The following is a 57671-nucleotide window of genomic DNA, read 5'->3' on the forward strand; positions in this document are numbered from 1 at the left end:
AGCTGCGCCGGGTGGTGATCGCCTGCGCCCCCGAGCTGGAAAAAATCAATGCCGACGACCTGCGGGTCAACCTCGGCGCGCTGGTCGAAGGCAGCGCCGAATCGCAACAGGCCAAACCACTGGCCGGCGCGGACGTTACCCCCCGCAGCACGGTAAAAGGCAACGGCAAGACCCCGGCCCTCGATCAATACACCATCAACCTGACGCAAAGCGCTCGCGAAGGCCGGATCGATCCGGTGCTCGGCCGGGAGTTCGAGGTGCGGCAGATGGTCGACATCCTGACCCGCCGTCGCCAGAACAACCCGATCCTGACCGGTGAAGCCGGCGTGGGTAAAACCGCCGTGGTTGAAGGCCTGGCGTTGCGCATCATCCAGGGTGACGTGCCGTCGGTGCTTAAAGACGTGGCGATCCATACCCTCGACCTGGGCTTGCTCCAGGCCGGTGCCGGGGTGAAAGGCGAGTTCGAAAACCGCCTCAAGTCGGTCATCGAGGAAACCAAGCGCAGCCTGCATCCGATCATCCTGTTCATCGACGAGGCGCACACCTTGATCGGTTCGGGGGGCCAGGCCGGGCAGAACGATGCCGCCAACCTGCTCAAACCGGCCCTGGCCCGGGGTGAACTGCGCACCATCGCCGCAACCACCTGGGCCGAGTACAAGAAGTACTTCGAGAAAGACGCAGCGTTGGCGCGGCGCTTCCAGGTGGTCAAGGTCGAAGAGCCGGACGAAGACAAGGCGATCCACATGCTGCGCGGCCTGCTGGGCAAGATGCAGGATCACCACAAGGTCACGGTGATGGACGAAGCGCTGGTGCAGGCCGTGCGCCTGTCCAGTCGCTACATCACCGGACGCCAGTTGCCGGACAAGGCCGTCAGCGTGCTGGACACCGCCTGCGCGCGGGTCGCCCTGGGCCAATCGGCGCAGCCGGGGCCCCTGGAAGACTGCAAAAGAACCCTCGACAACCTCCAGGCTGAAATCGCGGTGCTGCAGCAGGAAGCGGCCAAAGGCAGCGACCATGCCCGGCGCCTGGCCACCCTGCAGACCGAACTGCAGGCCGGGCAGCAGACCCGCGAAGGCCTGGAACAACAATGGCAGCGCGAGCTGGCACTGGTGGAAAAACTCGGCGCGCTCAGCCATCCGGACAACCAGGCGCCCGATGTGCGCGAGATCGCCGCCGTACGCGCCGAACTGGCCAGCGTCCAGGGCGAACAACCCCTGGTGCACGCATTAGTAGATGGCGGCACCATCGGCGAAGTGATCTCCGGCTGGACCGGCATCCCCTTGGGCAAGATGCTGCGCGACGAGATCGACACCGTCCAGCGCCTGCCCGCGCTGTTGGGCGAACGGGTGCTGGGCCAGGACCACGCACTGCAGGAAATCGGCAAGCGCATCAAGGTGTCCCGCGCGCGCATGGAAGACCCCAACAAACCGATCGGGGTGTTCCTGTTGCTCGGCCCGAGCGGCGTCGGCAAGACCGAAACCGCCCTGGCCCTGGCCGACACCCTGTACGGCGGCGAGCGTAACCTGATCACCATCAATATGTCCGAGTACCAGGAAGCCCATACGGTATCGAGCCTCAAGGGTTCGCCACCGGGCTACGTCGGCTACGGCGAAGGCGGCGTGCTGACCGAAGCCGTGCGGCGCAAGCCTTACAGCGTGGTGCTGCTGGATGAAGTGGAAAAAGCCCACCCGGACGTGCTCGAACTGTTTTTCCAGGTGTTTGACAAAGGCGTGCTGGATGACGGCGAAGGCCGCGAGATCAACTTCCGCAACACCGTGATCATCCTCACGTCCAACACCGGCACCGAGCACATCATGCAGGCGTGCCTGAATGCCGGGCAGCAGCCGACCCCCGATGAGATCGTCGAAGGCTTGCGCGAGGAGTTGAACCAGGTGTTCAAACCGGCCTTCCTCGGCCGCCTGACCATCGTCCCCTATTACCCGGTCAAGGACGCGATCCTGGAGCGCATCGTCGCGCTCAAGCTCGAACGCATTCGCCGGCGCTTCGAGCGCAACCATCAAGCCGTGCTGAGCTACGACGCCGCGCTGGTCAAGGCCATTGCCGCGCGCTGCACCGAAGTCGACAGCGGCGCGCGCAACATCGACAACATTCTGTCCAAGACCCTGATGCCGGAACTGGCCCAGCAGGTCCTGGAACGGATGGCGCAGGACAAACCGATCCAGAGTTTGCACATCGAGATGGACAGCGACGGCGATTTCGCCTGTCGCCTGGGTTGATCGAGCACTTACAGGTAACCGTGATGGATAACAGACAGACAGGGAAGCGTGCCGCACAGCCAGCATTGGCAAAGTGCCTGGTCGCGGTGGCAATGATGATGGCACTGACCGCCTGTGGCGTCACCGACCGGATCGGCAAGCGGGTCGACGATACCTGGGCCGGCGACATGCTGTTCGACGATAACGAGAAGGTCATCCTGACGTCCGACGGCGGCAATCAGCTCAATCCCGACGAGTCCGGCAAACCGCTGTCGGTGGTGATTCGCGTGTACCAGCTGACTTCGCTGGAGCGCTTTTCCTCGATCGACGCCGACACGCTGTGGGACGACCCGCAGAAAGCCCTGGGCAATACGCTGATCGAAAACCGCGAAATCACCCTGCTGCCGGGCTTGGGGCAGGTCGACAAGTGGCCTTTGAACAAGGCCGCGGGCTATGTCGGCGTCGCCGCTTTTTTTCGCTCGGACGAAAACAGCCGCTGGAAGGTCGCCTTTGATGCCAACTCGCTGCGCAAGGAAGGCATCTGGTTTTCCGCCGATGGCCTGCGGGTGCTGGTGGACAACAACACGGTTTCAGCCATGAGCGGCGTCGATGTACTGAACAAACCCAAGACCGAAGCGCAGCTCGCCCAGGCGTCCGCGCAGACCGACCAGCCAACTGAAGGCAGCCTCACCCAGCGCGTCCAGGACGCGGTCGTGCAGCAGGCCGAAGACACGGCGACAAACTCCGCGCAAAAAGCCACCGAATCAAAATTACACTCTCTATTGGAAGGCGTTCATGAGTAAGCAAAGCCGGGTGATGTGGTCGGAAGGCATGTTCCTTTTGCCACAACATTTCCAATACCAGGATGAGTTCCACCAGCATCAGCTGGCGGAATCGACGCTGCGCAGCACGCCCTTCCATTGGGGCGTGCAGATGCTGCAGGTCGATGAAGAAGCCCTCGCCACCGGCTCCTTGCAGCTCAAACGGCTGAAACTGGTGTTTCCCGACGGCAGCCTGTATGACGCGCCGCAGCATGACCCGCTGCCAGCGGCCCGTGACTTGAAAGACCTGCTCAAGGGCAACGACCTGAAGGTTTACGCCGCGCTGAAACTGCCTGAGCCCTTCGGCATGAATTACGTCGAAGACGGCCAGGAGCAAAAAAGCGCACGGCGTTTTCGCAAGCAGTTCGACACCTTGCCGGACCTGAATGAAGGCGACCTCGAGAACGAAATCACCAGCCTGCGCCTGAACGTGGTGATGCTGATCGACGGCGACAACCTGGATGGCTACAGCTGGTGCCCGATCGCCCGGCTGTCGCGCAATAACATCGGCGGTTTCAACCTCGACGCGCATTTCGTGCACCCGACCCTGCATGTCGGCACCCATGAAACCTTGATCGGGCTTGGCAAACGTTTGCTCGGTGCCTTGCAATCCAAGAGCAAGGCGCTGTCGGGCCGTCGTCGCGAACGCGCGGACCAGATTGCCGAATTCGGCTCCAGCGACGTGACCCTGTTCTGGCTGCTGAACACCGTGAACCGCGCGCACCCGGGCCTGGCGCACCTGCTCGCCCACCCGCGCCTGCACCCCGAGCGCCTGTACGTGTTTCTGGCGGAGCTCGCCGGTGGCCTGCTGACGTTTTCCCTGGACACCCAGCTCAACGACATCCCCGAGTATGACCATCACGACCCGGCGGCTTCGCTGGTCAAGCTCGACGAGATGATTCGGGTGCTGCTCGACAACGTGGTGCCTAACCAGTGCGTGGTGATCAACCTGACCCAGACCAAGCCGTCGTACTGGCAGGGCCAGTTGCTCGACCCGCGCCTGGCCGAGGCCGATTTCTATATTTGCGTGCACGCCGACATGCCGGGTTCCAGCCTGCTGGAACTGGTGCCGCGCGCGTTCAAGGTCGGTTCGCCCGAAGACATTGAAGTGGTGGTCAACAGCGCCATGCCCGGGGTCACGCTGAATCACGCGAGCCGCTTGCCCAATGCGATTCCGGTGCGCCTGGACAATCACTACTTCTCCATCGAGCCCCATGGCCGGGTGTACGAACGCATGATGAGTGCCCAGGCCATCTCGTTCTACGCGCCCAGCGCTTTTACCAATCTCAAGCTTGAACTGATGGCGGTACTCAAATGACTGAAGCAGTAATGCAAGGCGCCGTGGCGACCGCCAGCGAAAAACCGCTGATGAAAGACCTGGTGCAAGACTTCATCAGCATGGCGCTGATCGTGCGCAAGGGCCGGCAAGTGACCTCGGTCAGCGCTTTCGAGGCGAGCATCGATGCCTTCTTTTCGACCCTGGAACGCGAAGCCCGCAGCGCCAACTACAGCGTCGAACAAGTGAAGGACACGCAATACGCCCTGTGTGCGTTCCTCGACGAAAGCGTGTTGCGCTCCGGCGTCCCGGGGGCTGTCGATAACCCATTGCGCAGTCACTTCGAACTGCAGCCGTTGCAGTTCCGCTACTTCGGCGTGCACCTGGCCGGCGAAGGCTTCTTCGAGAAAATCGATTCGTTGCGCAGCGACGTCAAGCAGAACCTGGATGTGCTCGAGGTGTACCACCTGTGCCTGGCGCTGGGTTTCGAAGGCAAATTCAGCCTCGGCCAGAAAGACCAGTTGCGGTACCTGGCCAACACCCTGGGCCAGGACATCGCGCGTTACCGCAAGACGCCCAAGGCGCTCTCGCCCGATTGGGCCTTGCCCGACCAGGTGTCGCAGATGCTACGCCATGAAGTGCCCGTCTGGCTCTACCTGGCGCTCATTGCGCTGGTCTGCGTGGGGGTTTACCTGACGCTGGACTGGCTGTTGGCCAAGGACGTCGCCGCGTTGTCCGAACAAATCAGCCAGCTGTTCAGTGCCTGAGCACAGGTCAGGTAATCGAGTCAGGAAGACATGAAGACATTATTGCGTTTGTTGAAAAGTTTTTGGTTCGTCATCCCCGTGTTGTGGCTGGCGAGCCTGGTGCTGTGCTGGTTCGTCGCGCCGCATGTGAGCTGGCTGCAGGGCTATGCGCTGGAGGCGATGGCGATCATCAGTGCCTTCTACCTGCTGCTCATTGTGCTGCGTCAGTACAAGCGGATCCGCGCCGAACACAACCTTGAGAACCTGGTGCAGATCGAGGTCGATCGATCGCTCAAGTCCACCGGTGAGTTCCGCGACCAGCAAGTGCTGCGCGAACGCCTCAAGCACGCCATCGCGATGCTGCGCACCGATCGCTCGGCCGGTGGCGGTGGTTCGTCGGCGCTGTATGACCTGCCGTGGTACCTGGTCATCGGCATGTCCGGCGCCGGCAAGACCTCGTTGCTGACCCGTTCCGGCCTGTCGGCGAGTATCGCCAACAGCGTCAATGACACCCAGAGCGGCACTCAACACTGCGACTGGTACTTCAGCCCCGAGGCCGTGATGATCGACACGGCCGGTCGTTACCTGCGCGACGACCAGTCGGCCAGCGAGTTTGCCGCGTTCCTGCGGATGCTGAAAAAGCAACGCAACAAGGCGGCAGTCAACGGCCTGGTGCTGGTGGTCAGCCTGCCCGAATTGCTGGCGGCCAGCGCTGCCGAGCGCCACGAACTCGCCGCGCAACTGGTGTCGCGCATCGAGGAATACACCGACTGCCTGGACGCCAACCCGCCGATCTACCTGATGTTGAGCAAGACCGACCAACTGCCGGGTTTCAGCCAGGCATTCGAAGGCCTGGACCTCAATGAACGGCAGCAACCGCTGGGCATGACCTTCGGCCTGTCGGAAATCCGCAACCAGGGTCTGCGCCCGGTGCTGGATGCCAAGCTGGCCAACCTGCACAGTCATATCCGCCGGCATGTCGACGCGCAGATGATCGCGCTGGGGGCGGATGCCAACAGCGCGCTGCTGAATTTCCCGAACTACTTTTCCGAACTGTCGGTGGTGCTGGAGCAGTTCCTCCAGTACTTCGCCCACACCGGGCAGGCGGGCACGCAACTGTTGCTGCGCGGCCTGTATTTCACCAGCGCCCTGCAGACCGATCAGCAGCTGAGCCAGGTCTATGAAGATGACCTCGCCGAGTCGTTCGCGCTGCAGCCACAACCCGAGCACGACCCGTACGCGTCCGGCAGCGGCCAGAAAATCAGCGATCGCAGCTATTTCATTACCGATACCTTCCGCCGGGTGATTTTCCCGGACCGCGACCTGACGCTCTATCAATCGCGTTTCGGCCAGAATAAATCCTTCAGCCCTGCCGTGCTGGGTGTGGCGGTGCTGGCCGGGCTGGTGTTCATTGGCTGGCAAACCCTGTCATTCCAGAACAACCGTCAGTGGCTGGACTCGTTGCGCGCGCAACTGACCACGCTGCAGCAATCACCGGACCGCGCCCAGTTGCTCGCGTCGGGCCAGGGCCTGGAATTACTGCGCGATCAACTCGCCGCCATCGAGAAATACCGTGCCCAAGGCGTGCCGCTGCAACTCGGCGCCGGCCTTTATCGGGGTGACGACATCTACCTCCTCGCCCAGAATGCCTATTTGCAGCAACTGCGCACCCAGGCGCTCGAACCCGTGACCCTGCACCTGCAATTGCAGATGCGCGCGTTCAACGAGTTCGCCAACACCATGGACCCGCAGAACAGCTTTGCTCCAGCGTCCGCCAAGGCCGGTAGCCTCTCCGCCAAAGCCCGTGCGCAAGGCCTGAAACTGCCCACCCGCTTGAACAGCGTGCCGCGCAGCGCCGGTGATGTCAGCAACCGTTTGAGCGGTGCCGCCAAGGGTGCGGCCAGCAATGTTCGCGCAGAGGCAATGACCGCGCTGCGCAATCCGGCCACGGCGAGCGACGCCGCGGATCTGTCGGCGACCACCGGTGGACTCTCGTTGTCCGAGGAAATGCTCGGCCGGCTGGACGAGCGCCAGGTCGCGTCCATTATCGAATCCTATAACGCCCTGAAGCTGTACCTGATGCTGACCCAGCCCGATGCGCATCCCGAGCCGGAATTCGTCGGGGCGGCGTTGCCGATGGCCTGGGCCAGTACCGCCAGTGCGGACAATCCGGTCAGCGCTGACGTCATAGCGGACAACTCGCCGGTCTACGTGCAACTGCTCAAGAACGGCCAGGCGCCGTCTTTGCCTCGCAACGAGCAGTTGATCAGCGAAACCCGCAACAGCCTGAAGTCGTTCATGATTTCCAGCTCGCTGGTGGATCGCGAATATTTGCGCCTGCAATTGGAGTCCAGCCGCCAGTTTCCGGCCCTGGGCCTGAGCGATCTGGTGCCGTTGCCGGGACGTCAGCTGTTGTACGGCACCGAAGCGGTGCCGGCGATTTTCACCCGCCAAGGCTGGGAACAGTTCGTCAAGCCGGAGCTGATCAAGCTGGTGTCGGGCAACCTGCGCAACGAATCGGACTGGGTGCTCGATGGCGAAGGCGGCGACAGCCTCGTGCAGAAAGCCAACTTCATCCGGGAGTTCATGACCCGCTACAAGCGCGACTACAGCCAAGCCTGGTACGGCTTCATCGACAGTGTCGGCGTGCGCCATTTCACCGACATGGCCAACGCGACCCAACAACTGTCGCTGCTCAGCGACGTGCAGAACTCGCCGGTGAAAAACCTGCTGGCGGCGGTCAACGACAACACCCAATGGGATGTGCCTGCACCCCGTGAAACACTGCAACCGGGGATCAAGCGCGATGACGGTTTCTGGGGCAAGGTCACCGGTATCTTCGATGGCCAGGACACCTCGCCGAACGCGCTGATTTCGCCATTGCCCGCCGTGGACGACGGCAGCCTGGCCAAGCGCTTCGAGCCGGTGTCGCGGGTGTTCGCGGTGCAGAACGCCGAGGGTGCCGACAGCACCATCATGGATCGCTACCTGGCGGCGTTGCGCAAACTCAAGGTGCGGATGAACAACATCCAGCGCTCGCAAGACGTCGGCAAAAGCAGCAAGCAACTGATCAGCGAGACCCTGGAGGGTCAGCCGAGCGAAGTCACCAGCGTGCGCAACTATGTCGAGACCACCGTCGACACCAGTCAGGGCGGCTTGTCGAGCTCGCTGCAAGGCCTGTTCAGCCTGCCGATCCAGTTTGCCTGGGAAACCCTGCGCGATCCGGCCGGCGAGCAGATCGCCAAGGCCTGGGCGCAACAGATCGCCAAGCCCTGGGAACAGGTGATGGCGCACCGTTACCCGATCGCGGCGGGCAGTCGCAACGAAGCCTCGGTCAAGGACCTGCAGCGTTTCGTCGACCCGGAGTCCGGCCTGTTGCCGAACTTCAAGCGCAACGAAATCGGCAACCTGTCCGGTGGCGAAGGCCTGGGCATGAGCAGCGCCAGCAAGGCCACGCCACTGGTCAACCCGAACATGGTCAACAGCATCGACAAGGCCAGCTCCCTGGGCCAGGTGATCGCCAGCCTGTCGGACCGGGAAAACGGCTTCGAGATCATGCTCGAGCCTTCGGCTTACTTCACCGACATCATCTTCACCCTCGATGGCCAGGTGCAGCATTACCGCAACGGCAAGACCAGCTGGAGCCGCTTCTCCTGGCCAGGCACCACCACCGCACCCGGTGCCCGCATGGACGTAGTCACGCTGACCGGCGAGCGCATCACCGTGTTTGATTACCCCGGTCGCTGGGGCCTGCTGCGCATGAATGACAGCGCCCGGGTCAGTGATCTGGACGGTATCCAGCAACGTTTCAGCTGGAACACCGCCAGTGGCCAGGTCAGCCTCGCCGTGCGCAACTACGGCGGTGTCAAGCTGACCGACCTGGCCAACGTCAAGGCCCTGAGTGCACTCAACGCGACAGGCGGGCGGGTCCAGTGAGCACGCTCGTGTTGAATCAGGACTGCGGCCAATGATTGGTTGCTTCGGGAAGGTGCCTGCGAGCCCGGACTTCGTCAGCCTGCACGGCGCAGCCGACGACGTCTGTGAGTTCGATGCCTGGCTGCAAGGCGCATTGGCCGCCCTGCAGCCTCTTGAGGACTGGCGAGCGCTGTTCGATGGCTTGCCGCTGTGCTTTTTCTGCTATCGCGCCCGCAGCGGCAACTGGTTGCTGGGCGGGCTGATCAGCTCGAAAGACTCAAGCCAGCGGCGCTACCCGTTTTTCATTTTCCAGACGATAAAAGCCAGTGAAACCGGGCCCTTGGTCAACCCTTTCACCCTGGGCGAGCTGTTCAGCGGACAGATCCGGCCCTTGCTGCACATGGCCGCCCAGGGCGAAAGCACCTCGGTGCTGTTCGAACGCATCAAGGCCTTGCGCCCCTTGCAAGGCAAGGACTTCGAATTGTTCCGGCGCGTGCACGACAAGTTCCTGGTGAACTTCAACCTGCGCGACATCGCCACCGCGCTGGAAGGCGCCTACCCGGAGTTCGTCACCAATGCGGTGCTCACCCGTTTGCAGGCCTTGAGCCGGCATCTGCACCACGGGACGCCGATCGGTATCGTCCTGCCCTTGCCGGCGGAACGCGGGTTGAAAAATCCGACCGCCGATTTGTGGGTCACCTGGTTGACGCGCATGACACCGGGCAACGCCGTGCCGCAGATCAGTCTGCTGGCGGACGACTTCATGCGTCCCCGGCTGATTTGCTTCGCCTCGCGCACCACCAGCGACGCCTATCGCGTGCTGACCGGTACCGGCGAGCGTGCGCAAAGCTATGACGTGCTGGGGTCATTCGATGCATTTGATGAGCACCACCCTGCCCGCGTTTTTCCCGAAATCGATCGCCCTCTTGACGACGTCATCGACCGTTTTGTCGCTGCCCTGGATTCGAAGTCCGTATGAACAAGATCAAGTACTACTGCCTGCGCTACCAACCCTACCTGCTGGGAGTGGGGTTTTTCCTCACGATCTTCCTGGTGTGGGGCATCGGGCGTGCGTTTGACTTCAGCTCACTGAACAGCCTGCTGACGGGCATCGGCGTGTTCCTGCTGCTCTCCTGCGGCTACGTGCTGCTGCTGTATCGGGGGGTGTCCCGGCACCACAATCTCGAAGGGCTGTTGCGCGACGATGCCGATCAGGCGGTGCTGAACGCCAGCCCGGCGGATCGCGAGGAAGTCAGCCTGTTGCGCGAGCGCCTGTTGCAGAGCATCGAGCGCCTGCACAGCAACAAGCCCCGGGGCGGCAATCCCAAGGATGCCTTGTATGCCCTGCCCTGGTACCTGGTGATCGGTCAGCCGGCCGCCGGCAAAAGCACGATGCTCTATCAATCGGGCCTCACCTTTCCGTATGCCGAGCGTGAAGGTGCGCGCGTAGCGGGCCTGGGTGGCACACGCAACTGCGACTGGTTTTTCAGTTCCGAGGCCGTGCTGCTGGATACGGCCGGTCGCTACATGAACAACCAGGAGGAAGCCGGCAAATGGCGCGCCTTCCTGCAGCTGCTGCGCCAGCATCGCCAGCGCCGGCCGCTCAATGGCTTGATCGTCACCGTCAGCATCCATGACATCCTGCAAGCCTCGCTCGAGGACCAGGAGCGGATTGCCAAACGCTTGCGCGAGCGCATCCAGGAAACCCATGCGCTGCTGGAAGTGCGCCTGCCGGTCTACCTGGTGTTCACCAAGTGCGACCTGGTGCCGGGATTCGCCCCCTTCTACCGCCAACTGGATGACGTTGCCCGGGGCGAAGTCATGGGCAAGACATTCCCCCATAAAGGCTATGAGCAGGCCGACTGGGGCCGGCAATTCGGCGTGGCGATGGATGAGCTGGTCAGCTATTGGCAACAGGTGGCGAGCCAGCAACTGGTCCTGCAGGACATTCAGATCACCCGCCAGGATTCGGCGGTGTATCGCTTCCCGCTGGAACTGGCAGCGCTGAAACCGCGGCTCCAGCTGTTCGTCGATGCGCTGTTGCGCGCCAACCCGTATCAAAAGGCCGAACTGCTGCGCGGCTTCTATTTCACCAGCGCCCTGGATGCCGACCAGCCTGAACTGGGTGGGCACACCCGCCAGGTCACCGAGCGCTTCGCCCTGGACAGTGATCAAGCGCTCGCCAGCGGCACGGCGCAAGCGCGCCCGCTGTTTATCAGCAGCCTGTTCAGAAAGGTCATCATCCCTGACCAGCACCTGGTGGCGTTGTACACCACCAATCATCGCGAACGTCGGCGCAAGGCCGCCTGGATTGGCGGCGCCGGCCTGGTGGCGCTGCTGCTGTGCGGGCTGTTGGGCTGGTCTTATGTGAACAACAAAAACACCGTGCAGGCGATCTCGACGGAACTGGCCCAGGCGACCGCCACTGATGCGGCGGCGACGGGTCAATACACCGCGTGGCAAACCCTGGACCGCATGCGCTTCTGGACCGCCCATTACTACGCACAACATCACGACCAGGGCGTGCCGCTGCGCCTGCGTCTGGGGCTGTACCAGGGCTACAAAGTCGAGCCTCTGCTGCGCAGCCAGTATTTTGACCGGCTGGAAAGCGTGATGCTCAAGCCGACGGCCGACAACCTGACCCGCTCGCTGTACCTGCTGACCACCCTCAAGGTGTATCAGCGCAACAGCAAGGAACTGCTGCCCGTGACCGGTATCGACAGCGTCGAGCCCAAGGCATTGCCGAGCGACAACCGGGCCCAGTCGATCGCGGCCTTCGGCAAGACGACGCTGGACACCTACGTCATGCTCTCCCGTGCCCAGCGCGAAAAGGCTGACCCTGCGTTCCTGAAGGCAAAGATCCCGGACTACTGGTACCCGGCGATCGCCCGCCAGACTGGCAAAACCATCGGTGCCGGCCATGACGGCTCGGGCGCGAATCAGGATTACGAGTTTGCCAGCCGGCAGATCAATTTCTACAGCGACCAGATCCACGAGGAAGACGTGCCGCGGATCCTCGACAACGCGTTCCTGACGTCCAGTTCGCGCAATTACATCAACAGCCTGCTGACCCAGTCGCTGCGCTCGATCGAGACCATCACCCTGGAGTCGGACACCTTGTTCGCCTTTGGCCGCGCCGATTTCCAGAGCCTGAAAACCGAAGGCCAGGGCCAGCTCAGTGCGATCGCCGGCAAGCTGTTGAGCACCCCTGACATCGGCAAAATCATCATCGCCGGGCATGCCGATCAACTGGGCGACCCACAGGGCAATATGCAGGTGTCCAAACAGCGCGCGCAGACCATCAAGACCTACCTGGTGGGCAAAGGCGTGCCCGGCGAGTTGGTCGAAGCCATCGGCGAAGGCAGCACCCGGCCCCTGGTCAAATGCGACATGCAGCAGCCCCGGGCCCGGCTCATCCAGTGTCTGGAGCCGAACCGACGGGTAGAAATCGAAGTGCGGGCGCTCAACTGAGAGCGTCCCCCACTGGCAGAAACACCGTTGCCCGGGTCGTCTCGACGTAGAGGCCCAGGCCGGTAACACACCTCTCTTGATCGTTTCAAAGAGGTTAAAACGAAGGGTTCGTGACCTGTGCGCAGGTCAGTCCTTAAATGAAGGTAAGGAGAAATTAAAAATGGCATTTGACGCATATATCCAGATCGAAGGCATTCCAGGTGAAGTGCTGGACGACAAGCACAAGGACTGGATCGAGGTGCTGGGCTACGAGTTCAGCGCAACCCAGGCGACTTCCGCGACGGCCAGTTCTTCGGGCGGCGCTTCGTCGGAGCGTGTGGCGTTGAGCGACTTCAGCATCCGCAAGGCCGTGGACAAGGCTTCTGCCAAACTGTTCGAAGCCTGCTGCAAAGGCACGCACATCGCCAAGATCCAGCTGAACGTGAACCGCGCCGGCGGCGACAAGGTCACCTACCTGACCATCAACCTGGAAGAAGTCGTTGTTTCTTCGGTCAAGGCCGTTGCCGGTGGCAGTCAAGGCGGTGAAGACAAATCGGTCAGCGACCTGCCGATCGAAGAAATCAGCTTCAACTTCGCCCGCATCAAGACCACCTACACCCAGCAAAGCCGGGCCGATGGCCAGGGCGGCGGCAACGTGACCGGCGGTTGGGATCGCACGGCCAACAAGGTTTTCGCTTAAGTCTGTAGCGATGGCGGGCCGCGCAAGCGGTCCGTGTTCGGCACCGTGCCTGGCAGTCAGGCACGGTGTCCTTTTATCTTGACCAGAGTTGCCTATGTCTGAATTTCTCAACGACCTTTCGCTGGCCGAACTGACAGCGCCCATCAATGAGGGAAGCGGCGAAGACTTGAGCTTTTCCACCTTGTTCGATCAGGTGAAGGAAGCGCGTCGAGCAGACCCCGATTACCTGACCCAGGGTGATTGGCAGACCGATCTGAAATCCTCGGATTGGGACCTGACCATCACCCTGGCTGCACAAGGCCTGGCTCGACAGAGCAAGGACCTGATGCTGGTCGCCTGGCTCAGCGAGGGCCTGGCGCACCGTTACCACTTCGTCGGTATCACCTTCGGCCTGACCCTGGCCGAGCGCATTCTGCAGGCCTTCTGGGCGGACCTGTTCCCCTCGATCGAGGACGGCGTCGATGAGCGCGCCGCACGGCTGGCGTGGATGAAAACCTCGCTGGCGGACATCGTCGGTGCATTGCCGATCACCCAGGGGCAGCAATACGGCCTGCTGCGTTATGACGAGTCCAGGCATGTGGAAAACCTGGCGCTGCAGAACCCCCAGGCCATGCGGGCCGCCCTCGACGAAGGCAAGATCAACGCCGAGATCTTCCAGCGTTCGGTGGTATTGACCGACTCGGACTATCTGCGTCTCAAAGCCGCCGAAATCGCCGCCAGCCTGAAGGCCTGCCAGCAGCTCCAGAGCACCGCGGACCGCCACTTCGGCGCCGAAGCACCCAGTTTCGCCGGGCTCAATGACAGCTTGTTCCGCGCCGGGCAACTGGTCGAGAAACTGCTCAAGGATCGGGGCATCGAACTGCACCCGGCCCCGGCCGTGTCCGTTGCGGCCGCCCCTGAAAATGCTGCTGAACAACCTGCAGGTCCTGCCATGACCCAGCCCCAAGACCTTTCGGCCACGCCGCTGCGCACCACACCGCTGACCCGCGACGAGGCCTTCACCCAGCTGGCGGGCATCGCCCGGTTCTTCAAACAGACCGAACCCCAGAGCCCCGTCCCCTACCTGATCGAACGCGCGATCAAATGGGGCAACATGCCGCTCGAAGGCTGGCTGAACGATGTGATCAAGGACAGCAATGTGGTGGACAGCATCCGCGATGTGCTGGGGACCAAGGAAGCGAAGTCCTGATACACCGCCTTCGCCGGCAAGCCGGTCTCGCTCCCACAGTTAATCGGTGTCGCACACAGATTTCATGCTGGCTGAAGATCCCCCTGTAGGAGCTGGCTTGCCAGCGAAAGCGGTCTGCCAGCCAACACCTCTGCTGAATGTGCCACCGCCATCGCGGGCAAGCCCGCTCCCACAGTATCCCCCGCCGTACGTCGATGTGGTGTTCGCCTAAGAACCCTGTGGGAGCGAGCTTGCTCGCGATAGCGGCCTGCCAGCCAACACCTCTATTGAATGTGCCACCGTCTTCGCCAGCAAGCCGCCTCCTACACGGGATCGTGGCGTTTACCGATCTGGCGTCCACTGAAAATCCCCTTTTTTACACCGTCCGACCAGAAACTCATCCGAGGGACTTGTGCTTCCGGTATTATGGTATACCATCAGACGCACAGACACCCAAACCTCCTACGGAGCAGCTCATGAGTTTCGAAATCCGCAAGATCGTCAGCTACGTCGAAGAAACCTTTATTGAAGGCGGCAAGGCCAGCGACAAACCCGTGACCATGGTCGGCCTGGCTGTCGTCATGAAGAACCCTTGGGTGGGCAACGGTTTTGTCGAAGACCTGAAACCACAGATCCGCGAGAACTGCTCCGACCTCGGTGCAATGATGGTTGAACGCCTGGTGAGCATCATCGGCGGCGCCGAGAAGATCGAAGCTTATGGCAAGGCGGCCGTGGTCGGCGCCGACGGTGAAATCGAGCACGCCTCCGCCGTCATCCACACCCTGCGCTTCGGCAACCATTACCGCGAAGCGGTGAAAGCCAAGAGCTACCTGAGCTTCACCAACAAGCGCGGCGGCCCGGGCACCTCGATCCAGATTCCGATGATGCACAAGGACGACGAAGGCCTGCGTTCGCACTACATCACCCTGGAAATGAAAATCGAAGATGCACCGCGCGCCGACGAAATCGTCGTGGTCCTGGGTTGCGCCGACGGCGGCCGCCTGCACCCACGCATCGGCAACCGTTACATCGATCTGGAAGAACTGGCGGCCGAAAAAGCCCAGTAATCCCGGTCAGCCTAACTACAACAAAAAGGCATGCAGGAGCGCTCCATGATTCGGCTCACCGCTGAACGCACCCCGGCTGGCACCAGTTACCTGGCGACCGGCCAAGGCCAGCCCGTGGTCTTGATCCACGGCGTGGGCCTGAACAAAGAAATGTGGGGCGGCCAGGTCGTTGGCCTGGCCACGAAATACCGCGTGATCGCCTACGACATGCTCGGCCATGGCGCCAGCCCGCGTCCGGCAAGCGGCACCCCCCTGCTCGGCTATGCCGACCAGTTGCTGGAACTGCTCGACCACCTGCAGTTGCCCCAGGCGACGGTGATCGGCTTTTCCATGGGCGGGCTGGTAGCGCGGGCATTTGCCTTGCACTACCCCCAGCGCCTGCAAGGCCTGGTGGTGCTCAACAGCGTGTTCAATCGCAGCGCCGAACAGCGTGCCGGCGTCATCGCCCGCACCGCCCAGGCGGCCGAGCACGGCCCGGATGCCAACGCCGAAGCCGCGCTGTCGCGCTGGTTCAGCCGCGAGTACCAGGCGGCCAACCCGGCGCAGATCGCCGCGTTGCGCCAAACCCTGGCCGACAATGACCCGCAGGGTTACCTGACCACGTATGAGCTGTTCGCGACCCAGGACATGTACCGCGCCGAGGACCTGGCGAGCATCCAGGTGCCGACCCTGGTCGCCACCGGCGAACTCGATCCGGGCTCGACACCGGAAATGGCCCGGCAACTGGCCGAGCGAATTCCCGGTGCCACGGTTGCCGTGCTCGCCGAGCAGCGGCATATGATGCCCGTAGAATCGCCGCGCCTGGTCAACCAGCTGTTGCTGGAATTTATCGACAACGCGCACGCCCGACAAAACCAGATAAAGGGGATCGTTGCATGACACTCGCCTCCTTCCAGATGTGCATCGGCGGAGAATGGGTCGATGCCCTGTCCGGCAAGACCTTTGAAAGCCTGAACCCGGCCCTGGCCGAACCCTGGGCACAACTGCCCGATGCCGATGAAGCCGATGTCGAGCGCGCCGTGCAGGCTGCGCAGACCGCCTTCGACAGCCCGGCCTGGCGCGGCCTGACCGCCACCGCCCGGGGCAAGCTGCTGCGCCGCCTGGGCGACCTGATCGCTGAAAACAAGGAACAACTGGCGCAGCTGGAAAGCCGTGACAACGGCAAGCTGATCCGCGAAACCCGCGGTCAGGTCGGCTACCTGCCGGAGTTCTTCCACTACACCGCGGGCCTGGCCGACAAGCTAGAAGGCGGCACCCTGCCCCTGGACAAGCCAGACCTGTTTGCCTACACCGTGCACGAAGCCATGGGCGTGGTCGCCGCGATCATTCCCTGGAACAGCCCGCTGTACCTGACCGCGATCAAACTGGCCCCGGCCCTGGCGGCAGGCAACACCATCGTGATCAAACCGTCCGAGCACGCCTCGGCCACCATTCTGGAGCTGGCGCGCCTGGCACTGGAAGCCGGCATACCACCGGGCGTGGTCAACGTGGTCACCGGCTACGGTCCAAGCACCGGAGCAGCCCTCACCCGCCACCCGCTGGTACGCAAGATCGCCTTCACCGGCGGCGCCGCGACGGCGCGCCATGTAGTGCGCAGCAGTGCCGAGAACTTCGCCAAGCTGTCGCTGGAGCTGGGCGGCAAATCGCCGAACATCATCTTCGCCGACGCCGACCTCGACAGCGCGATCAACGGCGCGATCGCCGGGATCTATGCGGCCTCCGGCCAGAGCTGCGTGTCCGGCTCGCGGCTGCTGGTGCAGGACGAGATCTACGACGAGTTCGTCGAGCGCCTGGTCGAACGCGCCAAACGCATCCGCATCGGCAACCCCCAGGAAGACAGCAGCGAAATGGGGCCGATGGCCACCGCGCAGCAACTGGCGGTGGTCGAAGGCCTGGTCGCCGATGCCATCGCCGAAGGTGCGCACCTGCGCCTGGGCGGCAAGCGTCCGCAGAATCTGGGCGAAGGCTGGTTCTATGAGCCAACCCTGTTCGAATGCGATAGCAACTCGATGAAGATCATGCAGGAAGAAGTCTTCGGTCCGGTGGCCTCGGTCATTCGATTCAAGGACGAAGCCGAAGCCCTGGCGATTGCCAACGACTCGCAGTTCGGCCTCGCCGCCGGCATCTGGACCCGCGACCTGGGCCGCGCCCATCGCCTGGCCCGGGACGTGCGCTCCGGGATCATCTGGGTCAACACCTACCGCGCCGTATCGGCCATGGCGCCGATCGGCGGTTTCAAGAACAGCGGCTATGGACGCGAAAGCGGCATCGATTCGGTGCTGGCCTACACCGAGCTCAAGACGGTGTGGATCAACCTTTCCCAGGCCCCCATGCCTGATCCGTTTGTGATGCGCTAGGAGATTTGCGAAATGATCGAACCCGGCATCTACAAAGACGTCATGAGCTCGTTCCCATCCGGGGTCACGGTGGTCACCACCCTGGACCCGGACGGCGGCATCGTCGGCATTACCGCCAGTGCGTTCAGTGCGCTGTCGATCGATCCGGCACTGGTGCTGTTCTGCCCCAACTACGCCTCTGACACTTACCCGGTCCTGCGCGACAGCAAGCAGTTCGCGATTCACCTGCTGTCCGCCGACCAGACCGCCGAAGCCTATGCCTTTGCCAGTAAAGGCAAGGACAAGGCCAAGGCGATCGAGTGGCACCTCAGCGCCCTGGGCAACCCGTTGCTGGCCAAGGCGACGGCGATCATCGAGTGCGAACTGTGGCGCGAATACGACGGCGGTGACCACGCAATCATCGTCGGCGCGGTGAAGAACCTGATCCTGCCCGAGCAGCCAGTGACGCCGATGATCTACCACAAAGGCAAGCTGGGCCCGCTGCCCACCCTGGCCTGAAGGGCAAACAAAAAAACCTGTGGGAGCGGGCTTGCCCGCGATAGCGATGGATCAGTCAACATTGATGTCGATTGTACCGCCGTCATCGCGGGCAAGCCCGCTCCCACAGGGATTGTAGTGGAGCAAAGTGATGAGCAACGACAAGTACGAACAAGGTCTGAAAATCCGCACCCAGGTGCTGGGCGAGGCCTACGTGAAGCGCTCCATCGAGAACGCCGACGACTTCACCCGCCCGCTCCAGGAAATGGTCACCGAGTACTGCTGGGGCCACGTCTGGGGCCGTGAGGGTTTGTCGCTTAAAGAACGCAGCATGATAAACTTGGCGATGATTTCGGCCCTCAACCGGCCGCACGAACTCAAGCTGCATGTACGCGGTGCCTTGCGTAACGGGCTGAGTCGTGAACAAATACGCGAAATTCTGCTTCAGGTCGGTATTTATTGCGGTGTCCCCGCAGCCGTGGACAGTTTCCGGCTCGCCCGTGAAGCCTTCGCCGAAGCCGATGCCGAGGCCTCAAGTTAACCCTTGGCTGTTGTGATCGAGCACCGATGATCCCCGGATCGCCGTGCTCTTTTTGCATGGACAGCCACATTCAGAGCGGACCCCATGAAACGCCTGCCACTCGACGACAGCTTCAAGGTCAATCGCAACCCCGTTACCCTGCGCGAAATCGTGCTGGATAAACTGCGAAGCGCCATCATGAACTTCCAGCTTCTGCCGGGAGACCGTCTGGTCGAGCGCGATCTGTGCGATCGCCTGGGCGTCAGCCGCACGTCCGTACGCGAAGCCTTGCGTCACCTGGAATCCGAGGGCCTGGTGGAGTTCGCCGACGCCAAGGGCCCACGGGTCGCCATCATTACCCTGGCCGACGCCGTCGACATCTATGAGCTGCGTTGCGTGCTCGAAGGCCTGATCGTCCAGCTGTTCACCCTGCGCGCCAAGGCCAAGGACATCAAGGCCCTGGAAAAAGCCCTCGAGGAAAACCGCCAGGCCCTCAAGGAAGGCGAACTGCAACAGGTCATCGATTCGGTGCAAGGCTTTTATGACGTGCTGCTAGAAGGCTCCGGCAACCATGTCGCGGCGCTGCAATTGCGTCAGTTGCAGGCGCGCATCAGCTACTTGCGCGCGACGTCGGTGTCCCAGGAAAACCGTCGCGGATCGAGCAATCAGGAGATGGAGCGCATGGTCGAGGCGATCAAGAGCGGTGATCCGCTGGCCGCCCACCAGGCGTGCGTCGACCACGTACGCGCCGCCGCTGCCGTGGCCCTGGACTACCTCAGACGCAAGCAGGAAGAGACCGGGGCGATCCCCGAGATCACCCTGCCGATCGCGCTGAAAGAACCGCGCATAGGTCGTTGATCATGTTCAGCCCGAGCTTTTGTCCAAAGTGCGGCGGCAATGACCTCAAGTCTCAGCTGCCGCCGGGCGATACGCACGAGCGCCTGATGTGCCGCGGTTGCGGCTACATCCACTACATCAATCCGAAAATCATTGCCGGCTGCATCATCGAGCAGGACGGCAAGTATTTGCTGTGCCAACGTGCCATCCCGCCGCGTCCCGGCACCTGGACCCTGCCGGCGGGCTTCATGGAAGGCGGCGAGACCACCGAACAAGCCGCGTTGCGCGAAGTCTGGGAAGAGAGCGGCGTGCGCGCGGAAATTCTCTCGCCCTACTCGATCTTCAGCGTGCCGACCATCAGTGAGGTGTACATCATCTTCCGCGCCATCGCGCTGGAGATCACCGGCCAGTACGGGCCGGAAACCCTCGACTACAAATTCTTCGCGCCCGAGGATATTCCCTGGGAGAGCATCTACTATCCGGCGATCCGGCAGATCCTCGAGCGTTACATCGAGGAACGCCAGGCCGGGGTATATGGCATCTACATCGGCAACGACGATACCGGCAAGATTCACTTCATCCGCTAACGGTTTCCCGTTGTACACCGCCCCCCTGTAGGAGCTGGCTTGCCAGCGAAAGCGGTGGGTCAGTCGACATATTTATCGCCTGGATGGACGCCTTCGCTGGCAAGCCAGCTCCTACAGTTGACCGGCGTACATCGGCACAATCCCGATCGGTTTCCACGGCCAGGCCGCAGCCCGATGAATCACACCGGTGCCACACCCTCGACAATCACGATCTGCGCCCGAGCCACGCCTTCGCGATGCCGTTTCGCCTCCTGATATGCCTCCGACCGGTAGCAAGCCAGCGCCTGTTCGTACGAATCAAACTCGATGACCACATTGCGCTGCGCCGCAGGCCCGCCTTCCAGCGCCTCGCACCGCCCGCCCCGGGCCAGCACTCGCCCTCCATACAAGGCGAAAGCCGCCGGCGCACGCTGGGTGTATTGGCTGTATTGGTCGGGATCGGTGACATCTACATGTGCAATCCAGTACGCCTTCATAGTGACCTCTCGGTTAATTTTGTATTATGGTATACCACAAAGCATTTCCATCAAACACTGAGAATCCGCACATGGCCTTCAACAGCATCGAAGAAATCATCGAAGACTATCGCCAGGGCAAAATGGTGCTGCTGGTCGACGACGAAGATCGGGAAAACGAAGGCGACCTGCTGCTGGCCGCCGACCGTTGCACCGCCGAGGCCATCAGCTTCATGGCCCGGGAAGCCCGCGGGCTGATCTGCCTGACCTTGACCGACGAGCACTGCCAGCGCCTCGGCCTCGAGCAGATGGTGCCGAGCAACGGCAGCGTGTTCAGCACCGCGTTCACCGTGTCCATCGAGGCCGCCGTCGGCGTGACCACCGGCATCTCCGCCGCCGACCGGGCGCGCACCGTCGCCGCCGCCGTCGCCCATGGGGCGGGTCCCGCCGATATCGTGCAACCCGGCCACATCTTCCCCTTGCGCGCCAAGGAAGGCGGCGTGCTGACCCGTGCCGGGCATACCGAAGCGGGCTGCGACCTGGCACGCCTGGCCGGTTTCACCCCGGCCTCGGTGATCGTCGAAGTGATGAACGATGACGGCACCATGGCCCGCCGCCCGGACCTGGAAGTGTTCGCGCGCCGACACGGCATCAAGATCGGTACCATCGCCGACCTCATCCACTACCGCCTCAGCACCGAACACACCGTCGTGCGTATCGGTGAACGCGAATTGCCCACAGTGCATGGCACCTTTCGTCTGATCACCTTTGAGGATCGCATCGAAGGCGGTGTCCACATGGCAATGGTGATGGGTGAGTTGCGCCGGGACGAACCGACACTGGTGCGCGTGCACGTGATCGACCCGTTGCGCGATCTGGTGGGCGCCGAATACAGCGGTCCGTTGAACTGGACGCTGTGGGCCGCACTCCAGCGCGTGGCCGAGGAAGGTCGCGGCGTCGTGGTGGTGCTGGCCAATCATGAGTCGTCGCAGGCGCTGCTGGAGCGGGTACCTCAGCTCACCCAGTCGCCGCGGCAATTCAGCCGTTCGCAGTCGCGCATCTATTCTGAAGTGGGCACCGGCGCGCAGATTCTGCAGGACCTTGGCGTCGGCAAGCTGCGTCACCTCGGCCCGCCGTTGAAATACGCCGGCTTGACCGGGTACGACCTGGAAGTGGTGGAGAGCATCCCTTTCACCCTGTGATCCCGAAGCGCTCCCTTGTGGCGAGTGAAGCGCTTTTCTGTAGGAGCCGGCTTGCTGGCGAAGGCGTCCGCAAGAGCGCCTTCGCCGGCAAGCCTGGCTCCTACAAGACCGACCCTTAAGGCAAGCCCCTCGCCGCAAAAAAAACCCGTTTTGGCTGATAGCCGGTAAGGCAAAGTGCTTGCACAAAGTTTGGAATACCATAATATGATATTCCATAGACCGGTTGCTTCAGCCAAGTGCCCCCGACAGGGAAAGCACCAATAACAGCCCTTGGCACGGTCGCCTTTAGAGGCCAGATGGACCTACTGCTCCCGATAGGCGGGCATTACCAAGCCCGCTCAAAAACACAACAAATGAGGGCGTGAAAATGGTGTTGAACAAAGGTGCAACCGCCGTACTGTTCGCGGGTTTACTGGCCACGGCCAGTCATGTGGCGATGGCAGCTGAAAGCATCAACTTCGTCAGCTGGGGCGGCAGCACCCAGGATGCGCAGAAGCAGGCCTGGGCCGACCCGTTCAGCAAGGCCAGCGGCATCACCGTGGTCCAGGACGGCCCCACCGACTACGGCAAACTCAAGGCCATGGTCGAGAGCGGTAACGTGCAGTGGGACGTGGTCGATGTCGAAGCCGATTTCGCCCTGCGCGCCGCTGCCGAAGGCCTGCTCGAACCCCTCGATTTCTCGGTGATCCAGCGCGACAAGATCGACCCGCGGTTTGTCTCCGACCACGGCGTCGGTTCGTTCTTCTTCTCCTTCGTCCTCGGCTACAACGAAGGCAAGCTCGGCGCCCAAAAACCCCAGGACTGGTCCGCGCTGTTCGACACCAAGACCTACCCCGGCAAACGCGCCCTCTACAAATGGCCAAGCCCAGGCGTGCTTGAACTGGCGCTGCTGGCCGATGGCGTCAGCGCGGACAAGCTCTATCCGCTGGACCTGGATCGCGCCTTCAAGAAACTCGACACCATCAAGAAAGACATCGTCTGGTGGGGTGGCGGCGCGCAGTCGCAACAGTTGCTGGCCTCGGGCGAAGTGAGCATGGGCCAGTTCTGGAACGGCCGGATCCACGCCCTGCAAGAAGATGGCGCGCCGGTGGGCGTGAGCTGGAAGCAGAACCTGGTCATGGCCGACATCCTGGTCATCCCCAAGGGCACCAAAAACAAAGCCGCGGCGATGAAGTTCCTGGCCAACGCCAGCAGTGCCAAAGGACAGGCCGACTTCTCCAACCTGACCGCCTATGCACCGGTCAACGTCGACAGCGTGGCGCGCCTGGATTCGGTGCTGGCCCCTAACTTGCCGACTGCTTATGCCAAGGATCAGATCACTCTTGACTTCGCGTACTGGGCCAAAAACGGTCCGGCCATCGCGACACGGTGGAACGAATGGCTGGTCAAATGAAAATGACGGCAACCACGCCCCGTCAACCCACGCCGACCGGGAGCGCCATGGGCGCTGCCGACAAGGCGGTTGTGATGAACCAATCCCCTTCCCTGGCACAGCGCTGGCGCGGTTCGAGCAACCTGATCCCCGCCCTGCTGTTCCTCGGCCTGTTCTTTCTCGCGCCGTTGATCGGCCTGCTGCTGCGGGGCGTGCTGGAACCGGTGCCGGGGTTGGGCAACTACGAACAATTGTTCGCCAACTCGGCGTATGCCCGCGTGCTGTTCAACACCTTTTCGGTGGCCGGACTGGTGACCTTGTTCAGCCTGCTGCTCGGCTTTCCACTGGCCTGGGCCATCACGCTGGTGCCCAATGGCTGGGGTCGCTGGATCCTCAACATCGTGCTGCTGTCGATGTGGACCAGCCTCCTGGCCCGGACCTATTCCTGGCTGGTGCTGTTGCAAGCGTCCGGGGTGATCAACAAGGCGTTGATGGCGATGGGCATCATCGATCAGCCGCTGGAGATGGTGCATAACCTGACCGGCGTGGTGATCGGCATGAGCTACATCATGATCCCGTTCATCGTGCTGCCGTTGCAGGCGACCATGCAGGCCATCGACCCGATGATCCTGCAGGCCGGTTCGATCTGCGGCGCCAGCCCTTGGACCAACTTCTTCCGGGTGTTCCTGCCGCTGTGCCGGCCGGGGCTGTTCTCCGGCGGCCTGATGGTGTTCGTGATGTCCCTCGGCTACTACGTCACCCCGGCACTGCTGGGCGGTGCGCAGAACATGATGCTGCCCGAGTTCATCATTCAACAGGTGCAGTCGTTCCTCAACTGGGGCCTGGCGAGCGCCGGTGCCGCGTTGCTGATCGTCATTACGCTGGTGTTGTTCTACTTCTACCTGAAGCTCCAGCCGGAATCCCCGGTCGGCGCCAGCAACGCGAGGTAAGCCGTCATGCTCCTGACCCCCAATGCCATGAGCCGGCGCATGCGCTTCGGCCTGTATTTCACCACCGGGCTGATCGCGCTGTTCCTGCTGTTGCCGATCGTGTTCATCGTGCTGCTGTCCTTCGGCTCCTCACAGTGGCTGGTGTTCCCGCCACCGGGCTGGACGCTGAAATGGTACGGCCAGTTCTTCTCCAACCCCGACTGGATGAACGCGGCCGTGGCCAGCCTCAAGGTCGCGATATTGACCACGATCTGCGCCGTCGCCCTGGGCTTGCCGACCGCCTTCGCCCTGGTGCGCGGACGCTTTCCCGGGCGGGAAATGCTCTACGGCCTGTTCACCCTGCCGATGATCGTGCCACTGGTGATCATCGCCGTGGCGGTCTACGCGCTGTTCCTGAAACTGGGTTACACCGGGACCATGTTCGCCTTCGTGGTCAGCCACGTGATCGTTGCGCTGCCGTTCACGATCATCTCGATCATCAACTCGCTGAAGCTGTTCGATCAGTCGATCGAGGATGCCGCGGTGATCTGCGGTGCCTCGCGCCTGCAAGCGGTGTTCAAGGTGACTTTCCCGGCGATTCGTCCGGGCATGGTCGCCGGCGCCCTGTTCGCCTTCCTCGTGTCCTGGGATGAAGTGGTGCTGAGCGTGATGATGGCCAGCCCGACCCTGCAAACCCTCCCCGTGAAAATGTGGACCACCCTGCGCCAGGACCTGACGCCCGTGATCGCCGTCGCGTCGACGCTGCTGATCGGCCTCTCGGTATTGGTCATGGTCATCGCCGCCGCCGTTCGCCGGCGCAACCCAATCAGCGCCTGAGCGCCAGGAGTACGACATGAGTGCCGTGATCAAAGATTCCGCCCAGCAGAGTGACAAGCCCCTGGTCAGCCTGCGTAACCTGAACAAGTACTACGGCGACTTTGCCGCCGTGGACGACATCTCGCTGGACATCAAGGACGGTGAATTTCTCACCTTCCTCGGCTCCAGCGGCTCCGGCAAAAGCACGACCCTGTCGATGCTCGCCGGCTTCGAAACCCCGAGCAGCGGCGAGATCCTGGTCAACGGCCAATCGCTGGTCAACGTGCCGCCGCACAAGCGCGACATCGGCATGGTGTTCCAGCGTTACTCGCTGTTCCCGCACCTGTCGGTACGCGACAACATCGCGTTCCCCCTGGCGATTCGCAAACTGGCCACTGCCGAGCGCGAACGCCGGGTCGACGCGATGCTCAAGCTGGTGCAGCTGGAACAATTTGCCCATCGCCGCCCTTCGCAACTGTCCGGCGGCCAGCAACAGCGCGTCGCCATCGCCCGGGCGCTGGTCTATGAGCCACGCATTCTGCTGATGGACGAACCCCTTGGCGCGCTGGACAAAAAACTGCGTGAAGACTTGCAGGATGAACTGCGCCAACTGCATCGGCGCCTGGGCATCACCATCGTCTACGTGACCCACGACCAGGAAGAAGCCATGCGCCTGTCCCAGCGCATTGCGATTTTCAGCCATGGCAAGATCGTCGGTTTGGGCAGCGGCTTCGACCTGTACCAGAACCCGCCGAATGCCTTTGTGGCGTCGTTCCTGGGTAACTCTAACTTTCTCAAGCTCAAGGCCCAGGGGAATGCGGTGGCGACGTTTGAAGGTCAATCGTTGTCGATTCGCCTGACCGCCGGGCTGCAAACCGATCAGGATGTGCTGCTGATGGTGCGTCCGGAGAAGGCCCTGGCCTTGAGTGTCGAGCAAGCGGCTGTCGAACCCTTGGCGGCCGGCTGGAATGAAGTGTCGGCCAAGGTCGTGGAAGTGTTGTTCCTGGGTGAAAGCCAGACCTGCAGCGTGGTGACGTCGGGCGGCACTTCGATGACGGTCAAGGCGCTGTCTGCGGCGGGCATGCCGCTGAAGGCGGGCGATCCGGTGCGTGTGCGTTGGGCTACGGCGGATGCTTGTGTTTATACCGAGTGGGCTGAGAGCGATTTGAACAAGGCTGCCGGAGCTCATTGATTTAGCGTTGGCCCATGCCGGAGGGCCATAAGTTATCTGTCACCCTCGGGTCGCCGCAACGTCGGGTTGTGGCGGCCTTTTTTTTTCTTTTGGTTGGGGGGCATATCCGTTTGGACTGCCCCCAAAAAGCGGGACGGGCTGATTAGCCAGATTGTAGATGGCTTATCGGCGAAGGGCTCCTTCCAAGGTGACGAGGCTCATTACGGATTACGGAGCCTGCTGGCTTCGGAGGAAGGGGTAGTTAGCCGGTTATTTGAATCAAACGGAGCCCTTTGGCGATTGGCTCCGCCATGACCCGATGGTAATTCCACAATCAAGTGAGTGATGGGTAGAGGCCGAGTGGCGCGTTGTTGTTGGTTTTGTGGGGACGTCAATCCTGGGGTAGCTGCAGGCAATGTTGGTTGGCCCAGTGCCGGTGAGGTAGGAAGGCTGCCATTTTCCGTACGCCCTCTTGCAGCGAAAAATCCTTCTACACCACCTTCACTATTGGGTCCCGTCGCTGTGCCAGCCCTATAGCCCATCTGTCGAGCGCGGTCAGTATTTCTGTCTAGTTCTCGTCTACGTAACCCCAGGGCGCGTAAAGCACTTTCATCTGGCCCTGTACTTGAAGTAGAAGGGCGACGCGATGAAGGCGGAGAATTTGCTGATGAAGAAGTCAAACGGGGATATTGGAGTATTGCAGGGTCAGGAGGAGGAGAAAGCGGACGAGCAAGCGGACGAGAACGCGCAGGAGAAAGCGCAAGAGCCCATGACTTGCTGTAATGGCCACTCGAATCACTCCGATTAGCGGGATCTCCCAGGCAATACGCATACGCATTCAACCCACCCTCGCCAAACGGGCTCCAACTGTCCGGACTGTTGAACCGCATCAAAACCGGGTTGAACTGCCGATAACCATTACCCAAATGATAATTCCCGGTGACCGGGTCCGGCTGCTCGCCGTTAAACCCAAGCAGGGCCGGCAAGCTGTTTTGCAGAGGGCGATGGCCGTAGGGTGTATAGGCGAGGGAGTGCGGTTGGACTGTATCGACTGCGGTCAATACCGAGCGCTGTTGGTCAGTCGCCAGCAGGGTGATACCGATCTCGCCGCCAACATGCTGCTGTTGCGCCAATAACAGATCGTCGTGCTGAACAATGCTTGTTTTTTCAGCGCCTTGTATTTCTGTCGCTAGCCGGTTCTTGCAGAGAAAACGCTGGACGGCTTCCTGCTGAAACGGCATGTAGGCCATCTGGCGATCGAGCGGGTCATAGTGGTAGCGACACAACGGGGTTGTTCGGGGGGAAGCAGGCATTGGCTGAGCTCCATGCGAGGTCCAAAAAGCCGGACCTTCAGCATGAGATTTTTTTCGACCATTGCCTACTGTCAGAATTACCAGGTGCCATCGCCACGCATGTTCTGCCGTAGCTACCGCCATGGATCTTTAAGTCGCCTCCGTTGTTGCGAGCGCAATATAGCCCTACAGATCCCTTTTGTAAGTAACGTCCGTAGTACCTTTCCGAAAATCCAAAACGTCTCAAATATGAGTTGTGACCATTGACCCGTTGTCGCTACGTTCGTTTATGCCCTTTAAAACAACATCCAACGGTCAATAGAGGATTAGCGGGTGCGCACACCAAAGAAATATCTGACAGATGCATCAGTCCATCAAGCCCTGTTACTGCAAGACCTCAGCGAGCAAAGCACTCACGATCACGCCATCCGACTGTTGCTGGATGAAATTCTCCTGGGACTCGCTGAAAAAGGTTGGCCCCAGGCGAAAATCCAGACAGGACCGCGCATCGTCACCGCTGAAGAAAACTACGGTTTGCTCGGTTATGACCCAAAAGAAATCACCCTCGGCAGTGAACACACCCGTTGGGTCGACGAGCACTCCCTGTTGCGAACGCAAACCACCAGTCAAATTCCGGCGGCGCTGCAGCGTGCGGCGGGTGTACGGCAGCCGGGTGAGATGATATTGCTGGCTGCGCCTGGCATCACTTTTCGCCGGGATAGCCGGGATCGCTGGCATTGTGCCGAACCGCATCAAATGGATATCTGGGTACTCGGTGATCCTGAGCTGTCGACGCATGACCACTTGTTAAGCCTGGTGGACGATATTCTCAACTCAGCCGTGCCTGACAAGTCTTGGATCTACAGCGACAGTACGCATCACTACACCGAGGGCGGAATCGAAGTGAACGTGTTGAATGACCGGAATCAGGTCGAGGTGCTGGAGTGCGGGCGTATTGCGACGTCTTTGCTGCAGCGTCTGAAAATAGACCCTTTGCAACATGGCGGGCTGGCTCTTGGGATGGGGCTGGATCGCCTGACCATGCTGCGCAAAGGCATCCCGGATATTCGCTTGCTGCGCGATCAGAATGTACGGGTACAGGCACAGATGCATGATCTGGAACCCTGGAGCGCCGTATCACGCTTGCCTTCGATTACTCGTGACATTTCGTTAGCGGTAACGCCAGGGCTGAGCGAGGAAGTGTTGACCGAAAGGATGTTACAAGCGGCTGGCGATTGCTCTGACTGGATCGAGGAGATGCAGGTCAAGGGACGCTGGGAATTCTCGGAAGTACCCATGCAGGCCATTGAACGCCTCGGGCTGCTGCCGGAGCAGGAAAATGTGCTTCTACGCGTGGTACTGTGTGATTGTTCGCGGTCAATCACTGCTGCCGAGGCGAATGCCTTGTATGCAAAAATTCAGTCGGTGTTGCATGAAGGGGCGCCGGGGGCGGGTTACAGGATGGAACTCACCAAGGTTTAAAAACCTCTGTAGGAGCTGGCTTGCCAGCGAAAGCGGTGGGTCAGTCGACATAATTATCGCTGAATGGACGCCTTCGCTGGCAAGCCAGCTCCCACAATGGTTCCGGAGCATTTCAGCCAAGCTTCGATCAGTCGGTATAACCGAGTCTGGCGGCCTTGAGATCTTGAGTCTGCCCACGCGTCGCCAGGCAGTAGTACAGCGGACAAGTCACCACCAACCCCACCAGCCACGACAAGTCAGCGCCTTCGATCAAATTGGCATAGGGCCCGACATACAACGAGGTATTGGCAAACGGCAACTGCACGATAATCCCGATGAAATACGCAACAATCGCATGCAGATTAAACCGCCCGTAAATCCCGCCATCCGCCCGAAAAATCGAGGCAATGTCGTAGCTGCCACGCTTGATCAGGTAGAAATCGATCAGGTTGATCGAAGCCCACGGCACCAGCACCAGCAGCAGCGCCAGAATCAAGCCGATGAATTGCGAAATGAAGTCCGTCGAAGCACCCAATGCCACCACGCAGCAGCTCGCCAATACAATACTCGACAACACCACCCGCACCTTGATGCTCGGCGTCCACTGGCTGGCAAAGGTCTGGATCGATGTGATGATCGACAACACCGCGCCATACAGATTCAAGGCGTTGTGGCTGATGATATTGAGCAAGAACAGCACCATCAGAATCGGCCCCAACCAGCCGGTGGATTGCTTCACCGCCGCCATCGCCTCGGTGCCTTCCGGAGTCGCCAGCACCGCCACCGCGCCGAAGGTAAACGATAGAATGGTGCCCAGGGTCGCCCCCAGGTAAGTGGCCCAGAACGGCTTGGCAATGCCGATATCCGCCGGCAGGTAACGCGAGTAGTCCGACACATAAGGCGAGAAGCTGATCTGCCAGATGATGCCCAGGGACACCGTCGCCAGCCAGCCGGACAGGTTGAAGCCGCCGCGACTGAAGAAGTCCGCCGGCAGGTCATGGGCGAAGATGTAGAGGAACCCGGCAAGCAAGGCGCTGCCCATGACCCAGGTGCCGATGCGGTTGAGGATGTGGATGAAGCGGTAGCCGATCACCCCGATCGCCGTGGCGCTCAAGGCGCCGATGAGGATGCTCGCCGGCACCGGGACCGACGGCGCGATGCCGACGATCGATTTGCCCGCCAGGACGATGTTGGAGATGAAAAAACCGATGTAGATCAGCGCCGCAAAGAACACGATCAACAGTGCGCCATAACGGCCGAACTGGCCGCGGCTCTGCACCATCTGCGGAATCCCCATGCGCGGGCCCTGGGCCGACGCCAGGGCAATCACCAGGCCGCCGATCATATGACCGAGCGCAATCGCCAGCAGCCCCCAGAACAGGTCAAGGTGGAACACCTGAACCACCATGGCGCCGGTGACAATGGGCAGCGGTGCGATGTTGGTGCTGAACCATAGGGTGAACAGATCGCGGGCCTTCCCATGGCGTTCCGCGAGTGGGACGTAATCGACCGTGTGATTCTCGATCAGGGGGTCTTGCCGGGACATCTGGGACATATGCATGAACTCGAGTTTGTCTGATCTTATAGTTGTACGAAGCCAAACCGGGGGTGCTCTGTGACGACCCCTCAGATGCCGACCATATTATGGTATTCCAAACTTTGTACAAGGCTGATCCGCTTTTTTATCGAGTATCTGATGCGCAATTCTGACGGATGACCACCAGTGCAATCTGGCTTAAAAGCCCGTAATTACTGCGCTTTCGGCCTGACACTGACGTTTATCGGCTCGTGGAAAAAGCGCTTGCAAACTATGTATTACGGTATACCATCAGACCTACAAACACATAAAAACCCGCACCACACCGCCAGAGGACCGTCCCATGATCGATGCCGCCATCTATAAACAAGTGATGGGTTCGTTTCCGTCCGGTGTGACCGTGATCACCACGCTCGATGACGATGGCCAGATCGTCGGCCTGACCGCCAGCGCGTTCAGTTCGTTGTCCATGGACCCGGCCCTGGTGCTGTTCTGCCCCAACTACAGCTCCGATTCCTATCCCGTGCTGATCAAGAACAAGCGCTTTGCCATTCACGTCCTGTCCGGCGGCCAGCAGAGCGAAGCCTATGCCTTCGCACGCAAAGGCAAGGACAAGGCGCAGGGCATCGAATGGACCTTGAGCGAGCTGGGCAACCCGATTCTGGCTAACGCCACGGCGGTGATCGAATGCGAACTGTGGCGCGAATATGAAGGTGGCGATCACGCGATCATGGTCGGCGCGGTGAAGAACCTCATCGTGCCCCAGCACAACGCCGGGCCACTGGTGTATTGCCACGGCAAGATGGGTGCCCTGCCCGTTCTCGCCTGACACCAGAACCGGTCTCGCCAAGAAACATTTTGCCGTCTTATCGTATTATGGTATACCAATAATCAACAGGCCCGCAGTCGACCGGCCGACAACAAAAGATCCGAGGTAAGCGTCATGAAGTTTTCCCTGTTCGTGCACATGGAACGTTGGGACGAAAGCGTCAGCCACCGTCAGCTGTTCGAAGACTTGACCGAACTGACCCTGATGGCCGAGGCCGGTGGTTTCAGCACCGTCTGGATCGGCGAACACCACGCCATGGAATACACCATCTCGCCGAGCCCGATGCCGCTGTTGGCCTACCTGGCCGCCAAGACCACCACCATCCACCTTGGCGCCGGCACCATCATCGCGCCGTTCTGGCATCCGTTGCGGGTCGCCGGCGAATGCGCCCTGCTCGATGTGATCAGTAATGGCCGCATGGAAGTCGGGCTGGCCCGCGGTGCCTACCAGGTCGAGTTCGACCGCATGGCCGGCGGCATGCCTGCGTCCTCCGGGGGTCAGGCCCTGCGGGAAATGGTTCCGGTGGTGCGCGCCCTGTGGCAAGGCGATTACGCCCACGACGGCGATATCTGGAAATTCCCGACGTCCACCAGCGTGCCCAAGCCGATCCAGAAGCCCAACCCGCCGATGTGGATCGCCGCCCGCGACCCGGACTCGCACAACTTCGCGGTGGCCAACGGCTGCAACGTCATGGTCACGCCGCTGATGAAAGGCGACGAAGAAGTCCTCGACCTGAAGAACAAGTTCCAGACGGCCCTGGACAACAACCCGGACGTGCCGCGCCCACAATTGATGGTGCTGCGTCACACCCACGTCCACACGGTCGACGATCCCGAGGGCTGGAAAGTCGGGGCCAAGGCCATCTCGCGTTTCTACCGCACCTTCGACGCCTGGTTCGGTAACAAGACGACGCCGGTCAACGGCTTCCTGGAACCGAGCCCGGAAGAGAAGTTCGCCGAGCGCCCGGAGTTCCAGCTGGAAAGCCTGCACAAGACCGCGATGATCGGCACCCCGGAAGAAATCATCCCGCGCATCAAGTACTACCAGGAACTGGGGGTCGACGAGTTCAGCTTCTGGTGCGATAACAGCCTGCCCCACGCGGAGAAGAAAAAATCCCTGGAGCTGTTTATCAAACACGTGGTCCCGGCATTCCGCTGAGCCCACCCACCGGCCCCCTGGACGCGAAGCCTGGGGGTTGACTGACGTGCAGGGTCGATTCCGATGCTCAATGGTCGTCTCCCATCACTCACCCTTTCCCCCGGCGCCGAGCAGGCTTACCTGCGCGGCGAATGGACCGCTTCGCATATCCATCTCAAGCGCCTGAGCGCCAGCGTCTGCGCCAAACAGAACGGCTTCTGGCAAATAGTTCACTGAGCCCCCGAACAAGACTCCACGCACCGTACGTCGCGCCATCGCGCGGCGTGCCCGGTGCAATGTGTTCCGGCCCATGATCAGGTTTGCCCAATGAACAAAAATAACGCGCTGTTGATCATCGACATGCAGCAAGAGGACGGCTTCGTCCTGGAAAATTTCGACCCGGTGCTGGCCAACACGGCCGCCCTGCTCGAGTCCGCCCGCCGTCGGCGGATCCCGGTGATTTATACCCGCCACATCAACCAGGCCGACGGCAGTGATTTGCCGCGCGGCGAACCACGCGCGGCCGATGGCGGCCCGAGCAGCTATCGCGCCGGCACCCGGCAAGTGGAAATCATCGAGCGCCTGGCACCGCGGCCCGATGAACCCGTCGTCGACAAGGGCCGCTACAGCGCCTTTCACCGCACTGACCTGGAAAATCAACTCAAGGCGCTCAGGGTCGATACCCTGATCGTCTGCGGCGTGTTGACCGATGTCTGTGTACTCAGCACGGTGTTCGATGCCTTCGCCCTGGGTTATGACATTCGCCTGGTCAGCGACGCCTGCACCACGACCACGCTGGCCGGGCACTACTCGGCACTGCTGATCATGGCCAACTGGGTCTACGCTCTGGAAATCCTCACCGGCGAGCAATGCCTGCGCGCCCTCGAGGGTGAAGACTACTTGAGCCTGGTCCCCGGGCAGCCGGATGAATTCGCCTACCAGCCCCACGAACTGGAAAGCACCATCGCCCGTTTGCAAACCCGCCTCGTCCAGACCCAGGAGTGATCGCCATGCAAGTCGAAAAACGCAGCATCGATTTCATCCCCGAGGCTGAACGCCACGGCCAACCCGGCTCGCTGTTCTTCATCTGGTTCGGCGCCAACATGAACATCACCACCATCGCTTCCGGCGTATTGCCGGTGGTCATGGGGCTGAACCTGTTCTGGAGTGCGCTGGCGATTATTGTCGGCTCGCTGGTGGGGGCGATTTTCATGGCCTCCCACTCCGCCCAGGGACCGAAGCTGGGTATTCCGCAAATGATCCAGAGCCGGGCGCAGTTCGGTGTGCTGGGGGCGGTGTTGCCGCTGCTGTTCGTGATGCTGATCTACCTGGGATTCTTCGTCAGCAATACCTTGCTCGCCGCCCAGGCCATGGAGTCCGTCAGCCCGCTGCCGGCCACCGGTAATATCTACCTGATCGGTGCGCTGTGCTTCGTCGTCGCGCTCTTTGGCTATCGCCTGATCCATCGCCTGCAGAAGCTGTTGTCGCTGCTTTCACTGTTGGTATTCGTCGCTGCCACGCTGCTCGCGTTGCAGCTGCCGATCCCCGCCGAACAATGGCTGCCAACGGGTTTCTCGTTATCGAAGTTCCTGGTGGCGGTGAGCATCGCCGTGACCTGGCAACTGTCCTATGCGCCTTATGTGGCCGACTACTCGCGCTACCTGCCGAGCAACACGCCGACCGCCAAGGTGTTCTGGTACAGCTATGCCGGCACGGTCAGCGGCGGTGCATGGATGATGATTCTGGGGGCGATGCTCAGTGTCGGCATCACCGATTTTTCCAGTAACGTCGGCAGTCATGTCGCCGGGTTGTTCGGCAGCGGCGCGTTGCTGCTGTTCGTCTTCATCCTGTATGGCCAGGTGTCGATCAATGTCTTCAACCTGTATGGCGCCTTCATGTCGACCATCACCGTGATCGAACCCTTTACCCGGCTCAAGGTGACGCCTCGGGTGCGCGGCCTGTTCATGCTGGTGATCAGTCTGGTGGCCACGGCCTTGTGCACCATCAGTCAGGACGACTTCATCAGCTTCTTCCTCAACTTCATTTTCTTCATGAGCTACTTCCTGATCCCCTGGACGGCGATCAATCTGGTGGACTACTACTGCCTGCGCAAAGGTCGTTACCTGATTGCCGACATCTTCGACCTGAACGGGATCTACGGGCGCATCAACTGGATCGCCTGCGGCAGTTTCCTGCTGGCGATCGCCGTGGAAATCCCGTTCATGAACACCACGCTGTACGTCGGCCCGGTCGCTACCGCACTGGACGGCGTGGACCTGGCCTGGCTGGTCGGGCTGCTGGTGCCGGCCATCAGTTATTACGGGCTGATGAAGCTCGGCCAGCGCGCCCAGGGGGTTGGCGAGCTGTCGTGATTACCGCCTGAAAAATCCCCTGTGGCGAGGGGGCTTGCCCCCGTTGGACCGCGTAGCGGTCCTGAACCGGTCACCCATTCCTCCATAAAGATTGCGGGGGACCGGTTTTAGGGCCGCTGCGCGCCCCAACGGGGGCAAGCCCCCTCGCCACTAAAGGTGGGTCCTGCGCTCGAAAATCGCGCCCTCAATACCCAGCACTTCCCGGGTGTCGGCATAAATTCCGACGCCCTTCTCCCAGACATGCTTGATCGACTGATCGGCGCAGCGAATCCGGTAATCGAGTTCGAAAGGCTCCTGCCGCGACAAGGCATATTGCACCTCGCGCCAGACGTAATCGGCGTCCTGGGCCAGGATCAGGCTGTTGTAAGTGAATTCATGGTTGTCCACCAGCCGCTCCGGGGGATACCCGGTCAATTGCAGGCAACCGGCACTGACGAACTCCATGGTCCAGTCGCGGTTGTTGCGGCCGCGATAGATCAGCCCCGGCATGCTGTCCAGCAGGCTCATGCTGCTGCGCTGGCTGGCCTGCAAGGCGATCTCGCGTCGTTTGTGCACAGTAATGTCCCCGGCCACCAGATAGAAACCCTCGGCCCCGCGCTTGAGGCTGACGTCAAACCAGCGCAGTTCCCCCGAAGGGTGGACGAAGCGCAGCCGCTGGTTAAAGGAGGTCTCGGGACGCCGACGCAGTTCATGCAGGGCCTGGCGCCACAACGTACGGTCTTCGTGGTGCACATAATCGATGAGGTTGCGCTCCGGACCCGGCCGATCCATCAGCTCGACCCAGGCCAGGTTGAAGTGGGCGATCTGCCCGTTATCCCGCAGTTCGAGCAGCGCTGCTGGAAAGCGATCCATCAGGTGCAAGGGCGGTGTCTGCACACATGCCTCAGGCCGATCCTTCATCTAATGCCGCTCCTCGTGTCGCACCGACGCGCCGTTGTGGACCCACGCCGCCAGCTCCAGACGCGAGTGCAGGCCGAGCTTCTGCAGCAGATTGCGCACATAGATCTTGACCGTGCCATCGCTGATGCCCAGTTCCCGGCCAATCTGTTTATTGCTCATGCCGGCAGCGATCAGGGCCAGGGTCTGCCCCTCGCGTTCGGTCAGGTTGCCGGTGTCCAACGTATCCGCATCATGTGCAGGCCGGTGCACCGACCCGCGTTGATCGGCGAGCAGGGCAATCAGGGTCGAATCCAGGACGATCGCACCCTTGTGGCAGTTGCGCATGTAGGCCAACAACGCATCGGGCTCGGTTTCCTTGAGCACATAGCCGCTGGCGCCCAGGCGCAGGGCCGTCAACAGCTCGGCACGATCCATCGACGCGGTGAGCACCACCACCTGGCAATCGAGGCGCAACTGCCGCAGTTCATCGAGCACCTGCAAGCCGCTCAAGCCAGGCATGTGCAGATCCAGCAGGACCTGCTGCGGCGCCAGGCTGACGGCCAGGTTGATGCCTTCGCGGCCACTGGCGGCCTGCCCCACCACTTCGAAGTCATCGCTGGCGCCGAACAGCTGCGCCAGGCCCTTGCGAAACAGCGGGTGATCATCGATCAGTAATAAGGTCGTGCAGTCCATCGAAACTCCCCTGTGGCAGGTCCTGGTGGTGGCAAAGGCCAAGGTGTACGCGAACCCCGTGCGGGCGGATCGCTTCAATGGTCAGCCGGGCACCGATGCTCGCGGCGCGCTCGCGGATAATCGCCAGGCCGAAATGGTTGTCCTCCCCCGACGCCGGGCTCAGGCCGATGCCGTCATCCTCCACTGATACCGCGATATCGCCGTCCTGGCTTTGCCGCAGTTCGATGCGCACGTGCCTCGCATGGGAATGGCGCACCGCGTTGGCCAGTGCCTCGCGAATGATCTGCAGAATCTGCAGTTCGGTTTCCGGGCCCAAGGCATCGTCGGCGAGGCGATTGTCCAGTTCGAAAACGATGATGCAACGCCGCGAGAACTCGGCGACGGAGTCGGCCAGGGCCTGGCGCAGCGAGCGCCCGTCCATGGTCAGGCGCGCGCTGGTGATCAGTTCGCGCACCTGGCGTTGCAGCTGGCTCAGGCCGCCGCACAATTCCTGCAACACCGCAGAGGCGTGCTCAGGCGTGCCCGGTTGCGTGCGCAGCAAATGCGCCTGGAACGCCAGGTAACCCAACTGCTGCGCCACCGAATCGTGCAGTTCTCGGGCCAGGGCACCGTGCTGGAACGTGGCCTGTTTGCGCTGTTGCTCACGGTTGTGGCAGCGCAAGCGTACGGTGACGCCGACCGCCTGCGCCGCCTCCTCCAGCAATTGGCGCCAACTGGTGTGTGCCGGTTGTGGGGTATCGAGCAGCATCACCCCTTTGCTCGAATCGTCACTTTGCGGCAAGGCACACAGCAGGCGATGCACGCCCCGTTGCCGGCAAGGGCCACAGACTTGGGCCGTATCCGTCAGTGTCGCGTCACGCCAGGGACAGCGTTCCACGTCCCTGCAGCCCTCAAGCAACGCACGCCGCGCCGGCCCCAGGTCTTCGCCACCCAGGATCAGATTCAGTTTGCAGGTTGGCAGCAGTGCTTCGAAACGGTCCAGAAAACCCGACAAGGCACCGTCTGCGTGCACCTGACACAAGGGCAATCCGGCCAGCAGTTTGCGCACGCTGCGTGCCTGTTCGGGGCGGATACGCCCTAACCAGAGCGGCCACCACTGCGGTCGTGTTCGCACTATCGATAACTCCCCGTCCCGGTTGCTCAGCCCTGAGCAAAGACCAGCAACTTCCATGCCCCGGACAAGCCTCGCGCAAGGCTTATCTCCAAAGACATAGCCCTTTTTCCAGATTGAGAAGATTTTCCCCATAGGAAAGTATCTTCCCCAACAGGCAACAAACTCTTTGCCCAACGCCACCTTTCTCGCCCTTTTGACAGGCGTGGATCAGCCAGGAAAGCCCACATGACGGATAGACACAGTGCCGCCCCGGACCGACTTCACAGCCTCCCGCGCTATGGCCAGCGACTACCTCGCGACACCGCCACCGGGCAGATCGTGGTCATGCAATCAGCGGCCGCCTGCGCAGCCTTTGTCGGCGAACTGGACCAGCCCCTGGTGCTCGATGGCGAGAACGCCGACTTTGCCCGGCGCCTGCATCAGGTGCTAGGCAGTGCCACCGTCGGCAGCCATCTCTACATCATGGGCGACGAGGCCTTTATCTGGCGCATTCACAACGAGGCCCGCAGCGCCGGGCTGGAAGATGACGAGATCGATATCACCCGCACCCTTGCCGGCCCGCGCCTGGTGTATTGCGTGCACTGTGGCCTGACCCAGGCTGCCGGGCCGGTGCCACTGCTGGCCTGCATCGGTTGCGCGATCGGGCTGGAAGTGCGCGAGCACTTTTCCAGACGCCTGGGGGCCTACCTCGGTGTCTGCACCAACCCCGACCAGCCTTACCCTGGAGCCCGGTCATGAGCGCCGTACTCCAAGTGCAAGTCAGCGCGGCGAGAATGCTCACCCCGGCGGTGCGCGAGTTCACCCTGCAGTCATGCGCCGGACCCTTGCCAGGTTTTTCCCCCGGCAGTCATGTGCAGGTTCACCTGCCGCTGGCGACGGGCAATGTGCGCAATGCCTATTCACTGACCGGCGACCCGGCGCACAGCCAGCACTACCGCATCGCCGTGCGCCTGCAGGACGCCTCCCGCGGCGGCTCGCACTACCTGCATCGCCAGGTCCGGGTCGGCGACAGGCTGCAGATCTCGCCGCCGGCCAATCTGTTTGCCCTGCACTCGACCGCCAGCCTGCACATCCTGATCGCCGGCGGCATCGGCATCACGCCGTTCATGGCTTACATCGCGGCCCTGGAACAACGCCAGGCCCACTTCGAATTGCACTACCTCTGTCGCCCCGGCCTGAGCGATGCCTATGTCGAGGACTTGCAACAGCGCCTGGGATCGCGACTGCACACCTACACCCGTCGTCCGGACCTGAGCCAGATCCTGCGCCACCGGCCGCTGGGCAGCCACGTTTACACCTGCGGCCCGCAACCGTTGCTCGACGCGGTACGGCAACAGGCCAAGGCCCTCGGCTGGCCGCTCGGCCGGGTGCACTGGGAGGCCTTCAATGCCGCGCAACCGGGCCAGCCCTTCGACCTGCAATTGCTGCGCAGCGACCGCCGCCTGCAGGTCGGGGCCGAACAAAGCCTGCTCGAAGCCCTGGAATCGGCCGGCCTGCAGATCCCCAACCTGTGCCGTGGCGGCGTCTGTGGCCAATGCATGACCCGCCACCTGGGCGGCGAGATCGAACACCGCGACAGCTTTCTGAGCCCCGCCGAGCAGGCAGATTTTCTTATGCCCTGTGTCTCTCGCGGCCGCGGCCCTTGCGTTTCGCTGGATCTTTAGGAGTCGACCATGTCCATTCAAGCAAGCCCCGTGCAGAGTTACCGCGACGACTTCAGTTTTCGCAACAGCCCCGCCGCCATCCGCCGTTTTCCCTTCCCCTTCACCGAGGACAGCTACCTGTATTCGGTGAACATCGAACCGGCGACTTCCCGGGACCCCGGCTCGATTTACCAGCACGGGTTCGACATCGACGAACACTACCCTTCGGAAATGGCCGAACGTGCCCTGGTGCTGGACAAGGACCCGCGCCGCTACCTGGTGTTGCCGCACATGCAGGTAGCCGCCTGGGATGCCCTGCAGATGCTCATGGAACACCTCGCCGCCGACTATCCGCAGTGGTTCAGCCTTGAGCGTGTGGGTGACGACTGGCACTGGCGCAACCAGCTGCTGGATATCGATCAGCGCTTTGTCTTCGGTGATGCCGCAAGTCTGCCTTGCGAGCCGCTGGAGTTCATCGGTCGCCAGGTGCAGGGGGATTTCGCCCTGCTCGATCAGCGCGATGGCGACCTGTACATGGACGCCGGCCTGGTCACCAGCCCGGCCGACTGGTCCCTGGCGTTCGACGCCGGCATGAGTTTCAAGCAGTGGCATTCACCGGTGCCCATGGCCCATCAGATGGGCATCTTCGACCGCGCGCTGAAGTACCTGCTCAACCTGCAGGTGGGGCAGCCGGTGCGGCGCCTGAACTGGACGCTGACCATCAACCCGCGCCTGGATTCGTCCCCCGAGACCTTCCATGAATGGGGCGCCGATCGCGGCCGCATCACCACCGAAAACGTCGGGCAACAGGTGCATCTGCGGGTCGAGCTACAAGTGATGGCCCGCCTGCCGCGCAGCCACGCGGTGATGTTCAGCATCCGCACCTACCTGATCAGCATGGACGAACTGGTCACCCAGCCCGGCTGGGGCTGCCGCCTGCATCGCGTGCTGCGCGACCTGCCCGAGCCGATCGCCGACTACAAAGGCATGAGCCGCTACCGACCGACCCTGGTCCAGTGGCTGAGCCGCTTCGACCCGAAAGCCTGACTCCTTACCTACTTTTTCCCGACAAGGATCTTCACATGGCCCATTCATGGCGTATTTCTGCACTGGCCGAACGGCACCGCGCACTCGGCTCGAACCTCGAAGACTGGAACGGCATGGGCACAGCCTGGACCTACAGCAGCGACCTGGCCGATCACCATCAGGCGATCCGCACCCGGGCCGGGCTGATGGACGTGTCCGGGCTGAAGAAAGTCCACTACGTCGGCCCCCACGCCGAGAGCCTGCTGCAATGGGCCACCACCCGCGACATCGCCAAGCTCTACCCGGGCAAGTCGGTGTACGCCTCGATGCTCGACGAGGACGGCAAGTTCGTCGATGACTGCATCGTCTACCGCACCGGGCCCAACGCATTCATGGTGGTGCACGGTGCCGGCAGCGGTCACGACATGCTGGTGCGTTCATCCCAGGGCCGGCAGGTGGCCGTGCTGTTCGATGACGACCTGCACGACCTATCGCTGCAAGGGCCGCTGGCGGTGGACTTTCTCGCCGAGCACGTCCCCGGGATCCGTCAGCTGCCTTACTTCCATCACCTGCAAACCCGCCTGTTCGACCGCCCGGTAATGATCTCCCGCACCGGCTACACCGGCGAGCGCGGCTACGAGATTTTCTGCAAGGCCGCCGATGCGCCGGCGCTATGGGACAGCATCCTCGAACAGGGCGCGAGCCTGGGCATCATTCCATGCGCCTTTACCGCCCTGGACTGGTTGCGGGTGGAAAGCTCGTTGATGTTTTTCCCCTACGACAACTCGCAGATGTACCCCTTCGCCGACCAAAAGGCTGGCGACACGCTCTGGGAAATGGGCCTGGATTTCACCGTCTCCCCGGACAAACGCGAGTTCCGCGGCGCCGAGGAGCACTTCCGCCTGCGCGGCCAGGAGCGCTTCAAGATCACCGGCGTATTGCTCGAAGGCGTGCGCGCCGCCGAGGCCGGCGACACCCTGTGGCAAGGCAACCAGCAAGTCGGGGTGATCACCTGCGGCATGTATTCGCGCCTGAGCAAACGCTCGATGGCCATCGCCCGCATGAGTGTCGCCTGCTCCGTTCCCGGCATCGCCTTGCAGGTACGTGGCAGCCAGGAAAGCGCCGCCGAGACCCACGCACTGCCTTTCGACGACCCGAAAAAAACCAAGCGCACGGCCAAGGGCTGAGCCTTCCCCTCACTTGCAAAAAGGGAACCTTCGATGGACACCTCCAACGAACATTACATCCTCAAGATCGACTGCCCGGCAGCATCCGGCATCGTCGCCGCTATTACCGTGTGCCTGGCCCGCCAGCAGTGCTACATCAGCGAGCTGGCGCAATTCGACGACGAGTTCACCGGGCAGTTTTTCATGCGTGCGGTGTTCCGCTTCAACACCGGCGTGACCGGCGACATCGGTGCCCTGCGCGAAAACCTGGGCGACCTGGCCGGCGGCTTCGACATGCAGTGGCAACTGTTCTGCAGCAGCCAGCCGACCCGGGTGCTACTGATGGTCAGCAAGTTCGACCACTGCCTGACCGACCTGCTCTATCGCCATCGCAAGGGCGAGATGGACATGCACATCACCGCCGTGGTCTCCAACCACCTGGACCTGCGGGCCATGGCTGAACGTGAAGGCATCCGCTTCATCTATCTGCCGATCACCAAGGACAGCAAGGCCAGCCAGGAAGCCGAACTGATGCGCATCGTCGAGGACACCCAGACCGACCTGGTGGTGCTCGCCCGCTACATGCAGATTCTGTCCGACGGGCTGTGCCAGCAGCTGTCCGGGCGGGCGATCAATATCCATCACTCGTTCCTGCCCGGTTTCAAGGGCGCCAAGCCCTATCACCAGGCCTACGACCGCGGCGTGAAACTGATCGGCGCCACTGCCCACTACGTCACCAGCGACCTCGACGAGGGGCCAATCATCGAGCAGGAAATCCAGCGGGTCGACCATACCCACCTGCCCGACTCGCTGGTTGCCATCGGCCGCGATACCGAAACCGTCGCCCTCTCCAAAGCCCTGAAATATCACCTGGAACACCGGGTGTTCATCAACCAGGACAAGACAGTGATCTTTCGCTGAGAGCAGCGGCTGCTGTTTCTGAGGCGCCGCTGCAGTTTCTATCCGAGTCGTACATCACGAGGCACGATCATGACTTTACGCGTAGCAATCATCGGTGCCGGCCCTTGCGGCATGGCTCAACTGCGGGCATTTCAATCGACCAGGGACCAGGGAACACCCATCCCGGAACTGGTCTGCTATGAAAAACAGCAAGACTGGGGCGGCATGTGGAATTACACCTGGCGCACCGGCCTGGATGAAAACGGCGAACCGGTGCACGGCAGCATGTACCGCTACCTGTGGTCGAACGGACCGAAGGAATGCCTGGAGTTCGCCGACTACACCTTCGAAGACCATTTTGGCCGCCCCATCGGCTCCTACCCGCCACGGGAAGTGCTCTGGGACTACATCAAGGGCCGCGTCGAAAAAGCCGGGGTTCGCGACTACATCCGTTTCAACAATGTGGTGCGCCAGGTCACCTTTGACGAAGAGACTCGCCGCTTCACGGTGGTCGCCCACGACCACGGCAGCGATACCCAGACCTCGGAAGAGTTCGACTATGTGATCAACGCCTGCGGGCATTTTTCGACGCCGAAGATGCCGTACTTCCCCGGATTCGAGCGGTTCGGCGGGCGCATCCTGCACGCCCATGATTTCCGTGAGGCGCTGGAGTTCAAGGGCAAGGATCTGCTGATCGTCGGCAGCAGCTATTCCGCCGAGGACATCGGCTCGCAGTGCTACAAGTACGGCGCCCGCAGCATCACCAGCTGCTACCGCACCGCACCCATGGGCTATGACTGGCCCGCCAACTGGGAAGAAAAACCGCTGTTGCAGCGCTTGGAAAAAAACCGCGCGTACTTTATCGACGGCACCCACAAGCACATCGATGCGGTGATCCTGTGCACCGGCTACAAACATCACTTCCCCTTCCTGCCGGACGGACTGTGCCTCAAGACCGACAACCGGCTATGGCCGATGAACCTGTACAAGGGCATTTTCTGGGAGCCCAACCCGCAACTGATCTACCTCGGCATGCAGGACCAGTGGTACTCGTTCAACATGTTCGACGCCCAAGCCTGGTACGCCCGCGATGTGATCCTCGGACGCATCCAGCTGCCGAGCCCGGCCGAGATGATCGCCGACAGCCTGCAATGGCACGCACGGGAACAGACACTGGAAACCAACCAGCAAATGTTCGAATTCCAGGGCGCCTACATCCAGCAGCTGGTGGACGCCACCGACTACCCGAACTTCGATATCGCCGCGGTCAACGACACCTTCCTGCACTGGAAGCACGACAAGGCCCACAACATCATGGGTTACCGCGACAAGTCCTATCGCTCGCTGATGACCGGCACCCAGTCGCCGCCCCACCACACGCCTTGGCTGCACGCCCTTGACGACTCCATGGCGGCGTACCTCGCTGAACCGCCGATGTCCGTCAAGTCGATCGGTTGACCCGGGAGCCTCACCATGAACGCACCTCGTGTTTCCCGCCCGCGGGAACCCGGACTCTTTGCCCGGGCCCCGGCCCTGGAGCGCTATCGGGTAGCCGCCGGCGGCCTGACCCTTGTCGCACTGCAGCCCGGCGACAGCCTGCAAGTGATCGACCTCGAAGGCCGGCAACCTTGCGAACTGCTGGCCGTGGATATGCTCGGTCGCAGCGCCCTGGCGGCCTGGGCACTGAGCGGTTCGACGGCCTGCGGGTTTATCGGCGCACGGCTCGCCGAACCGACCTTGCAGTCGCGCCGCATTGGCCACGCGCTGAGCCGACGCGGGATTGATCCACAACACCTGCCCAGCGCCGCCTCACTCTGGGACGAGGACAGCCCTGCCGACTTCAGCCGCCGCTTCGTCGCCAGCGATGAGCTACTCGTGATCGTCGCGGCACCCGCCGGACCGACCGCCGTTGACCGGCAATACCGGCCCAGCGAACTCAGGTTATGGGTGACTCGGGCCAATCCCTCGCCGCTGCTGCTCCCCGCGTTGCCAGAACCCTTGGGCGAGTTACTCGACGAGTTCACCATCGGTGCCGGCACTGCCCACAGTTACACCGTCGGCAAAGGTCAGTATGTGCAGGTGCTGGATGTCGCCGGGCGCCAGTGCTCGGACTTCGTTGCCCTGGATCGACGGGCGCTGGATCGCGGCCTGGAGCTGGACCTGGACCAGACCGTCACCCGTACGCTGAACGGCAGCGCCTACCCGGCACCGGGTCTGTTTTCGAAGTTTTTCGACCGGCAGATGCAACCGATGCTCGAGGTGGTGCGTGACACCGTCGGCCGCCACGATTCCTTCGCCCTGGCCTGCGCTGCGCGCTATTACGAGAGCCATGGCTACTTCGGGCACGACAACTGCAGCGACAACCTCAGCCAGGTGCTTTCGTCCCATGGGGTCAAGGCCCGCAATGGCTGGCCGGCAATCAATTTTTTCTTCAACACCGGGATCGACGCGCACCAGCAGATGACCCTGGATGAACCCTGGTCGCGTCCAGGCGATTACGTGCTGCTGCGGGCCATGACCGACCTGCTGTGCGCCAGTACCTCGTGCCCGGATGACATCGACCCGGCCAATGGCTGGGACCCGAGCGATATCCACGTCCGCATCTACAGCGAAAAGGAGCGTTTTTCCATCGCCATGAGCACTCGAACCACGGCAGATGCCGACCCGATTCTTACCCGTGAGTCCGCGTTCCACTCACGCACCCGCGCCTTGACCGGCAGCTTCGTCGACTACCGCAACTGGTGGCTGCCACTGCGTTATGACGGCTATGGCGCGATCGAGGAATACCTGGGTTGCCGCGAACGGGTGGCGGTGATGGACCTGACCGCCCTGCGCAAATTCGAAATCATCGGCCCTGATGCCGAAGCCTTGCTGCAGTACTGCCTGACCCGGGATGTGCGGCGCCTGGCGGTGGGGCAAGTGGTGTATTCGGCGATGTGCCACGAGCACGGCGGCATGCTCGACGACGGCACCCTGTTGCGCCTGGGACCGGACAATTTCCGCTGGATCTGCGGCGAGGACTACGCCGGCGTGTGGCTGCGCGAGCAGGCGCAGAAGCTCGGCATGAAAGTCTGGGTCAAGTCCGCCAGCGAGCAGATCCACAACCTCGCGGTGCAAGGCCCGATGAGTCGTGAGCTGCTCAAGCAAATGGTCTGGACCGCGCCTGATCAGCCGGGCCTGGAAAGCCTGGGCTGGTTCCGTTTTCTGGTGGGTCGCCTGGACGGTTATGACGGTTGCCCGCTGATGATCTCGCGCACCGGCTACACCGGCGAGCTGGGTTACGAAGTCTGGTGCCAGCCCGAGGATGCCGGGCAAGTCTGGGACCGGATCTGGGCGCTGGGCCAACCGTTGGGCCTGGTGCCGTTGGGCCTGGAAGCGCTGGACATGCTGCGCATCGAAGCCGGGCTGATCTTTGCCGGCTACGAATTCAGCGACCAGACCGATCCGTTCGAGGCCGGTATCGGTTTCAGCGTACCGCTGACGAGCAAGACCGATGATTTCATCGGTCGCGAGGCCCTGCTGCGGCGCAGCGCTCATCCGGCCCACAAGCTGGTGGGCCTGCAATTGAGTGGCAATGAAGGCGCCCACCACGGTGACCCGGTGTACCGCGGTCGGGCCCAAGTCGGGGTCATCACCAGTGCCTGCCGCTCGCCACTGCTGGCCAGCAACATCGCGTTGTGCCGGGTCGACGTGGCCTGTGCCGACGTCGGCACGGTGCTGGAAATCGGCAAAGTCGACGGCCTGCAGAAGCGCATCAGCGCCACGGTCACCGCCGCGATTTTCTACGACCCGGACAAGAGCCGGGTACGCAGTTGATCGACCTTACACTTACTTTTGACTGCCCATACCCGCACCTGTAGGAGCTGGCTTGCCAGCGAAGGCGTCCTCACGGCTCGTGCAAGGCTCAAGAATGCCATCGCCAGCAAGCCGGCTCCTACAGGTCCCGCTCTACTCAAACATGGGAATACGAAGATGCAAGCGACTACGTTCGAGGCCGTACCCCAGGCCGCCGGCTCAATGGGCAGCCTGCAGCGCAAGATCGACTGGCGCGGGGCGTTCTGGGTCGCCAGCGGCGTGCCCGCCCTGGTGCTGTTTTCTATCGGCGCGATAGCCGCCACGGTTGGCAAGCCGGCCTGGATCGTCTGGATCGTGTCGATCCTGTTCGGCTTTATCCAGGCCTTCACCTACGCCGAAATCGCCGGTCTGTTCCCGCACAAGTCCGGCGGTGCCTCGGTCTATGGCGCCGTCGCCTGGGTGCGCTACAGCAAGTTGATCGCACCGGTGTCGGTGTGGTGCAACTGGCTGGCCTGGTCGCCGGTGTTGTCCATCGGTTCCGGGCTGGCGGCCGGTTACATCCTCACTGCGCTGTTTCCCGCCGATGCACTGATCAACACCTGGCAACTGACCTTGCTCGACCTGGGCTGGATCAAGAGCGGCCTGTCGCTGCGGATCAACGCGACCTTCGCCATCGGCCTGCTGATCCTGCTGACCGTGTTCGCCGTGCAGCATGGCGGCATCCTGCGCTCGGCACGCCTGACCCTGGTGCTCGGCGTGACCTCGCTGATTCCCTTGCTGCTGGTGGGCGTGGTGCCGTTGTTCACCGGGGATGCGGCCCAGGCCAACTTCCTGCCACTGTATCCGCTGGCCCATGATGCGGCCGGGCAAGTCATCGACGGGCCCTGGGACATTTCCGGCTGGTCGCTGATGGCCGGGGGGCTGTTCATGGCCGCGTGGTCGACTTACGGGTTCGAAACGGCGGTGTGCTACACCCGGGAATTCAAGGACCCCAAGCGCGACACCTTCAAGGCGATCTTCTATGCCGGCCTGTTGTGCATTCTGGTGTTCACCCTGGTGCCCCTGGCCTTTCAGGGCAGTCTCGGTCTTGGTCAGTTGGTGACCCCGGCGGTACTCGATGCCAGCGGTGCGGTGGTCACACCGGCGGTCTACAGCGGCCTGTTGTCACCGGCGATCTACAGCGGCATGGGCGTCGGCCAGGTCATGGCGGACAGTATCGGCGGCGGCAAGGTTGTGGCCAATATCGTCCTGATCATGCTGGTGCTTGCCACCTTGCTGGCGATCATGACCTCGATGTCCGGTTCCTCGCGCACCCTGTACCAGGCGTCGGTGGACGGCTGGCTGCCGAAGTACCTGGGCCGCACCAACGAACACGGCGCACCGACCGCCGCCATGTGGACCGACCTGTCGTTCAACCTGCTGCTGTTGCTGATGTCCGACTACGTGTTCGTGCTCGCGGCGTCCAATGTCAGCTACATCATCTTCAACTTTCTGAACCTCAACGCCGGCTGGATCCATCGCCTGGACCGTCCCGACTGGGTACGCCCGTACAAGGCCCCCACCGTGCTGCTGGTGGCCGGCGGTGTACTTAGTTTCGTCAACCTGGCCTGCATGGGCCTGGGCGCCGATATCTGGGGCGCCGGAACCCTGATGACCGGCCTGCTGCTGGCGCTGTTGATCCTGCCGGTATTCTGCTATCGCCACTATGTGCAGGACCGCGGACGCTTCCCCGAAGCGATGCTCAGCGACCTGCATATTCAGGCCGATGCCGGTCAGAAACGCGCCGGCTGGTTGCCTTATGCCACGCTGATCGCGGGTGTTCTGGTGGTGTACGGCTGCCATCAACTGGTAGCCTGAGCGCCCTTGCCTGCAGGTCTCTGATGGATCATCGGGGCGCAACGACGCCTCGATGATCATTTCGCCTCTCTATCAATCAAGACAACGGTGATTCTTTTGCTCAGCACCCCCCCTGCACTTGCCCGCGATATCGACGGCAAAGCCATCTCTGCCCTGGTTCTCGACGAGGTTCGGGAAGAAGTCATGGCCCTGGCCGAACAGCAGATCTTCCCGGCCCTGGCCGTGCTACTCGTCGGTGAAGACCCGGCCAGCGAAGTCTATGTGCGCAACAAACTGCTGCGGGCCAAGGAGGTCGGCATCCGTTCCCTGGAGTATCGTCTGGCGCAAAGTGCCAGCCAGCACGAGGTGTTGGAACTGATTGCGCAATTGAACGCCGACCCCACGGTGAACGGCATCCTGGTGCAGTTGCCCTTGCCGGGCCATATCGATGAGCAGGCAGTGATTCATGCCATTCACCCGATCAAGGACGTGGACGGTTTTCATCGGGAAAATGTCGGTGGCCTGGTGCAAGGCATCGAAGTCTTGACCCCCTGCACGCCCAGCGGCTGTATGCGGCTGCTGCGTGAAACCTGTGGTGACTTGAGCGGCTTGCACGCGGTGGTCATAGGGCGTTCGAACATCGTCGGCAAGCCGATGGCAACCCTGCTGCTGCAAGCCGACTGCTCGGTCAGCGTGGTGCACTCACGCAGCGTCGATGCGCCGACGTTGTGTCGTATGGCGGACATCGTTGTTGCTGCGGTGGGTCGGCCGCATTTGATCGATGCCAGTTGGCTCAAACCCGGGGCCGTGGTGATCGATGTCGGGATCAATCGGATTGCGGGCGAATCCGGCCCTCGTCTGGTGGGCGATGTCGATTACGCCAGCGCGCGCACCGTTGCCAGTGCAATCACGCCGGTGCCTGGCGGTGTCGGGCCGATGACGATTGCGTATCTGCTGAAGAACACCTTGATCGCCAGCCAGTTGCAGCGTGCCGTTCAGCTTGGCGGACCATTCCCCCTGTAGGAGCTGGCTTGCCAGCGAAAGCGTCCGTTCAGCGATAAATATGTCGACTGGCCCACCGCTTTCGCTGGCAAGCCAGCTCCTACAGGGGAACGCGTACACCTAAAAATAACGACAGGTTTCCCCGCAAGTTCGAGAGAGATATCGATCAACCCTGAAGATCAGTGGTTATAGGCACGCTCATTGTGCTCAGCCAGATCCAGCCCCATGTCCTCCACCGACTCATGGGCCCGCAAGCCGACCAGCGCATTGACCACTTTGAGGATGATCCAGCTGATGACGAAGCAATACACCGTTGTCATCAGCACACCTTTGATTTGCGCCACGACCTGGGCGCCCATGGTCACGCCTTCCACCAGCCCGCCCAGGGATGGCACACAGAACACCCCGGTCAGCACCGCGCCGATCATCCCGCCGATGCCGTGCAAGCCGAACACATCCAGGCTGTCGTCATAACCGAAGCGGCGCTTGAGCACCGTGACGCTCAAGTAGCAGAACACCCCGCACAACAGGCCGATGGCCAGTGCACCACCGACGCCCACATAAGCGCATGCCGGAGTGATCCCTACCAGACCGGCCAGGGCTCCGCTGGCCAGACCGAGTGCACTCGGCTTGCCGACCTTGAACCACTCGGTGAACATCCAGCCGAGAATCCCGGCGCAAGCACCCAGCTGGGTATTGAGCATGACGACGCCAGAGGTACCGCTTAGGCCGCCACCGGAACCGATATTGAAGCCGAACCAACCGACCCAGAGCATCGCCGCGCCGGCCATGGTCAGGCTCAGGTTGTGGGCCGGCATCGGCGTGTTCTGGTAGCCCTTGCGCTTGCCGAGCATCAGGCACGCGGCCAGCGCGGCGACCCCGGCGTTGATATGCACCGCGGTGCCCCCGGCAAAATCGAGCACGCCCCAGTTATGCATCAAGGCCCCCGCTCCCCCCCAGACCATGTGCGCCACCGGGGCATACACCAGGGTGAACCACAGCGCCATGAACAGCAGTGCCGCCGAGAACTTCATGCGCTCGGCGAACGCCCCTGCAATCAGTGCCGGGGTGATGATGGCAAAGGTCATCTGGAAGGTCACGAACACCCCTTCCGGTATTTCGCCGACCAGGCTGTCCGGGGTCATACCGGCCAGGAAGGCCCGACTCAAGCCACCGACAAAACTGTTGAATGTCACCTGCCCCTCGACCATGCCGGAGCTGTCGACCACCATGCTGTAGCCATACATCACCCACAGCACCCCCACCAGGCCGGCGATGCCGAAGCACTGGGTAAACAGCGAGAGCATGTTTTTCGCCCGCACCAGACCGCCGTAAAACAATGCGAGGCCTGGCAGGCACATGAACAGCACCAGCACGGTGGCGGTGACCATCCATGCGGTGCTGCCGGTGTTCAAGGTTGGTGCATCGGCCGCCTGCGCGAGCGGCACGAGTGCACCGGTCATCAACAAGCCAAGAAGGGATTTGCCCAGAGAACGATTGACCATGTTCAAAGCTCCTGCAAAGGAAATGGGAAGTGCCGGGCAGTGAGCAAGTGGCAAAGCGACGGACCGTCGTGGTCTCTTCGAATAGGTGATGCACACACCCCTTGTAGGAGCCGGCTTGCTGGCGATGGCGCCCTCAAGACCGCCTTCGCCAGCAAGCCGGCTCCTACAGAGGCAGATCTCAGTAACCCGACCCCGGAATCCAGCTGGTCCCCGCCAGTGGCACCCGGGCCATGGCCGCCGACTCCACCGTCAGCGCCACCAGGTCCTCGGGATCGAGGTTATGCAGGTGCGACTTGCCACACGCCCGGGCCATGGTCTGGGCCTCCAGCACCATCACCCGCAGGTAGTTGGCCAGGCGGCGACCGCCTTCCACCGGGTCCAGGCGCTTGGACAATTGCGGATCCTGGGTGGTGATCCCGGCCGGGTCGCGGCCGTTCTGCCAGTCATCATAAAAGCCGGCCGCCGAGCCGATCTTCTGCAGTTCCTCGTCCAGACGTGGATGGTTATCGCCCAAGGCAATCAGCGCCGCCGTGCCGATGGCCACCGCATCCGCCCCCAGTGCCATGGCCTTGGCCACGTCGGCACCGTTGCGAATACCCCCGGAGACAATCAACTGAACCTTGCGATGCATGCCCATCTCTTGCAAAGCCTGTACCGCTTGCGGGATGGCCGACAAAATCGGGATGCCGACGTGTTCGATGAACACCTCCTGGGTCGCCGCGGTACCGCCTTGCATGCCGTCGAGCACGATCACGTCGGCCCCGGCCTTCACCGCCAGCTTGACGTCGTAGTACGGCCGGCTCGCGCCGATCTTCACGTAGATCGGTTTTTCCCAATCCGTGATTTCCCGCAACTCGGCAATCTTGATCGCCAGGTCATCCGGCCCGGTCCAGTCCGGATGACGGCAGGCGCTGCGCTGGTCGACACCGATCGGAAGCGTACGCATGCCCGCCACACGCTCGGTCACTTTCATCCCCAGCAACATGCCACCGCCACCGGGTTTGGCGCCCTGGCCGAGGACGATCTCGATGGCATCCGCCTTGCGCAGGTCGTCCGGGTTCATGCCGTAGCGCGACGGCAGGTACTGATAGACCAGGTGCTGGGACTGGCCGCGCTCTTCCGGGGTCATGCCGCCGTCACCGGTGGTGGTACTGGTACCGGCGATGGTCGCACCACGGCCCAGGGCTTCTTTGGCATTGGCTGACAACGCACCGAAACTCATGCCGGCGATGGTCACCGGAATCTTCAGATGGATCGGCTTCTTGGCGAAACGGTTGCCGAGGATTACATCGGTGCCGCACTTCTCCCGATAGCCTTCCAGCGGATAGCGCGAAACGCTGGCGCCGAGCAGCAGCAAGTCATCGAAATGCGGCAGTTTGCGCTTGGTGCCGCCGCCGCGAATGTCATAGATGCCGGTCTCGGCGGCACGCTGGATTTCCTGGATGGTCAGGCGGTCGAAGGTGGCGGACTCGCGCAGCACTGGAGGCACTGCTTTTTGACTGATAGGGTCGCTCATATCTGTTCTCCTCGCGCGGATCAGTACGCGGACGCGTTATCGACTTTGAAGTTGTACAACTGACGGGCCGAGCCATAGCGCTTGAAGTCAGCCGCCTGGTGCTCGAAACCGGCTCGGTTGAGCAGCACTTGCAGTTCTTCCAGGTGCTCGGCGCGCATCTCTTTCTCGATGCAGTCGGAACCCAGGGACTCGACCGTGCCTTTGACATAGATGTGGGTCTCGTACAACGAATCGCCCAGGGCATCGCCGGCATCGCCACAGACCACCAGGCGCCCGGCCTGGCCCATGAAGCAGCTCATGTGGCCGATGCTGCCGCCGACCACGATGTCGATGCCCTTCATGGAAATCCCGCAACGGGCACCGGCATCGCCTTCGATCACCAGCAGTCCGCCATGGGCCGTGGCCCCGGCCGCCTGGGAGGCGCTGCCTTTGACCCGGACATAGCCGGACATCATGTTCTCGGCGCAACCGACGCCGACATTGCCGTGAACGGTGATCGAAGCCTGCTGGTTCATGCCCGCGCAGTAGTAGCCCGCGTGGCCCTGGATATCGATGGACACGGCCTGGTTCACCCCGACCGCAAGGTTGTGCTTGCCGTTCGAATGCGTCACCACCCATTCGCGGTCTTCAACGGTGGTGGCCTGGTCGTGCAGCGCCTGATTGAGCTCACGCACGGTGGCAGTGGAAAGATCGATGGTTTTCATGTGTGCGCTCCTTAAGCTGACTCGCGTTCCCAGATGTACAAGGTGGCCGGTGCCGGCTCCCAGATCCTGGCGTGTTCGATGCCCGGCAGGCTCGACAGCGCCTGATATTCCGAGGCCATGGCGACGTAGTCATCGGTCTCGGCGAGGATCGCCGGCTTGCAGGCGATCGGGTCGCGGATCACCGCAAAGCCGTTGCGGGTGCCGATGGCGAAGGTGAAGAAACCGTCGAGGTCCTCCAGGGAATGATCCAGCGCTTCCTTCAGCGAATCGCCCTGCTGCAGGCGCCAGGTCAGGTAGCCGGCGGCCACTTCGGTGTCGTTGTCGGTTTCGAAATGAATGCCTTCGCGCTTGAGTTCCTGGCGCAGGCGGAAGTGGTTGGACAGCGAACCGTTGTGCACCAGGCACAGGTCGGCGCCGGTGGAAAACGGGTGGCTGCCTTCCATGGTCACCGCGCTTTCGGTGGCCATGCGGGTGTGGCCGATGATGTGGCTGCCCTTCATCCCGGCCAGGCCGAAGCGTTGGGAAATCTCCTGGGGCAGGCCCATGCCCTTGAGGATTTCGATGCTCTGGCCGGCGCTCATGATGCGCACGCTCGGTGCCAGTTCGGCGAGGGCCAGGCGCACCGGTGCCTCTGCGGCGTGGATCTTGAGCACGGCGGCGCTGGCGTTCTGGAACCAGTCCAGGGAGCAGCCGAGGCGGCCTTCCAGCTCACCCATCAGGACTTTCCAGTCGAAGCCATCGGTAGTCGCCTGCAGGGTCAGCTTGACCCAACCATCGGCCACTTCATCGCCGTAAATGGCGAAGCCGGCACTGTCCGGGCCACGATCGGTCATGGCCTGCAACATCGGTTCGAACAGCTTGCCCAGCTGGGATTCCAGCTGCGGATTTTTCAGGTACAGACCTACGATTCCACACATAAAAGCAGTCCTCACTTCGTTCGGGTGCTGCATGCTGCAAGCTGCAAGCAATCCGCATAGATAGAAATATTCGTGACATGCCGCCAATCCGCTTTTACTTGCGGCTTGACGCTTGCAGCTTGCAGCTGCCGCCAACAGCCTCAGAAAAACTCGGTGTAGCGCGCGATCTCCCAGTCACTCACATGGCGGCTGTATTCCACCCACTCCATGCGCTTGAGTTTGATGAACTCGCCGACAATCTGCGGGCCCAGCACTTCGGCGAACAGCGGGTCGGCTTCCAGCGCGTCGCAAGCTTCCTTGAGCGATTGCGGCAGGGTCTTGATGCCGCGCGCGGCGATCTGCTCCAGGCTCAGGCTGTAGAGGTTTTCATTGCAGACGTGGTCGATTTCCAGCTGACGGTCGATGCCGTCCAGGCCGGCGGCGATGATCGCGGCGCTGACCAGATAGGGATTGCAACCGGCGTCCGGCAGGCGGAACTCCAGGCGGCCATAGGGCACCCGCACCATCGCCGAACGGTTGTTGGCGCCGAAGGCAATGAAGGCCGGGGCCCAGGTCGCGCCGGACAACGAGTTGCCCACCACCAGACGCTTGTAGGAGTTGACCGTCGGCGCGGCAAAGGCACAGAGCGCCGGGCCGTGGGCGAGCAGACCGGCGGCGAAGTGATAGGCCAGTTTCGACAGGCCCATGCCGCTCGGATCGCTGGCGTCATGGAACAGGTTCTTGTTGTCGGCACTGCTGATCGACAGGTGAAAGTGCATGCCGTTGCCGGCGCGTTTCGGGTCGGGCTTGGGCATGAACGAGCAGATCATCCCCAAGTCATTGGCGATCTCGCCGGCGGCCATGCGAAAGAAGGTGAAGCGATCCGCCGAGGTCATGGCGTCGCTGTAGGTGTAGTTGATTTCGAACTGGCCGTTGGCGTCCTCGTGGTCGATTTGATAGACCTCGAAATCCACCGCCTGCAAGGCTTCGGTCAGCCGCTCGAGGAACACCCGGGAGCGCGACAGGCCTTTGTAGTCGTAGCAAGGCTTGTCCAGGTTGTCGCTGGGATCGACCAGTTGCAGCTTGCCCTGCTCGTCGCGGCGCATCAGGTTGAATTCGGGCTCCAGACCGGTGTTGAGGGTCCAGCCCTTTTCTGCCAGGCGTTGCACTTGTTGCTGCAATACATAACGGCTGTCATAGGGATGGGGTTGGCCGTCGACATGGCCGACGCACACCACCCGCCCATAACCCGGCTGCCAGGGCACCGGGGTCAGGGTGGACAAGTCGCCGCGGGCCATGAAGTCCGGACCGTGGGGCTCCATGCCCATGCCGCTGATTGCGAACCCGGCAAAACCAGCACCTTCTTCGGCGACGGTCTTGAGCCCGCAAATCGGCACCGATTTGGTCTTGGCCGCACCGTGAATATCCACAAATTGCGCAAGCACGTACTTGATCCCGTGCTTGTCGATGATGCGCTGGGTTTCTGCTGGCAACATTGCTCGTCACTCCTCGCGAAAGGCAAAACAGTGTGGATTGGCCTGGACTGTCTTTTTATTCCTAAAAAGAAAGTTAGTTTCCCAATAGGAATGCAAGGCCCTTGCCAGATTCGCGAATGCAACGCCGAAATGCCGTATAAGGCGCTTTTGTACTGTATATATGGGAAAATTATTTTCCCCGTGGGAATACTGACCGCCGGGTGCGCGCCGAGCGCCATGATTTGCACTTTCTCAGTGCGAAACTAATATTACTGAACGGAAAGTGTGCAGGAACTGATGACTATGCCGACCGAAAACGCCCCGCGCCTCAAGCTTGAGCAGTACCTGGGTTTGCAGATCAAGCGCCAGCGCCAGGCGCAGGATCTGAAATTGTCCGATGTGGCCAAGATTGCCGATATCAGCCAAGGCATGTTGAGCAAGATCGAGAACGCCCAGGTGTCTACCAGCCTCGATACCCTGAGCCGGCTGTGCGATGTGCTGGGGCTGCCGTTGTCGAAGTTGTTCAGCGAGTACGACCAGCAGGATGGCAGTGCGTTGCTGGTCAAGGCTGACCAAGGGATGGAGGTGGTTCGCCGGGGGACCGAGAAAGGGCATACCTATCATCTGCTCAATCACACCCGTGGGCCGAAGAAGAGTTTCGAGGCGTATATGGTCAGCATGGATGATGCGAGTGAGGAGTTTCCGACCTTCTCGCATCCGGGGACCGAGTTTCTTCATCTGCTTGAAGGTGAGCTGATTTATCGTCATGGCAATCAGCTGTATCGGATGGAGGCTGGGGATAGCCTGACGTTCGAGGGGGAGATTCCCCATGGGCCCGAGGAGTTGGTGCGGGTGCCGATCCGGATGTTGTCGATCATGAATTACGGGAGTGAACTGTAGGAGCTGGCTTGCCAGCGAAAGCGGTGGGTCAGTCAACACCTTTATCGCCTGAACGGACGCCATTGTGGGCTGGCGCAAGACCTGTAGGAGCTGGCTTGCCAGCGAAAGCGGTGGGTCAGTCAACACCTTTATCGCCTGAACGGACGCCTTCGCTGGCAAGCCAGCTCCTACAGGGCCTCCCTGTAAAAAATTCCTGTCAGTTAAAAAACTTTCCCAAACCTCTAGACGCCGCCTCCCCTTCCCCCGTATAAAGCCACCAACAGGAATAATTTATTCCCACCAAGAAAACGCGCTCAAGGACGAGCCCCGCTGTCCGCTGACATTTTTTTCGCTATGCGATGAGCTGCCGCCATCATCCCGAGGACGTGTCATGCAACACGAAAAAAACCACTTCATCATCAAGATCACCTGTCCCGCGGTGTCCGGCATCGTCGCTGCCGTCACCACCTACCTGGCGGACAACGGTTGCTACATCGGGGAGATGGCGCAATTCGACGACGACTTCAGCGGCCGCTTCTTCATGCGTGCAGTCTTCCGCTTCAACGACGGCCACCTGGGCGACATCCAGCAGATCAAGGACGGCTTCACTGACGTCGCCCAGGCCTTCGACATGACCTGGGAACTGCACGACACCCGCGAACCGATGCGCGTGTTGCTGATGGTCAGCAAGTTCGACCACTGCCTCACCGACCTGCTCTACCGCTACCACAAGGGCGAGATGGACATGACCATCACCGCCATCGTCTCCAACCACCTCGACCTGCGGCCCATGGCCGAACGCGAGGGCATTCGCTTCATCTACCTGCCCGTGACCAAGGACACCAAGGCCCGCCAGGAAGCCGAGCTGATGAAGATCGTCGACGACACTGGCACCGAACTGGTGGTGCTGGCGCGCTACATGCAAATCCTTTCCGATGACCTGTGCAAGCAACTCTCGGGCCGAGCGATCAACATTCATCATTCGTTTTTGCCTGGCTTCAAGGGTGCCAAGCCCTATCACCAGGCCTACCAGCGTGGCGTGAAACTGATTGGCGCCACCGCTCATTACGTCACCAGCGACCTCGACGAGGGACCGATCATCGAACAGGAAGTGCAGCGCGTCGATCACGTCTACCTGCCCGACGACCTGGTCGCCACCGGCCGGGACACCGAAACCGTGGCCCTGTCCAAGGCGGTCAAGTACCACCTTGAACACCGGGTCTTCCTCAACCAGGACAGAACGGTGATCTTCCGGTGAACGCCTACACATTGATCGACGGCAAGGCCGCGGCCGCCCGGGTGCTGGTTCAAGTCCGCAAGGACGTGGACAGCCTGCGCGAGCAAGACATTCAACCGGCGCTGGCGGTGATTCTGGTGGGCAGCGATCCTGCCAGCCAGGTCTACGTGCGTAACAAGATCCTGCGTGCCGAAGAGGTGGGCATCCGCTCCGTGGAGCATCGGTTGTCCCCGGACACCAGCACCGAACAACTGCTGAACCTGATCGCCACATTGAATGCCGACCGCTCGATCAACGGCATTCTCCTGCAATTGCCGTTGCCGGCGCAGATGGACGAATTGCGCGCCCTGGAAGCCATCGTCCCGGACAAGGATGTCGACGGTTTCCACAGTCAGAACGTCGGCGGTCTCAGCCAGGGTCGCACGGTACTCGCCCCTTGCACCCCCAGCGGATGCCTGTATTTGCTGGAGCAGACCTGCGGTGATCTGAGGGGCAAGCACGCGGTGGTGATCGGCCGCTCGAACATTGTCGGCAAGCCCATGGCCGCCCTGCTGCTCAAGGCTGACTGCTCGGTGACTGTGCTGCATTCGCGCAGTCGCGATGCGCAGGCCCTGTGCCGTCAGGCCGATATCGTCATCGCCGCCGTGGGTCGGCCGCGACTGATCGATGCCAGCTGGCTCAAGCCCGGCGCGGTG

The 57671-nt window shown here is 61.8% G+C and carries 50 protein-coding genes (2 of these 50 cut by a window edge); 39 read left to right on the top strand and 11 right to left on the bottom strand.

Annotation, left to right across the window (positions count from 1 at the left end; genetic code table 11):
- The 16 genes from tssH to ACA062_RS19350 all read left to right on the top strand — a co-directional run.
- Positions 1-2237, top strand: partial view of a type VI secretion system ATPase TssH gene (tssH, locus tag ACA062_RS19275; RefSeq protein WP_497452527.1) — the 3' portion only. 367 nt of this gene lie to the left of the window's left edge; only the last 2237 of its 2604 coding nucleotides appear in the window; the start codon falls outside the window, past its left edge; the stop codon is at positions 2235-2237.
- A gap of 23 nt (positions 2238-2260) precedes the next feature.
- Positions 2261-3019: a type VI secretion system lipoprotein TssJ gene (tssJ, locus tag ACA062_RS19280; protein WP_497452528.1), complete on the top strand. Its 759-nt coding sequence runs from the start codon at positions 2261-2263 to the stop codon at positions 3017-3019.
- Positions 3012-4355, top strand: coding sequence for a type VI secretion system baseplate subunit TssK (tssK, locus tag ACA062_RS19285; RefSeq protein WP_497452529.1), 1344 nt, complete (start codon positions 3012-3014; stop codon positions 4353-4355). Before tssJ ends, tssK begins: the two co-directional genes overlap by 8 nt.
- Positions 4352-5080, top strand: a complete 729-nt coding sequence (gene icmH, locus ACA062_RS19290; protein WP_128871104.1) for a type IVB secretion system protein IcmH/DotU — start codon at positions 4352-4354, stop codon at positions 5078-5080. The genes tssK and icmH overlap by 4 nt, the downstream gene beginning before the upstream one ends.
- 30 nt (positions 5081-5110) lie before the next feature.
- On the top strand, positions 5111-8995 hold the full coding sequence (locus ACA062_RS19295) for a type VI secretion protein IcmF/TssM N-terminal domain-containing protein (RefSeq protein ID WP_497452530.1): 3885 nt from the start codon (positions 5111-5113) through the stop codon (positions 8993-8995).
- Positions 8996-9026: 31 nt separating this feature from the next.
- The gene (tagF, locus tag ACA062_RS19300) at positions 9027-9953 is read left to right on the top strand and encodes a type VI secretion system-associated protein TagF (RefSeq protein WP_497452531.1); all 927 of its coding nucleotides are present in this window, start codon (positions 9027-9029) and stop codon (positions 9951-9953) included.
- A complete protein-coding gene (tssM, locus tag ACA062_RS19305; RefSeq protein WP_497452532.1) occupies positions 9950-12445 on the top strand; it encodes a type VI secretion system membrane subunit TssM in 2496 nt (831 codons plus the stop codon). The genes tagF and tssM overlap by 4 nt, the downstream gene beginning before the upstream one ends.
- 160 nt (positions 12446-12605) lie before the next feature.
- Positions 12606-13124: an Hcp family type VI secretion system effector gene (locus tag ACA062_RS19310; protein WP_064677225.1), complete on the top strand. Its 519-nt coding sequence runs from the start codon at positions 12606-12608 to the stop codon at positions 13122-13124.
- 94 nt (positions 13125-13218) lie between these two features.
- A complete protein-coding gene (gene tssA / locus ACA062_RS19315; RefSeq protein WP_497452533.1) occupies positions 13219-14313 on the top strand; it encodes a type VI secretion system protein TssA in 1095 nt (364 codons plus the stop codon).
- A 455-nt stretch (positions 14314-14768) separates the two neighbouring features.
- A complete protein-coding gene (locus ACA062_RS19320) occupies positions 14769-15359 on the top strand; it encodes an amino acid synthesis family protein (protein ID WP_497452534.1) in 591 nt (196 codons plus the stop codon).
- 45 nt (positions 15360-15404) lie between these two features.
- Entirely contained in the window at positions 15405-16238 is an 834-nt protein-coding gene (locus tag ACA062_RS19325) for an alpha/beta fold hydrolase (protein ID WP_150764565.1), read from the top strand.
- Positions 16235-17716: an aldehyde dehydrogenase gene (locus tag ACA062_RS19330; RefSeq protein WP_497452535.1), complete on the top strand. Its 1482-nt coding sequence runs from the start codon at positions 16235-16237 to the stop codon at positions 17714-17716. Before ACA062_RS19325 ends, ACA062_RS19330 begins: the two co-directional genes overlap by 4 nt.
- Before the next feature lie 12 nt (positions 17717-17728).
- Positions 17729-18214 carry a flavin reductase family protein gene (locus tag ACA062_RS19335; RefSeq protein ID WP_128869383.1) on the top strand — a complete coding sequence of 162 codons (486 nt, stop codon included), beginning with the start codon at positions 17729-17731 and terminating at the stop codon, positions 18212-18214.
- A gap of 130 nt (positions 18215-18344) precedes the next feature.
- Positions 18345-18734: a carboxymuconolactone decarboxylase family protein gene (locus ACA062_RS19340; protein ID WP_064677219.1), complete on the top strand. Its 390-nt coding sequence runs from the start codon at positions 18345-18347 to the stop codon at positions 18732-18734.
- An 84-nt stretch (positions 18735-18818) separates the two neighbouring features.
- Positions 18819-19571, top strand: coding sequence for a GntR family transcriptional regulator (locus ACA062_RS19345; RefSeq protein ID WP_497452536.1), 753 nt, complete (start codon positions 18819-18821; stop codon positions 19569-19571).
- A 2-nt stretch (positions 19572-19573) separates the two neighbouring features.
- Positions 19574-20137: an NUDIX hydrolase gene (locus ACA062_RS19350; RefSeq protein WP_497452537.1), complete on the top strand. Its 564-nt coding sequence runs from the start codon at positions 19574-19576 to the stop codon at positions 20135-20137.
- Positions 20138-20316: 179 nt separating this feature from the next.
- Here the strand turns inward: ACA062_RS19350 and ACA062_RS19355 are convergent, their stop codons facing one another.
- Complete coding sequence (locus tag ACA062_RS19355; protein ID WP_497452538.1) at positions 20317-20613, bottom strand: DUF1330 domain-containing protein; 297 nt, start codon at positions 20611-20613, stop codon at positions 20317-20319.
- Between the two features lie 71 nt (positions 20614-20684).
- Here ACA062_RS19355 and ribBA point away from each other — a divergent pair, with 71 nt between their 5' ends.
- The 5 genes from ribBA to ACA062_RS19380 all read left to right on the top strand — a co-directional run bounded on the left by ribBA (position 20685) and on the right by ACA062_RS19380 (position 26103).
- Entirely contained in the window at positions 20685-21794 is a 1110-nt protein-coding gene (gene ribBA / locus ACA062_RS19360; protein WP_497452539.1) for a bifunctional 3,4-dihydroxy-2-butanone-4-phosphate synthase/GTP cyclohydrolase II, read from the top strand.
- A gap of 367 nt (positions 21795-22161) precedes the next feature.
- The gene (locus ACA062_RS19365; protein ID WP_497452540.1) at positions 22162-23187 is read left to right on the top strand and encodes an ABC transporter substrate-binding protein; all 1026 of its coding nucleotides are present in this window, start codon (positions 22162-22164) and stop codon (positions 23185-23187) included.
- The gene (locus ACA062_RS19370; RefSeq protein ID WP_497452541.1) at positions 23184-24116 is read left to right on the top strand and encodes an ABC transporter permease; all 933 of its coding nucleotides are present in this window, start codon (positions 23184-23186) and stop codon (positions 24114-24116) included. The genes ACA062_RS19365 and ACA062_RS19370 overlap by 4 nt, the downstream gene beginning before the upstream one ends.
- A gap of 6 nt (positions 24117-24122) precedes the next feature.
- Positions 24123-24932 (top strand): ABC transporter permease, encoded by an 810-nt coding sequence (locus ACA062_RS19375; RefSeq protein WP_497452542.1) that lies wholly within the window; start codon positions 24123-24125, stop codon positions 24930-24932.
- 16 nt (positions 24933-24948) lie between these two features.
- A complete protein-coding gene (locus tag ACA062_RS19380) occupies positions 24949-26103 on the top strand; it encodes an ABC transporter ATP-binding protein (RefSeq protein WP_368992995.1) in 1155 nt (384 codons plus the stop codon).
- A gap of 200 nt (positions 26104-26303) precedes the next feature.
- Here the strand turns inward: ACA062_RS19380 and ACA062_RS19385 are convergent, their stop codons facing one another.
- Positions 26304-27395: an RHS repeat-associated core domain-containing protein gene (locus tag ACA062_RS19385; RefSeq protein ID WP_497452543.1), complete on the bottom strand. Its 1092-nt coding sequence runs from the start codon at positions 27393-27395 to the stop codon at positions 26304-26306.
- A 312-nt stretch (positions 27396-27707) separates the two neighbouring features.
- Between ACA062_RS19385 and srmL the strand changes: the two genes are divergently transcribed.
- Positions 27708-28856, top strand: coding sequence for a PheS-related mystery ligase SrmL (gene srmL, locus ACA062_RS19390; protein WP_497452544.1), 1149 nt, complete (start codon positions 27708-27710; stop codon positions 28854-28856).
- A gap of 127 nt (positions 28857-28983) precedes the next feature.
- Here the strand turns inward: srmL and ACA062_RS19395 are convergent, their stop codons facing one another.
- Positions 28984-30390 carry a purine-cytosine permease family protein gene (locus ACA062_RS19395; protein WP_497452545.1) on the bottom strand — a complete coding sequence of 469 codons (1407 nt, stop codon included), beginning with the start codon at positions 30388-30390 and terminating at the stop codon, positions 28984-28986.
- A gap of 325 nt (positions 30391-30715) precedes the next feature.
- On the opposite strand from ACA062_RS19395, the gene ACA062_RS19400 reads away from it, so the two are divergent.
- The 5 genes from ACA062_RS19400 to ACA062_RS19420 all read left to right on the top strand — a co-directional run bounded on the left by ACA062_RS19400 (position 30716) and on the right by ACA062_RS19420 (position 34710).
- On the top strand, positions 30716-31201 hold the full coding sequence (locus ACA062_RS19400) for a flavin reductase family protein (protein WP_128872071.1): 486 nt from the start codon (positions 30716-30718) through the stop codon (positions 31199-31201).
- 114 nt (positions 31202-31315) lie between these two features.
- Complete coding sequence (locus ACA062_RS19405; protein WP_497452546.1) at positions 31316-32359, top strand: LLM class flavin-dependent oxidoreductase; 1044 nt, start codon at positions 31316-31318, stop codon at positions 32357-32359.
- 63 nt (positions 32360-32422) lie between these two features.
- Positions 32423-32575, top strand: coding sequence for a hypothetical protein (locus ACA062_RS19410; protein ID WP_497452547.1), 153 nt, complete (start codon positions 32423-32425; stop codon positions 32573-32575).
- A 90-nt stretch (positions 32576-32665) separates the two neighbouring features.
- A complete protein-coding gene (locus ACA062_RS19415; protein WP_497452548.1) occupies positions 32666-33343 on the top strand; it encodes a cysteine hydrolase family protein in 678 nt (225 codons plus the stop codon).
- Between the two features lie 5 nt (positions 33344-33348).
- Positions 33349-34710, top strand: coding sequence for a purine-cytosine permease family protein (locus tag ACA062_RS19420; protein ID WP_497452549.1), 1362 nt, complete (start codon positions 33349-33351; stop codon positions 34708-34710).
- A gap of 150 nt (positions 34711-34860) precedes the next feature.
- Here ACA062_RS19420 and ACA062_RS19425 read toward each other — a convergent pair whose 3' ends face one another.
- From ACA062_RS19425 to ACA062_RS19435, 3 genes are read right to left on the bottom strand one after another with little or no spacing between them, the layout of a single operon-like run.
- On the bottom strand, positions 34861-35610 hold the full coding sequence (locus ACA062_RS19425) for a PAS domain-containing protein (RefSeq protein ID WP_497452550.1): 750 nt from the start codon (positions 35608-35610) through the stop codon (positions 34861-34863).
- Positions 35611-36282: a response regulator gene (locus ACA062_RS19430; protein ID WP_497452551.1), complete on the bottom strand. Its 672-nt coding sequence runs from the start codon at positions 36280-36282 to the stop codon at positions 35611-35613.
- Complete coding sequence (locus tag ACA062_RS19435) at positions 36251-37396, bottom strand: ATP-binding protein (RefSeq protein WP_497452552.1); 1146 nt, start codon at positions 37394-37396, stop codon at positions 36251-36253. Before ACA062_RS19435 ends, ACA062_RS19430 begins: the two co-directional genes overlap by 32 nt.
- 225 nt (positions 37397-37621) lie before the next feature.
- Between ACA062_RS19435 and ACA062_RS19440 the strand changes: the two genes are divergently transcribed.
- The 9 genes from ACA062_RS19440 (at position 37622) to ACA062_RS19480 (ending at position 48785) form a co-directional block, all read left to right on the top strand.
- Positions 37622-38134: a dimethylamine monooxygenase subunit DmmA family protein gene (locus ACA062_RS19440; protein WP_497452553.1), complete on the top strand. Its 513-nt coding sequence runs from the start codon at positions 37622-37624 to the stop codon at positions 38132-38134.
- Positions 38131-39060, top strand: a complete 930-nt coding sequence (locus ACA062_RS19445) for a PDR/VanB family oxidoreductase (RefSeq protein WP_497452554.1) — start codon at positions 38131-38133, stop codon at positions 39058-39060. Before ACA062_RS19440 ends, ACA062_RS19445 begins: the two co-directional genes overlap by 4 nt.
- A gap of 9 nt (positions 39061-39069) precedes the next feature.
- Positions 39070-40086, top strand: a complete 1017-nt coding sequence (locus ACA062_RS19450; protein ID WP_497452555.1) for a heme-dependent oxidative N-demethylase family protein — start codon at positions 39070-39072, stop codon at positions 40084-40086.
- 35 nt (positions 40087-40121) lie between these two features.
- On the top strand, positions 40122-41252 hold the full coding sequence (locus tag ACA062_RS19455) for an aminomethyl transferase family protein (RefSeq protein ID WP_497452556.1): 1131 nt from the start codon (positions 40122-40124) through the stop codon (positions 41250-41252).
- Positions 41253-41285: 33 nt separating this feature from the next.
- Entirely contained in the window at positions 41286-42152 is an 867-nt protein-coding gene (gene purU, locus ACA062_RS19460; protein WP_497452557.1) for a formyltetrahydrofolate deformylase, read from the top strand.
- 69 nt (positions 42153-42221) lie between these two features.
- Positions 42222-43589 carry a trimethylamine monooxygenase gene (locus tag ACA062_RS19465; RefSeq protein WP_497452558.1) on the top strand — a complete coding sequence of 456 codons (1368 nt, stop codon included), beginning with the start codon at positions 42222-42224 and terminating at the stop codon, positions 43587-43589.
- Between the two features lie 15 nt (positions 43590-43604).
- Positions 43605-45947: a trimethylamine N-oxide demethylase gene (locus ACA062_RS19470; RefSeq protein ID WP_497452559.1), complete on the top strand. Its 2343-nt coding sequence runs from the start codon at positions 43605-43607 to the stop codon at positions 45945-45947.
- 156 nt (positions 45948-46103) lie between these two features.
- A complete protein-coding gene (locus ACA062_RS19475) occupies positions 46104-47783 on the top strand; it encodes an APC family permease (protein ID WP_497452560.1) in 1680 nt (559 codons plus the stop codon).
- Between the two features lie 87 nt (positions 47784-47870).
- Complete coding sequence (locus ACA062_RS19480) at positions 47871-48785, top strand: bifunctional 5,10-methylenetetrahydrofolate dehydrogenase/5,10-methenyltetrahydrofolate cyclohydrolase (protein WP_497452561.1); 915 nt, start codon at positions 47871-47873, stop codon at positions 48783-48785.
- A gap of 158 nt (positions 48786-48943) precedes the next feature.
- On the opposite strand, the gene ACA062_RS19485 is transcribed toward ACA062_RS19480, so the two are convergent.
- The 5 genes from ACA062_RS19485 to glnT form a co-directional block, all read right to left on the bottom strand.
- Positions 48944-50269 carry an ammonium transporter gene (locus ACA062_RS19485; protein ID WP_497452562.1) on the bottom strand — a complete coding sequence of 442 codons (1326 nt, stop codon included), beginning with the start codon at positions 50267-50269 and terminating at the stop codon, positions 48944-48946.
- A 178-nt stretch (positions 50270-50447) separates the two neighbouring features.
- A complete protein-coding gene (locus tag ACA062_RS19490) occupies positions 50448-51785 on the bottom strand; it encodes an FMN-binding glutamate synthase family protein (protein ID WP_497452563.1) in 1338 nt (445 codons plus the stop codon).
- Positions 51786-51805: 20 nt separating this feature from the next.
- A complete protein-coding gene (locus tag ACA062_RS19495) occupies positions 51806-52489 on the bottom strand; it encodes a protein glxC (RefSeq protein WP_497452564.1) in 684 nt (227 codons plus the stop codon).
- An 11-nt stretch (positions 52490-52500) separates the two neighbouring features.
- Positions 52501-53406, bottom strand: a complete 906-nt coding sequence (locus tag ACA062_RS19500; RefSeq protein ID WP_497452565.1) for a class II glutamine amidotransferase — start codon at positions 53404-53406, stop codon at positions 52501-52503.
- A 140-nt stretch (positions 53407-53546) separates the two neighbouring features.
- Entirely contained in the window at positions 53547-54881 is a 1335-nt protein-coding gene (gene glnT / locus ACA062_RS19505; protein ID WP_497452566.1) for a type III glutamate--ammonia ligase, read from the bottom strand.
- 276 nt (positions 54882-55157) lie between these two features.
- On the opposite strand from glnT, the gene ACA062_RS19510 reads away from it, so the two are divergent.
- From ACA062_RS19510 to folD, 3 genes are all read left to right on the top strand, one after another.
- Entirely contained in the window at positions 55158-55760 is a 603-nt protein-coding gene (locus tag ACA062_RS19510) for a helix-turn-helix domain-containing protein (RefSeq protein WP_497452567.1), read from the top strand.
- 370 nt (positions 55761-56130) lie between these two features.
- Complete coding sequence (gene purU, locus ACA062_RS19515; RefSeq protein ID WP_497452568.1) at positions 56131-56997, top strand: formyltetrahydrofolate deformylase; 867 nt, start codon at positions 56131-56133, stop codon at positions 56995-56997.
- A protein-coding gene (folD, locus tag ACA062_RS19520; protein ID WP_497452569.1) for a bifunctional methylenetetrahydrofolate dehydrogenase/methenyltetrahydrofolate cyclohydrolase FolD crosses the window boundary here: on the top strand, positions 56994-57671 show its 5' portion. The gene runs 228 nt beyond the window's last position; only the first 678 of its 906 coding nucleotides appear in the window; it begins with the start codon at positions 56994-56996; its stop codon lies beyond the right edge, outside the window. Before purU (ACA062_RS19515) ends, folD begins: the two co-directional genes overlap by 4 nt.

It is taken from the genome of Pseudomonas sp. LBUM1679 (genome assembly GCF_059695565.1).

Coding starts and splice junctions, on each gene's coding strand:
- tssK (WP_497452529.1), top strand. CDS start 3,012: ATGAGTAAGCAAAGCCGGGTGATGTGGTCGGAAGGCATGTTCCTTTTG.
- ribBA (WP_497452539.1), top strand. CDS start 20,685: ATGGCCTTCAACAGCATCGAAGAAATCATCGAAGACTATCGCCAGGGC.
- purU (WP_497452557.1), top strand. CDS start 41,286: ATGGACACCTCCAACGAACATTACATCCTCAAGATCGACTGCCCGGCA.
- ACA062_RS19365 (WP_497452540.1), top strand. CDS start 22,162: ATGGTGTTGAACAAAGGTGCAACCGCCGTACTGTTCGCGGGTTTACTG.
- ACA062_RS19440 (WP_497452553.1), top strand. CDS start 37,622: ATGACGGATAGACACAGTGCCGCCCCGGACCGACTTCACAGCCTCCCG.
- ACA062_RS19485 (WP_497452562.1), bottom strand. CDS start 50,269: ATGGTCAATCGTTCTCTGGGCAAATCCCTTCTTGGCTTGTTGATGACC.
- ACA062_RS19510 (WP_497452567.1), top strand. CDS start 55,158: ATGACTATGCCGACCGAAAACGCCCCGCGCCTCAAGCTTGAGCAGTAC.
- ACA062_RS19500 (WP_497452565.1), bottom strand. CDS start 53,406: ATGTGTGGAATCGTAGGTCTGTACCTGAAAAATCCGCAGCTGGAATCC.
- ACA062_RS19340 (WP_064677219.1), top strand. CDS start 18,345: ATGAGCAACGACAAGTACGAACAAGGTCTGAAAATCCGCACCCAGGTG.
- glnT (WP_497452566.1), bottom strand. CDS start 54,881: ATGTTGCCAGCAGAAACCCAGCGCATCATCGACAAGCACGGGATCAAG.
- ACA062_RS19395 (WP_497452545.1), bottom strand. CDS start 30,390: ATGTCCCAGATGTCCCGGCAAGACCCCCTGATCGAGAATCACACGGTC.
- ACA062_RS19320 (WP_497452534.1), top strand. CDS start 14,769: ATGAGTTTCGAAATCCGCAAGATCGTCAGCTACGTCGAAGAAACCTTT.
- ACA062_RS19295 (WP_497452530.1), top strand. CDS start 5,111: ATGAAGACATTATTGCGTTTGTTGAAAAGTTTTTGGTTCGTCATCCCC.
- ACA062_RS19355 (WP_497452538.1), bottom strand. CDS start 20,613: ATGAAGGCGTACTGGATTGCACATGTAGATGTCACCGATCCCGACCAA.
- purU (WP_497452568.1), top strand. CDS start 56,131: ATGCAACACGAAAAAAACCACTTCATCATCAAGATCACCTGTCCCGCG.
- ACA062_RS19420 (WP_497452549.1), top strand. CDS start 33,349: ATGCAAGTCGAAAAACGCAGCATCGATTTCATCCCCGAGGCTGAACGC.
- ACA062_RS19375 (WP_497452542.1), top strand. CDS start 24,123: ATGCTCCTGACCCCCAATGCCATGAGCCGGCGCATGCGCTTCGGCCTG.
- ACA062_RS19370 (WP_497452541.1), top strand. CDS start 23,184: ATGAAAATGACGGCAACCACGCCCCGTCAACCCACGCCGACCGGGAGC.
- ACA062_RS19325 (WP_150764565.1), top strand. CDS start 15,405: ATGATTCGGCTCACCGCTGAACGCACCCCGGCTGGCACCAGTTACCTG.
- tssJ (WP_497452528.1), top strand. CDS start 2,261: ATGGATAACAGACAGACAGGGAAGCGTGCCGCACAGCCAGCATTGGCA.
- tagF (WP_497452531.1), top strand. CDS start 9,027: ATGATTGGTTGCTTCGGGAAGGTGCCTGCGAGCCCGGACTTCGTCAGC.
- tssA (WP_497452533.1), top strand. CDS start 13,219: ATGTCTGAATTTCTCAACGACCTTTCGCTGGCCGAACTGACAGCGCCC.
- ACA062_RS19380 (WP_368992995.1), top strand. CDS start 24,949: ATGAGTGCCGTGATCAAAGATTCCGCCCAGCAGAGTGACAAGCCCCTG.
- ACA062_RS19345 (WP_497452536.1), top strand. CDS start 18,819: ATGAAACGCCTGCCACTCGACGACAGCTTCAAGGTCAATCGCAACCCC.
- ACA062_RS19400 (WP_128872071.1), top strand. CDS start 30,716: ATGATCGATGCCGCCATCTATAAACAAGTGATGGGTTCGTTTCCGTCC.
- ACA062_RS19330 (WP_497452535.1), top strand. CDS start 16,235: ATGACACTCGCCTCCTTCCAGATGTGCATCGGCGGAGAATGGGTCGAT.
- ACA062_RS19455 (WP_497452556.1), top strand. CDS start 40,122: ATGGCCCATTCATGGCGTATTTCTGCACTGGCCGAACGGCACCGCGCA.
- ACA062_RS19430 (WP_497452551.1), bottom strand. CDS start 36,282: ATGGACTGCACGACCTTATTACTGATCGATGATCACCCGCTGTTTCGC.
- ACA062_RS19405 (WP_497452546.1), top strand. CDS start 31,316: ATGAAGTTTTCCCTGTTCGTGCACATGGAACGTTGGGACGAAAGCGTC.
- ACA062_RS19465 (WP_497452558.1), top strand. CDS start 42,222: ATGACTTTACGCGTAGCAATCATCGGTGCCGGCCCTTGCGGCATGGCT.
- ACA062_RS19445 (WP_497452554.1), top strand. CDS start 38,131: ATGAGCGCCGTACTCCAAGTGCAAGTCAGCGCGGCGAGAATGCTCACC.
- tssM (WP_497452532.1), top strand. CDS start 9,950: ATGAACAAGATCAAGTACTACTGCCTGCGCTACCAACCCTACCTGCTG.
- ACA062_RS19415 (WP_497452548.1), top strand. CDS start 32,666: ATGAACAAAAATAACGCGCTGTTGATCATCGACATGCAGCAAGAGGAC.
- ACA062_RS19310 (WP_064677225.1), top strand. CDS start 12,606: ATGGCATTTGACGCATATATCCAGATCGAAGGCATTCCAGGTGAAGTG.
- ACA062_RS19450 (WP_497452555.1), top strand. CDS start 39,070: ATGTCCATTCAAGCAAGCCCCGTGCAGAGTTACCGCGACGACTTCAGT.
- ACA062_RS19425 (WP_497452550.1), bottom strand. CDS start 35,610: ATGAAGGATCGGCCTGAGGCATGTGTGCAGACACCGCCCTTGCACCTG.
- ACA062_RS19495 (WP_497452564.1), bottom strand. CDS start 52,489: ATGAAAACCATCGATCTTTCCACTGCCACCGTGCGTGAGCTCAATCAG.
- ACA062_RS19470 (WP_497452559.1), top strand. CDS start 43,605: ATGAACGCACCTCGTGTTTCCCGCCCGCGGGAACCCGGACTCTTTGCC.
- icmH (WP_128871104.1), top strand. CDS start 4,352: ATGACTGAAGCAGTAATGCAAGGCGCCGTGGCGACCGCCAGCGAAAAA.
- ACA062_RS19490 (WP_497452563.1), bottom strand. CDS start 51,785: ATGAGCGACCCTATCAGTCAAAAAGCAGTGCCTCCAGTGCTGCGCGAG.
- ACA062_RS19475 (WP_497452560.1), top strand. CDS start 46,104: ATGCAAGCGACTACGTTCGAGGCCGTACCCCAGGCCGCCGGCTCAATG.
- ACA062_RS19385 (WP_497452543.1), bottom strand. CDS start 27,395: ATGCCTGCTTCCCCCCGAACAACCCCGTTGTGTCGCTACCACTATGAC.
- ACA062_RS19350 (WP_497452537.1), top strand. CDS start 19,574: ATGTTCAGCCCGAGCTTTTGTCCAAAGTGCGGCGGCAATGACCTCAAG.
- ACA062_RS19335 (WP_128869383.1), top strand. CDS start 17,729: ATGATCGAACCCGGCATCTACAAAGACGTCATGAGCTCGTTCCCATCC.
- ACA062_RS19410 (WP_497452547.1), top strand. CDS start 32,423: ATGCTCAATGGTCGTCTCCCATCACTCACCCTTTCCCCCGGCGCCGAG.